General features: G+C 71.2%; 35 protein-coding genes and 1 other RNA gene. 12 read left to right on the top strand and 24 right to left on the bottom strand.

The features are described 5' to 3' along the window. Nucleotides 1-219: 219 nt before the first annotated feature. The 4 genes from ABZ070_RS09855 to ABZ070_RS09840 form a co-directional block, all read right to left on the bottom strand. Complete coding sequence (locus ABZ070_RS09855) at nt 220-2595, bottom strand: UvrD-helicase domain-containing protein (protein WP_356631809.1); 2376 nt, start codon at nt 2593-2595, stop codon at nt 220-222. Nucleotides 2596-2745: 150 nt separating this feature from the next. Then, entirely contained in the window at nt 2746-3576 is an 831-nt protein-coding gene (locus tag ABZ070_RS09850) for a zf-HC2 domain-containing protein (protein ID WP_356631807.1), read from the bottom strand. After that, the gene (locus ABZ070_RS09845; protein ID WP_005316925.1) at nt 3573-4160 is read right to left on the bottom strand and encodes a sigma-70 family RNA polymerase sigma factor; all 588 of its coding nucleotides are present in this window, start codon (nt 4158-4160) and stop codon (nt 3573-3575) included. Before ABZ070_RS09845 ends, ABZ070_RS09850 begins: the two co-directional genes overlap by 4 nt. A 74-nt stretch (nt 4161-4234) precedes the next feature. Next, entirely contained in the window at nt 4235-4894 is a 660-nt protein-coding gene (locus ABZ070_RS09840; protein WP_356631805.1) for an ABATE domain-containing protein, read from the bottom strand. A 156-nt stretch (nt 4895-5050) separates the two neighbouring features. On the opposite strand from ABZ070_RS09840, the gene ABZ070_RS09835 reads away from it, so the two are divergent. Continuing rightward, nucleotides 5051-5608, top strand: a complete 558-nt coding sequence (locus tag ABZ070_RS09835) for an anthrone oxygenase family protein (RefSeq protein ID WP_356631803.1) — start codon at nt 5051-5053, stop codon at nt 5606-5608. On the opposite strand, the gene ABZ070_RS09830 is transcribed toward ABZ070_RS09835, so the two are convergent. From ABZ070_RS09830 to ABZ070_RS09805, 6 genes are all read right to left on the bottom strand, one after another. Then, on the bottom strand, nt 5557-6702 hold the full coding sequence (locus ABZ070_RS09830; RefSeq protein ID WP_356631801.1) for a uroporphyrinogen-III synthase: 1146 nt from the start codon (nt 6700-6702) through the stop codon (nt 5557-5559). The genes ABZ070_RS09835 and ABZ070_RS09830 overlap by 52 nt on opposite strands. Before the next feature lie 128 nt (nt 6703-6830). Next, the gene (locus ABZ070_RS09825; RefSeq protein WP_356631799.1) at nt 6831-8195 is read right to left on the bottom strand and encodes a nitrate/nitrite transporter; all 1365 of its coding nucleotides are present in this window, start codon (nt 8193-8195) and stop codon (nt 6831-6833) included. Between the two features lie 105 nt (nt 8196-8300). Next, nucleotides 8301-9473: an acyltransferase gene (locus ABZ070_RS09820; protein ID WP_356631797.1), complete on the bottom strand. Its 1173-nt coding sequence runs from the start codon at nt 9471-9473 to the stop codon at nt 8301-8303. After that, entirely contained in the window at nt 9470-11602 is a 2133-nt protein-coding gene (locus ABZ070_RS09815) for a glycosyltransferase (protein ID WP_356631815.1), read from the bottom strand. Before ABZ070_RS09815 ends, ABZ070_RS09820 begins: the two co-directional genes overlap by 4 nt. A 69-nt stretch (nt 11603-11671) precedes the next feature. After that, nucleotides 11672-12274 carry a hypothetical protein gene (locus ABZ070_RS09810; protein ID WP_356631795.1) on the bottom strand — a complete coding sequence of 201 codons (603 nt, stop codon included), beginning with the start codon at nt 12272-12274 and terminating at the stop codon, nt 11672-11674. A gap of 213 nt (nt 12275-12487) precedes the next feature. Further along, on the bottom strand, nt 12488-13453 hold the full coding sequence (locus ABZ070_RS09805) for a LysR family transcriptional regulator (protein WP_356631793.1): 966 nt from the start codon (nt 13451-13453) through the stop codon (nt 12488-12490). Nucleotides 13454-13535: 82 nt separating this feature from the next. On the opposite strand from ABZ070_RS09805, the gene ABZ070_RS09800 reads away from it, so the two are divergent. Further along, on the top strand, nt 13536-14813 hold the full coding sequence (locus tag ABZ070_RS09800) for an MFS transporter (protein ID WP_356631791.1): 1278 nt from the start codon (nt 13536-13538) through the stop codon (nt 14811-14813). A gap of 64 nt (nt 14814-14877) precedes the next feature. Here ABZ070_RS09800 and ssrA read toward each other — a convergent pair. From ssrA to ftsE, 5 genes are all read right to left on the bottom strand, one after another. Then, nucleotides 14878-15247, bottom strand: a transfer-messenger RNA (tmRNA) gene (gene ssrA, locus ABZ070_RS09795). A 99-nt stretch (nt 15248-15346) separates the two neighbouring features. Beyond that, entirely contained in the window at nt 15347-15826 is a 480-nt protein-coding gene (gene smpB / locus ABZ070_RS09790; RefSeq protein WP_356631789.1) for an SsrA-binding protein SmpB, read from the bottom strand. 34 nt (nt 15827-15860) lie between these two features. Beyond that, the gene (locus ABZ070_RS09785; protein WP_356631787.1) at nt 15861-17018 is read right to left on the bottom strand and encodes a S41 family peptidase; all 1158 of its coding nucleotides are present in this window, start codon (nt 17016-17018) and stop codon (nt 15861-15863) included. Between the two features lie 67 nt (nt 17019-17085). Then, the gene (ftsX, locus tag ABZ070_RS09780; protein WP_356631785.1) at nt 17086-18003 is read right to left on the bottom strand and encodes a permease-like cell division protein FtsX; all 918 of its coding nucleotides are present in this window, start codon (nt 18001-18003) and stop codon (nt 17086-17088) included. Between the two features lie 29 nt (nt 18004-18032). Further along, entirely contained in the window at nt 18033-18722 is a 690-nt protein-coding gene (gene ftsE / locus ABZ070_RS09775) for a cell division ATP-binding protein FtsE (protein WP_005316903.1), read from the bottom strand. Between the two features lie 255 nt (nt 18723-18977). Between ftsE and ABZ070_RS09770 the strand changes: the two genes are divergently transcribed. Continuing rightward, nucleotides 18978-19169 (top strand): hypothetical protein, encoded by a 192-nt coding sequence (locus ABZ070_RS09770; protein WP_356631783.1) that lies wholly within the window; start codon nt 18978-18980, stop codon nt 19167-19169. Between the two features lie 114 nt (nt 19170-19283). Here ABZ070_RS09770 and ABZ070_RS09765 read toward each other — a convergent pair whose 3' ends face one another. From ABZ070_RS09765 to ABZ070_RS09750, 4 genes are all read right to left on the bottom strand, one after another. Continuing rightward, nucleotides 19284-19955, bottom strand: coding sequence for an LPXTG cell wall anchor domain-containing protein (locus tag ABZ070_RS09765; protein ID WP_356631781.1), 672 nt, complete (start codon nt 19953-19955; stop codon nt 19284-19286). A gap of 271 nt (nt 19956-20226) precedes the next feature. Next, nucleotides 20227-21333: a peptide chain release factor 2 gene (gene prfB, locus ABZ070_RS09760; protein WP_356631779.1), complete on the bottom strand. Its 1107-nt coding sequence runs from the start codon at nt 21331-21333 to the stop codon at nt 20227-20229. A gap of 118 nt (nt 21334-21451) precedes the next feature. Continuing rightward, nucleotides 21452-22723 carry a serine/threonine-protein kinase gene (locus ABZ070_RS09755; RefSeq protein WP_356631777.1) on the bottom strand — a complete coding sequence of 424 codons (1272 nt, stop codon included), beginning with the start codon at nt 22721-22723 and terminating at the stop codon, nt 21452-21454. A 132-nt stretch (nt 22724-22855) separates the two neighbouring features. Continuing rightward, complete coding sequence (locus ABZ070_RS09750) at nt 22856-24490, bottom strand: serine/threonine-protein kinase (protein ID WP_356631775.1); 1635 nt, start codon at nt 24488-24490, stop codon at nt 22856-22858. A gap of 449 nt (nt 24491-24939) precedes the next feature. Here ABZ070_RS09750 and ABZ070_RS09745 point away from each other — a divergent pair, with 449 nt between their 5' ends. The 6 genes from ABZ070_RS09745 to ABZ070_RS09720 all read left to right on the top strand — a co-directional run bounded on the left by ABZ070_RS09745 (nt 24940) and on the right by ABZ070_RS09720 (nt 36836). Then, entirely contained in the window at nt 24940-28185 is a 3246-nt protein-coding gene (locus ABZ070_RS09745; protein ID WP_356631773.1) for an FHA domain-containing protein, read from the top strand. A gap of 236 nt (nt 28186-28421) precedes the next feature. Further along, nucleotides 28422-29786, top strand: a complete 1365-nt coding sequence (locus ABZ070_RS09740; protein ID WP_356631771.1) for an ABC transporter substrate-binding protein — start codon at nt 28422-28424, stop codon at nt 29784-29786. A 4-nt stretch (nt 29787-29790) separates the two neighbouring features. Next, on the top strand, nt 29791-31137 hold the full coding sequence (locus tag ABZ070_RS09735; RefSeq protein ID WP_356631769.1) for a sugar ABC transporter permease: 1347 nt from the start codon (nt 29791-29793) through the stop codon (nt 31135-31137). Further along, the gene (locus ABZ070_RS09730; RefSeq protein WP_356631767.1) at nt 31134-32033 is read left to right on the top strand and encodes a carbohydrate ABC transporter permease; all 900 of its coding nucleotides are present in this window, start codon (nt 31134-31136) and stop codon (nt 32031-32033) included. Before ABZ070_RS09735 ends, ABZ070_RS09730 begins: the two co-directional genes overlap by 4 nt. A 156-nt stretch (nt 32034-32189) precedes the next feature. Then, on the top strand, nt 32190-34547 hold the full coding sequence (locus tag ABZ070_RS09725) for a CDP-glycerol glycerophosphotransferase family protein (RefSeq protein ID WP_356631765.1): 2358 nt from the start codon (nt 32190-32192) through the stop codon (nt 34545-34547). 33 nt (nt 34548-34580) lie between these two features. Continuing rightward, the gene (locus ABZ070_RS09720) at nt 34581-36836 is read left to right on the top strand and encodes a bifunctional glycosyltransferase family 2 protein/CDP-glycerol:glycerophosphate glycerophosphotransferase (protein WP_356631763.1); all 2256 of its coding nucleotides are present in this window, start codon (nt 34581-34583) and stop codon (nt 36834-36836) included. On the opposite strand, the gene ABZ070_RS09715 is transcribed toward ABZ070_RS09720, so the two are convergent. From ABZ070_RS09715 to ABZ070_RS09695, 5 genes are all read right to left on the bottom strand, one after another. Further along, on the bottom strand, nt 36808-37182 hold the full coding sequence (locus ABZ070_RS09715; RefSeq protein WP_356631761.1) for a hypothetical protein: 375 nt from the start codon (nt 37180-37182) through the stop codon (nt 36808-36810). The two genes, ABZ070_RS09720 and ABZ070_RS09715, sit on opposite strands and share 29 nt — an antisense overlap. Before the next feature lie 34 nt (nt 37183-37216). Further along, nucleotides 37217-38746: a bifunctional glycosyltransferase/class I SAM-dependent methyltransferase gene (locus ABZ070_RS09710; RefSeq protein WP_356631759.1), complete on the bottom strand. Its 1530-nt coding sequence runs from the start codon at nt 38744-38746 to the stop codon at nt 37217-37219. 43 nt (nt 38747-38789) lie between these two features. Beyond that, on the bottom strand, nt 38790-40034 hold the full coding sequence (locus ABZ070_RS09705) for a hypothetical protein (RefSeq protein ID WP_356631757.1): 1245 nt from the start codon (nt 40032-40034) through the stop codon (nt 38790-38792). Nucleotides 40035-40160: 126 nt separating this feature from the next. After that, complete coding sequence (locus ABZ070_RS09700; RefSeq protein ID WP_356631813.1) at nt 40161-43595, bottom strand: CDP-glycerol glycerophosphotransferase family protein; 3435 nt, start codon at nt 43593-43595, stop codon at nt 40161-40163. Nucleotides 43596-43736: 141 nt separating this feature from the next. After that, complete coding sequence (locus ABZ070_RS09695; protein ID WP_356631755.1) at nt 43737-44354, bottom strand: TetR/AcrR family transcriptional regulator; 618 nt, start codon at nt 44352-44354, stop codon at nt 43737-43739. A gap of 262 nt (nt 44355-44616) precedes the next feature. Here ABZ070_RS09695 and ABZ070_RS09690 point away from each other — a divergent pair, with 262 nt between their 5' ends. The 3 genes from ABZ070_RS09690 to ABZ070_RS09680 are packed head-to-tail and all read left to right on the top strand — an operon-like array spanning nt 44617 to nt 47262. Beyond that, entirely contained in the window at nt 44617-45450 is an 834-nt protein-coding gene (locus tag ABZ070_RS09690) for an ABC transporter permease (protein WP_356631811.1), read from the top strand. Beyond that, on the top strand, nt 45443-46246 hold the full coding sequence (locus tag ABZ070_RS09685) for an ABC transporter ATP-binding protein (protein WP_356631753.1): 804 nt from the start codon (nt 45443-45445) through the stop codon (nt 46244-46246). The genes ABZ070_RS09690 and ABZ070_RS09685 overlap by 8 nt, the downstream gene beginning before the upstream one ends. Nucleotides 46247-46287: 41 nt before the next feature. Beyond that, nucleotides 46288-47262, top strand: coding sequence for a serine/threonine-protein kinase (locus tag ABZ070_RS09680; protein ID WP_356631751.1), 975 nt, complete (start codon nt 46288-46290; stop codon nt 47260-47262). Nucleotides 47263-47387 lie beyond the last annotated feature (125 nt).

The raw sequence follows: 47387 nt of genomic DNA, 5'->3' as shown, positions 1-47387 counted from the left end.
GAGGTCGAGGGTCCCGACCCGGCCGATGCAGGTGACGCGGGCCTCTCCACAATGCTGGGTGGCACCGACCCGCCATGCTCGCCTCGCGGCAAGTGGTCCCTCTGAGGGACGAAGGTTGGGCCCGGGGGCTTGGATCGAGCCGGTGCCGTACCCAGGCTAACGCACCACTCCGACAAGTGATTCCCCCGTCGGGTGTTGACTTCTCGAGCGGTCGCCCGTTCAGTCCCGCAGCAGGTCCGGGACGCCGTCGGCGTCCGGCTGGTCCCGGCGGCCGGAGACCACCGTCAGCTGCTGGGTCGCCCTCGTCAGGGCCACGTAGAGCACCCTCAGACCCGCCGGCGACTCGTCGGCGATCTCCGCGGGCGAGACGACGACGGTCGCGTCGTACTCCAGTCCCTTCGCCTCCAGCGAACCGAGCGCGACGACCCGCTCCCCGAGCCCCGCCAGCCAGCGTGCGGCCTGCTCACGACGGTTCATGGCGACGACGACGCCGACGGTGCCGTCGACCTGCTCCAGCAACCGCTCCGCCTCCGTACGTACGGCTGCGGCCAGGTCCGCGCCGTCCGGGACGACCGCGAACCGCGGGCGCACTCCCGTGGAGCGGACGGCGGACGGGGACTCCATGCCGGGCATGGCGAGGCTGAGCACCTTGGCCGCGAGTTCCGCGATCTCCGCCGGGTTCCGGTAGTTGACGGTCAGCTCGAAGCGGCGGCGCGGCCGTGTGCCGAGGGCCTCGTCACGGGCCTCCGCGGCCTCGTCCGGCGAGGACCAGGACGACTGGGCCGGGTCGCCGACAACCGTCCATGTGGCGTGCCGGCCGCGACGGCCCACCATCCGCCACTGCATGGGGGTGAGGTCCTGCGCCTCGTCGACGATGACGTGCGCGTACTCGGTGCGCTCCGCCGCCAGTCGTTCGGCACGCTCGCGCTGTGACTCCTCGCGCTGCGGCATCAGCTCCTCGAGCCCGGTCAGCTGGTCCAGCGGGTCCAGCTCGCGCCTCTTCCGGGGGCGGGCCGGGGTGCCGAGCAGCGTGTGGAGCTCGTCGAGGAGCGCCACGTCGTGCACGGAGAGACCGTCCCGGCGCAGCGAGCGGGCCAGCCTGCGCACCTCGCCAGGGTTGAGCACGCGGCGCGCCCAGCGGCCGAGGCGCCGCTCGTCCGCCATGGCGGTCAGCACGGCGCGCGGGGTCAGCTCGGGCCACCAGGCGTCCAGGAACGCGGTGAAGCTGTCCTCGCCCGTGACGTCCTCGTCGAAGGAGGAGCGCAGTTCGGCGGCGAGTTCGGGGTCGCCGGTGTGGCGGCCCGCGGCGCCCGACTTGGCGTAGAGGGCGTCGAGCAGCAGCCGCCGGGCGCGCGGGCGCAGGAGGTTCACGGGGGCGGTGCCGCCGAGCACGTTGTGCCGGATGCGCTGCAGTTCGTCGGCCTCCAGCTCGAGCCGCCGGCCGAAGGCGACGACGCGCAGCCGGGTGGGCGTGCCGGCGGGGGCCGCCGGTTCCTCGCCGAAGGCGAGCTGCTCGTCCTTGTCCTCGGTGGAGGCCGGGGCCGGCATCTCCAGGGCGCCCCGTGCGGCCTTGCGCAGCACCTTGAGCATCCGTGAGGAGCCCTTGACGCGGGCCACGGCCGGTTCGTCGTAGACCGTCGCCTCGGCGCCGTCCACCAGCGAGCCGACGGCGCGGATCGCGACCTGGCCCTCCTCGCCCAGCGAGGGCAGCACGCCCTCGGTGTAGGCGACGAGCAGGGGCGTCGGGGAGACGATGAGGATGCCGCCCGCGTAGCGCCGCCGGTCCTGGTAGAGCAGGTAGGCGGCGCGGTGCAGGGCCACCGCCGTCTTGCCGGTGCCGGGTCCGCCCTCCACGTAGGTGACGGAGGCGGCGGGGGCGCGGATCACCAGGTCCTGCTCGGCCTGGATGGAGGCGACGATGTCCCGCATGGTGTGGCTGCGGGCCTGTCCGAGGGCGGCCATCAGCGCGCCGTCACCGATGACGGGGAGCGGCTCGCCGCCGAGGGTGGCGGTCAGCTCGGGACGCATCAGGTCGTCCTCGACGCCGAGGACCTTGCGGCCCTTGGAGCGGATGACGCGCCGGCGCACCACACGGCCGGGGTCGACCGGGGTGGACCGGTAGAAGGGTGCGGCGGCGGGGGCGCGCCAGTCGATGACCAGCGGCGCGTAGTCGGAGTCGAGGACGCCGATGCGGCCGATGTGCAGGGTTTCCCCGATGTCGGCCGTGTTGTCGGGGCGTACGGCGTCGTCGGCGGGCTCGACGGAGGTGTAGGCGCCGTCGGGGCCCTTCTTGCCGTCCTTCCCGTACAGCAGGTCGATCCGGCCGAAGAGGAAGTCCTCGAACTCGTTGTTGAGCCGGTTGAGGTGGACGCCCGCGCGGAAGACCTGGGCGTCCCGTTCGGCGAGCGCGCCGGGCGTGCCGACCTGGCCCCTCTTGGCGGCGTCGTTCATCAGGAACTCCGCCTCGTGGATCTTCTCCTCGAGGCGGCGGTACACCTGGTCCAGGTGTTCCTGTTCGACACCGATCTCACGGTCTCGCACCGTGTCGGCGGCGGAGCCGACCACGGATTCGACAGCGGCATCCTGCGCGGCCACCGGGCCCCCTTCTGACGTGCACTGGGCAGCCGTCAACCGTACGCCAAGGGGGGAGGTGATTGCACCTGCCCGGGCCGCCGGCCCGAAGGCCGCGGACATGGTGGTGCGGCCGGGGGCCGCACAGCACCCCGGCCGGAGAATCTCGGCCCGCTACGCGTCGACCTCCACGAGCCTCTGGCCGTCGAACGTACGGACCTCGAAGCGGTCGATGTCGCCCGGGTCCATGGCCGAGCCGCCGTGCACGTACAGCGGGTTCTTGGCGGCCGCGTTGGGGCTGTCGGGGATTCCGTAGCCCCACGTGGGCACGGCCCACGAGGTCACGACCTCTTCCTCACCGGTCTTGGAGACGGCGATGAGGTTGCACTTCAGGGGGCCCTTGACGTTCTTCAGCTCCAGGACGGCGTGGGTGCCCCAGCCCTTCTTCTCCATGCCGACGACGGCGCTGACCTTGGTGGTCGCGTCCGTGGCCTTCACCTTCTCCTCCATGTGGTTGAAGAAGGCGTCCTCGGCGGGACTGGTGGGGTGCGGCTCTGCGCCCGCCAGGGTGCTGCCGGTGTCGTCGGCGGTGACGACGACCGCGACCGCCGGCCCGCCGATGATCAGCGCCGCGGCCGCCGCGAGCAGGTACATGCCGCGCCTGCGCTTGTGGGCGCGTTTGACGGCGACCTCGTTCAGCAGGCCGTCGAGCACCTTGGGGCTCGGGGAGGTGGGCACCACGGGGACCGGCCGGGGCACCGGGAAGTCCGCCTCTCCCGGCATTCCGGGCAGGCTGTAGACGTTGCTCTGCGGTGGTGCCGTGGCGGGCGCCTGCGCGAGCATCGCCAGCATCGGCTCCATCCCCGCGAACTCCTCGAGGCGGGCGGCACAGATGTCGCATCCCGCCAGATGCGCCTCGAAGACGGAGGCGTCCGCTTCGTCGAGCACGCCGAGCACGTACGCACCGACGGCGTCGTGTACGGACTCCTGCTCGTACATGGTCATGCCGAGACCCCCCTCTCCTCAAGAGCGAGCTTCATGGAACGGAGTGCGTAGAACACGCGGGACCGCACGGTCCCGCTGGGTATGCCGAGCGTTTCGGCCGCTTCATTGACCGTACGCCCCTTGAAATACGTCTCGACAAGAACTTCCCTGTGGGCGGGCGTCAAATCATCGAGTGCATCTGAGAGCGTCATCAGCCACAACGCCTTGTCGATCTCGTCCTCCGCGGGCATGACCTCCAGCGGCGACGGATCGACCTCCTGCGGCCGGGCCTGCCGGCTGCGGTGGCCGTCGATGACGATGCGCCGTGCGACCGTCACCAGCCAGGGTCGGACAGAGCCGGTAGCCCGGTTGAGCTGGCCGGCGTTCTTCCAGGCACGGATGAGCGTCTCCTGCACGACGTCCTCGGCGCGCTGGCGATCGCCGGCGACGAGACGCAGTACATAGGCAAGCAACGGCCCTGCATGTTCACGGTAGAGGGCACGCATCAACTCCTCGTCGGGGACGGAAGTGTCGATACGTGGCTTCTCGCTTCGATGGCGGGCCCGTTGCGGACGGTCATCGGCCACGGCGGCATCCTTGCGCACCTGAACCTCCTGGTCGAGACCCTGTTTTCGTCGGCTGGCTGTCGTCCCCCTTCACTACGGGGACCACGGAGGTTTCATTCAACGCCGGCCGAGGAAACTTCAAGATCTTTTACAGAGGCCTTCCGTCGGTGTCTCGCCACCCGCTCGCGGTTGCCGCACACCTCGCTGGAACACCAGCGCCTGCGTCTGCCGCGTGAGGTGTCCAGATAGACGCGACGGCAGTTGTCGCCCTCGCACTGCCGCAGCCGCGAGCGCGCGACGGGATCGGTGAGCAGATCCACGGCGTCCCGTGCGACGACCGCGAGCAGCGCCGAGCACTCCGGCGCCGAGCACAGGGCCCGCACGAGACCGCCGTCCTCGTCGCGTACCGCCCGGATGCCCGGCGGGGCGCCCTGCGCACGGGAGTTGAGGATCGCGAGGGCCTGCTCGGCACGGGCACCCTGGGGCCCTCCCCGTACCAAGCGGTCGATGCAGTCGCGCAGTTCGACGAAACCGGCCACCCAGGTGCCGTCGACGGGGGCGGGCCGGGTGCCGAAGAGCCCGGTGTCGGCGGGCCGGGGGTCGGCGGGCAGGAGTCCGGCCGCGGCGAGCCAGTGCGCCAACCCTTTTGGATCGGCGAACGGTTCGGGGCCGTCGGTATGGCGGTCGGCGTCCGGTGCCGTCGCCACCAGGTCCAGGCAGATGCGCCCGGAGTCGAACCGCCACTGGTACGAGCCCACGCTCGCCGCTGTCATGCGCCTGTCACCGCCTCGGGATCACCGTCGGGTGTCCCCACCAGAGTGCCCGCCCGCGGGTGCCGCCGGAAGCCCGCATCGAGCCTTGGACGCACGGACATGCGATTGCGACGCTCGCCCATGTTCCGCACGAGGACAGGCCTGTTGACTGGATGCATGACACAGAAGAGGGGTGCACGGGCCGTCCTCGCGTCGGCCACCGTGGCGACCGGGCTGGTCGCGGGCGTCTGGTACGCGTTCGCCTGCGCGGTGATGCCCGCGCTCGGCCGCAGCGAGGACCGGACCTATGTCGAGGTCATGCAGAACATCAACGAGGTGATCGAGAACCCCGTCTTCTTCGCGGGCTTCTTCGGCGCGCTGATCCTCACAGCCGTCTCGGCCTGGCAGCTGCGCCGCACACCGACGGGCCGGTGGGTGACGGCCGCGCTGGTCCTGTACGTCCTGGTGTTCCTGGTCACGTCCGCGGCGAACGTGCCGCTCAACAACGAACTCGCCGCCGCGGGCGCACCGAAGGGCATCGCCGACCCGGGCGCCGTACGGGAGAGCTTCGAGGATCCGTGGGTGCTCTGGAACATCGTGCGGGCGCTGCTGACCACGGCAGCCCTGGTCTGCCTGTGGCGCGCCACGTCGCTCCTGCGCGCGGCGCACCACCCGGCCGGGGGTCAGACGTCCGCGTACTTGGCGTCGGACGCCGGGTCGAGGGCCAGCCGGTAGCCCCGTTTGACGACGGTCTGGATCAGCTTCGGCGCCCCCAGCGCCGTACGCAGCCGGGCCATGGCCGTCTCCACGGCGTGCTCGTCCTTGCCGGCCCCGGGCAGGGCACGAAGAAGGTCGGAGCGGGCGACGACCCAGCCGGGCCGCTCCGACAGGGCCCGCAGCAGTGCCATCCCGGCGGGCGGCACGGGCCGCAGCTCGTCGTCGACGAGGACGGCGTGGCCGCGGATCTCGACACGGCGGCCCGCGACCGGGAACGTCCGGGCGCGGGCGGGCAGTTCGACGCCGAGCAGCTGGACGAGCGGACCCAGCCGGAAACGCTCCGGCTGGACCGTGGTGACGCCCGCCGCCTGCAGCGGCACCGCCGTGACCGGGCCCACGCACGCGGCGAGCACATCGTGGTCGAGGGCGGCCAGCAGGTCCGGCAGCAGCCCGCGTGTCTCGGCCCGGGACATGAGCGACGCGGCGGCCGGGGCGCTGGTGAAGGTGACGGCGTCCAGGGAGCGGGAGACGGTCGCGTCGAGCAGCCGGTCGAGCGGGGTGATGTCCTCCGGCGGCATCCACCGGTAGACGGGTACGAGGACGACATCGGCCCCTCCTGCCCGCAGTGCCTCCACGAACCCGGGCAGTGGCTCGCCGTGCAGCTGGAGGGCGACCCGGCGGCCCGCGACACCCTGGGCCAGGAGCCGGTCGAGCACCTCCGCCATGGACTCGGACGCCGGGGACCACTCCTCGTTGAGTCCCGCCGCCCGGATGGCGCCCTTGACCTTGGGCCCGCGCGCCAGCAGCTCCGAGCCGCGCAGCCGGTCCAGCAGCTGCTCGCCGAGCCCCCAGCCGTCGGCGGCCTCGACCCAGCCGCGGAAGCCGATGGCGGTGGTGGCCACCGCCACGTCCGGCGCGTGGTCGATGAGTTCCTTGGTGGCGGCGAGGAGCTCCGCGTCGTCCGCGAGCGGAACGATGCGCAGTGCGGGGGCGTGCAGGACCGCCGCGCCACGCCGCTGAAGGAGCGCGCCGAGCTCGTCGGCGCGTCGTGCGGCGGTCACGCCGACGGTGAAGCCCGCGAGGGGGCCGTGCGGTTGGCCTTGGTCGTGCATCTCGGTCGTCCCCACTGAAGTGCCCCATCGGAATGTGCCACCGGACGGTGAACGGGCGACCGAGCCTGTCAAAGGTGCGTGACGGGCCCGGTTCGCTCATATTTCACCGTCGTTACGTACTCGCTCGATCAGACCCTCGAGTAGACGGGCTCGGTACCAGTGTCCGCCGCTGCCTCCGTCTGCCCGGTGCGCACCGGCACGACGACCGGCCGGCGAAGGTATACCGCCCAGGTGACCGCGGAGCACACCGCGTAGAAGGCGAGGAAGGACACGAAGGCCGCGGTCCCGGTGCCGGCGGTCTGGAAGGACTGGCGGAAGGCGAGGTTGATGGCGAGGCCGCCGATCGCGCCGACGGCGCCGATGAGCCCCATCGAGGCGCCGGAGAGCCGGCGCCCGTAGGCGGCCGCGGTCTCGCCGGTCATGCCCTGGGCGAGCGCCTTGTTCTGGAAGATGCCCGGGATCATCTTGTACGTCGAACCGTTGCCGAGCCCGCTGAGCACGAACAGGGCGATGAATCCGACGAGGAACACGGCGAGCGACTCCTGGACGGACGCGGCGACGACCACGCCGGTCGCGGCGGCCATGGCCACGAAGTTCCACAGGGTGATGCGCGCCCCGCCGAAGCGGTCGGCGAGCAGACCGCCGACGGGCCGGATGAGCGAGCCGAGCAGCGGCCCGACGAAGGTGAGGGAGGCGGCCTGCAGCGGGGTGCGTCCGAACTGGGTCTGCAGCACGAGGCCGAAGGCGAAGCTGTAGCCGATGAACGAGCCGAAGGTGCCGAGGTACAGGAAGGCCATGATCCAGGTGTGGCCTTCCTTGGCGGCGTCGATCGCCGCGCCGGTGTCGTTCTTCACCGGCGCCAGGTTGTCCATCCACAGGGCGGCGCACAGGGCGGCGACCACGATCAGCGGCATGTAGATGCCGAGCACCAGCCGGGGGTGTGCCGCCCCGGCCGTACCGATGATCAGCAGGGTGATCAGCTGGATGACCGGTACGCCGATGTTGCCGCCGCCCGCGTTGAGGCCGAGCGCCCAGCCCTTCTTGCGCAGCGGGAAGAAGGCGTTGATGTTGGTCATCGACGAGGCGAAGTTGCCGCCGCCGACGCCCGTGAGGGCGGCGACCGCGATGAACGTCGTGTACGAGGTGCCGGGCTCCATCACCAGATACGCGGCGCCGGTCGGCAGGAGCAGGAGCAGGGCGCTGAAGATCGTCCAGTTCCTCCCGCCGAAGCGGGCGACGGCGAAGGTGTACGGCACCCTGATCAGGGCTCCGACGAAGGTCGCCGTGCCGATCAGGAAGAACTTCCCGGCCGGGTCGACTCCGTACTCGGGGCCCATGAAGAGGACCATCACGGACCACAGGCTCCAGATGGAGAACCCGACGTGCTCACTCAGGACCGAGAAGACGAGATTGCGCCGTGCGATCCGCTCCCCCTTGGTCCGCCAGAAGGTCTCGTCCTCGGGGTCCCACTCTTCGATCCACCGGCCTGCCATCACGCGCCTCCACCTGTTTCTGGTCGTGGAGTCGACGTTATGGACAGCTCGTTTCGGGCCGGTGGCCCGAGGTGACCGGCGCGAAACCTTGCTCTCACCCGCCCGTCAGGCGCCGTGTGAGCGGCGGAGGCCGGACGGCCCGTGGGCGCGCCGGAGGCCGGACGGACCGTTCGGCCACAGGCGGGGGCGGCGGCGGGCCGCCAGGTCCTCGGCCCAGCCGAACAGCACGATGCACACGGCGATCAGCGCCCAGGCGACCAGCAGCACCGGGACCCAGCTGTCCAGCAGCCAGGGGGCGCGCTCGGCGAGCAGGTCGATGTCCCACATGCGGTCCCACAGGAGCGCGGCGACCAGGATGCACACGTTGTGCCAGAGGTAGACGGTCACCGCCCGTGCGTTGAGGAGGGTGATCACGCTGTCCCACTGGCGCAGCCTCGGCGGCCACGACTCCCAGGTGGGACTGAAGTGGAGCAGGAGCATGACCGCACCCAGCGACCACAGGGCGTCGGCCGGCGGAATGCCGTCCAGTTCACCACCACCGGCGAAGCCGTGGTTCCCGGCCCACCACAGCCCGGCGAGCATCACGAACGGGGCGACCGAGGGGACGACGTACCGCGGCAGGCGCTCGAGGACGCCTTCCTGGCGGGCCATGCCGAGGATCCAGCACGCGCCGAAGGTGCTGAGGTCGGTGAGCGCCGAGTCGATCCGCTCGGGCAGGGAGAGGTAGCCGGCGGCAAGCCCGAAGGAGAGGACGACCGGTGCGGCGAGGGTCGCCCACGGCACCTTGCGCAGGCAGCGCAGCAGCAGCGGCGACAGGAGCACGAACCACAGGTAGGCGCGCAGGTACCAGAGCGGCTCCGCCATGTCGCCGGCCCAGTCGGCCGCGAGGAACGGCGGATCGCTCAGCGGCAGGAGCCAGAAGACGGCGGAAGGGCCGGGGCGCCACCCGTCGATCAGCATGGCGGTCATCGCCACGGCCCCCAGCACCCACAGCGGGGGCAGCAGGCGCCGCACCCGGCTGCGGATCACCTGCACTGCGGGGCGGGCGAGGGAACGCGCCATCAGGGAGCCGGCGAGCGCGAACATCACGCCCATGGACGGGAAGACGAGCGGGAGCCAGGCCCAGCCGACCAGGTGGTAGAGCACGACGCGGAAGAGGGCGAGCGCCCGCAGCAGGTCGAAGTAGCGGTCCCTGGTGCCCGCCGGCACCGGGGCGGTGCCGTGCTGAGGCTGCTGAGGCGGCGGCAGTTGGGCCGTCTGCGGCGTGTACGGGGTCATCCGACCGGCCTCCGGTCTCCGGCACCACGCGCCGCGCGGCTGCCCGAGGCGGCGGCCCCGGGGGCCTCGACGACGCCGGTGCGCCGCAGTTTCTGCCAGCGCAGCCGGCCGCCGGTCAGGGCGGTGATCCAGGACTGCAGGAGCACCACGTACATCAGCTGGCGGTACAGGATCTGCTGGAGCGGCAGCGAGACCAGGTGGACCATGCGTTCCTTGTCGAGCCGGAAGGCGTAGGCGGCACAGACGGCCTGGACGGCGAGGACGCCGAGCCATGCGGCGATCGTCTTCTGCGTGGGCCCGAAGACCAGCCCGTACAGCAGGAAGACGTCGATCAGCGGGGCGAGCAGCGGCGCGAGGACCATGAACAGGGAGACCAGCGGCAGGCCGACCCGGCCGAAGCGGCCGGAGGGCCCGCGTTCGACGAGCGCCCGGCGGTGCTTCCAGATCGCCTGCATGGTGCCGTAGCTCCAGCGATAGCGCTGCGACCACAGCTGCTGCACGGACTCGGGGGCCTCGGTCCAGGCGCGGGCCTTCTCCGCGTAGACGACCCGCCAGCCGTCGCGGTGCAGGGCCATGGTGATGTCGGTGTCCTCTGCGAGGGTGTCCTCGCTCATGCCGCCGACCCGCTCCAGCGCGCTGCGGCGGAAGGCGCCGACCGCGCCGGGGATGGTGGGCATGCAGCCGAGCAGGTCGTACATCCGGCGGTCGAGGTTGAAGCCCATCACGTACTCGATGTGCTGCCATGCCCCGATGAGTGTGTCGCGGTTGCCGACCTTCGCGTTGCCGGCGACCGCGCCGACGCGTGGGTCGCCGAAGGGCTGGACGAGTTCACGGACGGTGGACGGCTCGAAGACCGTGTCGCCGTCCATCATCACGACGATCTCGTACCGGGCGTGCCGGATGCCGTTGTTGAGTGCGGCGGGCTTGCCCGAATTGGGCTGCCGTACGACGCGGACGCCGCGCAGCTCCATCGCCTCGACGATGTCGGCGGTTCCGTCGCTGGAGCCGTCGTCGATGACGACGACTTCGAGGGGGTGGTCGCTCGCCATCAGCGAGCGGACCGTGTTGGCGATGCACTCGCGTTCGTTGTAGGCGGGGACCAGCACGGACACCGGCCGGGTGATCGGCGGTCCCCAGGTGAAGTTCTTCCGGCGCACCTTGCGGGCGTGCGCGAAGGAGAGGATCAGCATCAGCCCGAAGCGGGCGAAGACCAGGACACCGATCACCGCCAGGCACACGACGAGGGTCTCGGTGGTGTTCTCGGAGACGGCGACGGCCCCGACGAACGCCTTGCCCTTCCACAGCTCGGGCCCGGTGACCTTGGTGTGGGCGCTGGGCGCGCCGAGCGCCTCCGTGAGGTTGGTGAACCGGTAACCGCGCTCCTGCATGTCGGGCAGGAAGCGGTTAAGTGCCGCGACCGTCTGGGAGCGGTCCCCGCCGGAGTCGTGCATCAGGACGATGGAGCCCTCGGTGCCCTGGGGCGTCGCGCGCTTGATGATCGCGTCGACGCCCGGACGCTTCCAGTCCTCGGAGTCGGTGTTGTTGAAGGCGGTGATGTAGCCGCGGGTTCCTATGTACTGGGTGACGGGCCATGACTCGTTGTCGAGGGCGTCGGAGAAGGACGAGTAGGGCGGCCGGAACAGGGAGGTGCGGATTCCGGCGGCGCCGGCCAGTGCCAACTGGTTCTGGGACAGCTCCCAGTCGATGCGGTTGGTCGACTGGAAGGACAGGTCGGGGTGGTTGAACGTGTGCAGGCCGACCTCGTGGCCCTCGCGCACCATCCGTTCGACCAGGTCGGGGTGGCGGGAGGCCATCGTGCCGGTGACAAAGAAGACGGCGTGCGCGTCGTACTGCTTCAGCTTGTCGAGGACCTTCGGGGTCCAGAGGGGGTCGGGGCCGTCGTCGAAGGTCAGCACCAGCCGCCGGTCGGGGACGCTCAGCGCCCTCGGGTGCTTCTTGTCGCGGGCGTCTATGACGGGGCCGCCCGCGAGTATGTGCTCGGGGACCTGGTCGGTGGCGGCCGGCGGGCGTACGCGGTGGTCGGCGAGGATCTCGCTGTGCACATAGCCGCGCAGCATCAGCATCGCGAGCAGCGCGACGAGGAAGAGCACGGGCAGCAGATAGCGCATCGGCAGTCTGCGGCGTACGACGCGCTTGGGGCTCCGCGGCTGCGGAGCCCCTGGGGTGGGGAGGGCCATCTACGCTGCGCTCTCTTGCACGGGTGGTTCGGGTGATCCGCTGCCGGGGGCGGGCTCGGAGGGGCCGGCGTCGGACGGTGTGCCGGTGTCGGGCTCCGAGGCACCGTCGTCGGGCGTGGCGGGGCTCGTTGCCGGGCCGGGGGCGGGCCCGTCGGCCGGTTGCCGCGTGGCGGCGGGGGAACTCGCGGCGGGCGGGGAGGGCAGCGGGGTGCTGCCGTCCGCGTTGCCCGAGGGCAGCGGCAGCACCGCGTCGGCGGACTCGTCGGGGGCGGGTACGCCGGGGGTCGCGTGCGGTGTGACCGCCGAGGAGTCGCGGTCGGTGGGTGCGGGCTGGATCTCGACCTGGGCGGGGTCGCCGTCCCCCGCCTGTCCCAGTCCGGGCAGCCAGGGGGCGCTGGAGTTGCCGCCGGCGAGAGCGGCGACGAGCGTGATCGCGTAGCAGGCGCACGCGGCGGCCAGCACCCAGCCGACGAGGCGCAGCTTCTTGCTGCGCCGACCGCTTTCGTCGACGAAGACCGGCCCCTCGGAACTGTCCTGGGCGGCGATCGGTTCGACCGGCAGGTCCCGCAGTTTCCGTCCGATGCCGTCGAGTTGAATCGTCACCTCGTGCGGCTCGTGCGTGTGACCGGTACCGATATTTTCTTGCCAATTTTCCATGGCTGGTGGCACATCCCCCCACTGACTGGAAATCGGGGCGTGCGCACGGCTCATCGGCCGCATCCGGACTCGGGTCCCCACCCTGTCCGAGCGCTCCAACCCCACTCACTCACCCGGTCCCTGAATGTAGCGCAACCAGCGGGGGCCCGTGCGCCACGGTCAGTTGTTGTCACACATCAGCGACATATCACGTTCTGGCAACCATCCGTCGGAGGGCCTTTTCAGCCACCCTTCGTGAGCTGCCAGTTCGGCCGCCGCCGCACGCAGCGCGTCCAGACCTGGATGTCTCAGCCCGGCACGCCAGACCATCGACAGCGGCGACAGCGGCACGGGGTCGACAATCGGCCGCAGGACCGTCTCCGGCATGACCGGAAAGTCGACGACCGCGAGGACCGGATTGCGATTCTTGGCCATCACCCGCCGGAACTCCTCGGCTCCCACCGCCATGGGCGCCGGCGGTGCGACGGCGATGCCGCGCCCCGCGAAGAGCAGCCGCGCCAGCTCCGTCCACTCCAGCGTCCGCGGATTGCCCGCACCCGCATATACGGTCTCCCCGGCCAGTGCGTTCAGCGGTACACCGTCCAGTTCCGCCAGCGGATGGTCCTCTGGCAGCAGCACGGCCATCGGCTCGTACCGCACGGGCTGCTGGGACAACAGGGCCCGCAGGGCGGGGTCCAGGCCCGCGAAGCGGCCGAAGGAGACGTCGAGCCGTCCGGCGGCGATCTCGCCGGCGGCGCCGGTCAGGCCGCTCTCGAACCGGGCCATCAGCTCGCAGTCGGGGGCGAGTTCACGGGCGCGCTCCAGGATGCGGCCCGAGGTCATGCCCGCGCTGTTGAGGTCGACGAGCAGCGGGCGCGCGGCACCGGTGGCCACGGCAAGCAGCTCGTCCTGTGCCTCGAGGACCCTCCGCGCGTACGGCAGCAGCCGTTCGCCGTCGGCCGTGAGCGTCACCTGCCGGGTCGTGCGGACGAACAGCTCGGTCCCCAACTCCCTCTCCAGCCGCCGTACGTCACGGCTCAGGGCCTGCTGGGCGACGTAGAGCCGGGCGGCGGCGCGGGTGAAGTGGAGTTCGTCGGCGACGGTGGTGAAGGCGCGGAGCAGCCGTGGTTGAAGGTCCTGGGGCACAGCGCATTCAACAACACCGGTGCGTGAATGGCCACCGAGCAGGTGTTGGACCGGCCCCCGGGGCGGCGGCGAGGGTGGACGCATGCCGCATCCCGCCCGGTCCGAGGAGACCGCTCACCCGCCGCTGCTCGCGCTCACATCCGACTCACTGGTGCTCGCACCGCGGCACGTGCCGGGGACTCCCCGCGCGCCGCGCAGGCCGCCCGGGCCCTACCGCCGGCTCTTCGCGGCGCCCGGCGCGCGCGCCTTCACGGCGGGCAACCTCGTCGCGCGGCTCCCCATGGGGATGTTCGCGGTCAGTGCGATCACCATGATCGCCGGGTCCCGTGGCTCCTACGCCCTCGCCGGTGCCGTCACCGCGACCGGCCTCACCGCCACCGCACTGGTCGCACCCTGGATCGCGCGGCTCGTCGACCGGCACGGGCAGGCCCGGGTCGCCGTGCCCGCCACCGTCCTGGCCGTGCTGGGCTCTGTCGCGCTGCTGCTGTGCGTACGGTTCGACGCTCCCGACTGGACGCTGTTCGCCGCGTACGCCGCGACCGCCACCACCCCCAACACCGGCGGCATGTCGCGCGCCCGCTGGGCCCACCTGTACCGGGGCGACGCGGCGGCCCTGCATACGGCGAACTCGTTCGAGCAGGCCACCGACGAACTGTGCTTCATGGCCGGCCCGGTCGTCGCCGCTCTCCTGTGCTCCGTCCTCTTCCCGGAGGCGGGCACCCTGGCCGGAGCGGTGCTGCTGCTCACCGGCGTCCTGGTCTTCGCGGCGCAGCGGTCGACGGAACCGCCCGTCGTGCCGAGGGTCCCGGCCGGCTCACCGATGCGGACCAGGGGCATGCCCGCCCTGCTCGTGGTCTTCCTCGCCACCGGCGCGGTCTTCGGCTCCATGGAGGTCGTCACCATCGCCTTCGCCGACGGCCCGGTCGCCGGCCCAGTCCTCGCGCTGCAGGCGGCGGGTTCGTGCGTCGCCGGACTCGTGTTCGGAAGGTCCCGCCGCCCCGTCGGGCTGACCGCCTGCCTTGCCGCGATGACGGTCCTGATGCTGCTGCCGCTGCTGGCCGCCACCGGCACCGGATCGCTGCCGCTGCTGGCGGGCGCGCTGCTCGTCGCGGGAATGGCGACGGCCCCGACGATGGTGACGGGGATGACGCTGGTCCAGCGCCTCACGCCGCATGCGCAGATCAACGAGGGCATGACGCTCGCGGTCACCGCGCTGCTCGGCGGCATCGCGGCCGGCTCCGCGAGCGGCGGCTTCGTGGTGGAGTACCTGGGCGCGCCCCAGGGGTACGCGGTGCCGATGGGCGCGGCGGCGCTCGCTCTTGTACTGGCCGCGGGTACGACGAAGGCCCGGCAGCCGTAGCTGTCGGGCCCAGTCGTACATGGGATGTGGAGCTTCGGGGGCTTTGGGCCTCCGAGGACTCCATCGGTGGAGATGGCGGGAATCGAACCCGCGTCCAACGGTGCAGAATCAGGGCTTCTCCGTGTGCAGTCCACTGCGCTTTTCTCGGCCCCGGAGATCACGCGGACAAGTCTCCGACGGGCTCAGTCACTGTTTGATTTCCCTCTACTCCCCGTGACCGGGCTTAGAGGTTTAGTTCCCTAGCTGATGCCAGGATCCGGGTCGGGAACAGCCCCGGGCTGACACTTCGCAAGTCGCTACTTAGGCAGCGAGGGCGAAGGAATCGCGCTTGGTGTTGGCGATTATTGGTTGCGACATATGGTTTACGAGATCATTGCCGCTTCCTCGACACGCTTCCCCTGCTTCGACATCCGCTGTCGAAACCGATCATCCCCATGTTGATTTTTCAAACCCCGTGAGGGGTGCGCCCCCCTTGAGGGGCAGGTGCCATCGTACGTGACCAACGCACGAAGGTGCCAGCGTATTCCGCGCGGCTACGACCGCTGCTTCCGCCGGACCGCCGACATCGCGCGGTCCGCCTCGCGACGGTCCTGCTTCTCGCGCAGCGTCTGACGCTTGTCGTACTCCTTCTTGCCCTTGGCGAGCGCGATCTCGACCTTCGCCCGCCCGTCCTTGAAGTACAGCGCCAGCGGCACGATGGTGTGCCCCGTCTCCTGCGACTTCGACTCGAGCTTGTCGATCTCCTCCCGGTGCATCAGCAGCTTCCGCTTGCGGCGGGCGCTGTGGTTGGTCCAGGTGCCCTGGCTGTACTCGGGCACGTGGACGTTGTGCAGCCAGGCCTCGTTGCCGTCGATCTGGACGAAGCCGTCCGCGAGCGAGGCCCGGCCCTGACGCAGCGACTTCACCTCGGTGCCCATCAGCACGAGACCGCACTCGTAGGTGTCGAGAATGTGGTAGTCGTGCCGCGCCTTCTTGTTCTGCGCGATCAGCTTGCGCCCTGTTTCCTTTGCCATAGTGCCGTCATTTTCGCACTACGCCGCAACTTCTTTAAGACGTGCCCCCGAGGCCACTCAATACTGTCTGGGCCCTCTTCTCCGCTCCCTCGCCCGTCACCAGGTCGGGAGTGATGCCCTTGTTGTCGACGCTGTGACCCGAGGGAGTGCGGTAGTGGCCGACGGTGAGCTCGGCGACCGAGCCGTCGGGCAGCCGGCTGGGCATCTGGACCGAGCCCTTGCCGAAGGTGCGGGTGCCGACCGTGACGGCGCGGCCGCGGTCCTTGAGCGCCCCGGTGACGATCTCCGCGGCGCTCATCGTGCCGGCGTCGACGAGCGTCACCACGGGCCGGTCGGTGTCACCGCCTCGTTCCGCGTAGAGGGCGAGCTGCTCGCCGCGCACGTCGTACGTGGCGACCAGGCCGCCGTCGAGGAAGGCCGACGCGGCGGTGACGGCTTCCGAGACCAGGCCGCCCTCGTTGCCGCGCAGATCGAGCAGGACGCCGGCGCCAGCGGGAGCCTCGCGCACCGCGTCCCGCACCCGCTTGCCGGAGCCCTTGGTGAACGAGGTGACTCTGATCAGGACGGCCCCGTGCGGAAGCCGCTCGACGGTGACCGTTTCCGTGGTCAGCACGGCCCGGGTCACGGTCTCGGCCCAGCGGCGCCCGTCGCGCTCGAGGCCCAGGGTCACGCCGGTGCCGCTGCTGCCGCGCAGCAGGGTCACGACCTCGGTGACCGGCCGCCCGTCGACCTTCTGCCCGTCGATCGTCAGGAGCCGGTCGCCGGCCCTGATCCCGGCCCGCGCCGCGGGGCTGCCGGGCTGCACCTTGGCGACCTCGACACGGCCGTCGCCGGCGCGCCGGGCGCCGAGGCCGACGCCGGTGTACTCGCCGTCGAGGGCCTTGCGGAACTCCTCGTACTCCTGCTTGTCGTACACCGCGCCCCAGCGGTCACCGCTGCGGCTGACGACCTCCTCGGCCGCCTTCGTGCCGGACTTGCCCTCGGCCGCCGCCTCCGCCGCGGCGCGTGCCACGTCCTCCCGGTCGACGGTCGCGGCAGCGGCACGGGCGGAGAGGGGGCGGGGCGAGGTGTGCTCTTCGTGCGGCAGGCAGTTGGTGACCGCGGCGGTGGCGAGGACGACTCCGAAGAGCAAAGTCAGTGCAGCCCCGCGGCCGATGCCGTGGGGCCGGGGACTGAACTCTGGGCCCGACATGGCGTCCACTCTAGGACAAGCCAAGGGCGCCGTACGGAGGTTGACCGCGCGGCGCCCGGGGCGCTTGTCACACCTTCAGGTACTTGCGCAATGCGATGAAAGCGGCCACAGCGGGCATCAACAGGCTGATGACCAGCACCAGAGGCAGCACGGAGACCACCGCGTCCCAGCCGATGAAGTTGACGAGCTGCATCTTCTCCGAGAGCGCCAGGCCGTTGTCGATCAGGAAGTAACGTCCCGCCAGCAGCATCACGGAGGCGACCACACCGCCCAACAGGCCCGCGAAAGCGGCCTCCATGATGAACGGCATCTGGATGTAGAAGCTCGAGGCACCGACGAGCCGCATGATCCCGGTCTCACGCCTACGGCTGAACGCCGAAACGCGCACGGTGTTGACGATCAGCATCAACGCGATGATCAGCATCAGACCCATCACGAAGATCGCGGCCACATTCATGCCGTTCATCAAGGAGAAGAGGTTCTCCAGGATGTTGCGCTGGTCCTGGACCGACTGCACGCCGTCCCGGCCGGCGAATGCCGTTGCCACCACCTTGTACTTCTCCGGGTCGTCCAGCTTCACCCGGAACGACTCCTGCATCTGGTCCGGGGTGATCGTGGACGCGATGGGGGTGTCGCCGTACTGCTCGCGGTAGTGCTTGTAGGCCTGTTCGGCCGTCTCGTGGTGGACCGTGTCGACGACGTCCATCTCATTGAGGTCGGACTCGATCTGCTCCTTCTGCGCCGTGGTGACGGCGCCCTTGGAACACTGGGGCGACGTCGTCGCGTCGTTCTTGTTGCAGAGGAAGATCGAGACGTTGACCTTGTCGTACCAGAAGTCCTTCATCGTGCTGACCTGCTCACGCATGAGCAGCGCACCGCCGAACAGGGCGAGCGAGAGGGCGACGGAGACGATCACCGCGAAGGTCATCGTGAGATTGCGGCGGAGACCGACGCCGATCTCCGACATGACGAACTGGGCGCGCATGGCGTGCTTTCAGCCTTTCCTGTCCGGGCTCAGTGCTGGTAGCCGTAGACGCCGCGTGCCTGGTCGCGTACGAGACGGCCCTTCTCGAGCTCGATGACGCGCTTGCGCATCTGGTCGACGATGTTCTGGTCGTGAGTCGCCATGATCACGGTGGTGCCTGTCCGGTTGATCCGGTCGAGCAGCTTCATGATGCCGACGGACGTCTGCGGGTCGAGGTTTCCCGTCGGCTCGTCCGCGATCAGCAGCATCGGCCGGTTGACGAAGGCACGGGCGATGGCCACACGCTGCTGCTCACCGCCGGACAACTCGCCGGGCATCCGGTCCTCTTTGCCGCCGAGGCCCACGAGGTCGAGCACCTGGGGCACGGCCTTGCGGATCTCACCCCGCGGTTTGCCGATGACCTCCTGGGCGAACGCCACGTTCTCCGCGACGGTCTTGTTGGGCAGCAGGCGGAAGTCCTGGAACACGGTGCCCAGCTGGCGGCGCATCTGCGGCACCTTCCAGTTGGACAGCCGGGCCAGGTCCTTGCCGAGGACATGGACCATGCCCTGACTGGCGCGCTCCTCGCGCAGGACCAGCCGCAGGAACGTCGACTTGCCGGAGCCGGACGAGCCCACGAGGAAGACGAACTCGCCCTTCTCGATTTCGAGGGAGACGTCGCGCAGGGCAGGTCGGTTCTGCCGGGGATAGGTCTTGGAGACGTTGTCGAATCGGATCACGGGTGCACCACGGTCGGCCGGGAGTAGGTGTGCGTGACCTTACGCGACTGCGCCGCGGCCGCGCAGTCGACGTCCTGGATTGCGCGTTTTGTCCGTTCACGGATCGGGTGTAATCCGGCGGGCCGCGCCGAAAAGCGCGCGAGCTGGCACAGTGGTAAGGGAACAGTCGCGTTTCCCCGGGCGTTGTCGGGAGAGAAATGTGCTTGCGGTCCGCTTCTGCGGCCCCGGCGCGCGGGAGCGGGAGGAGGAGAGCGCATGACCTATGACCGATTGGTGTGCGCCAGCTGCGCGGCCCCCGTGGCCGAAGGCCGTTGCCCTGTGTGCCGTGCGAATCGCCAGCGGCTCCAGCAGGAAGGCCCCTTTGCCGGGCTGAGCCCGGCCGCCCTGCTGGCCCTGCTGGTGGTCCTGGTGGCCGCGGTGGCCCTTTTGGCACATCAGACCGTCTAGCGGTCGCCCACAGTCGCAGAAGGGCCCGGAGTGCTGAGCACTCCGGGCCCTTCCTGTTGCGGTTCCGTCACCGACCGTGCCGTTACCGGCTGTGTCGGTTACCGGCCGTGTCGCTTAGGCGACGGTGCGGCCACCGCCGACGAGACGCGGCAGCATGCGGAAGCCGATGCCGCCGGCGATCATCGTCGCGGCACCGATCAGCAGGAACGTGGTCTCGGCGGCGCCGGTCTCCGCCAGCTCCTCCTTGGCGTCGCCCTGCTGGACCGGCTCGGAGCCGGCGTTGTCGGTGTCGGTGCCGTCGCCGATCGGAGCGTCACCGTCGATGACGCCACCGTCGGTGTCGTTGTCGTTACCGGTGCCGTCGGTGGGCGTCGGGTCCGGGTCCTCGGTCGGGTCTTCGGTCGGGTCCTCGGTCGGAGGCTCCTCGGTGGGCGGCTCCTCCGTCGGGGGCTCCTCGGTCGGAGGCTCCTCCGTCGGGGGCTCCTCGGTCGGAGGCTCCTCCGTGGGCGGCTCCTCGGTCGGAGGCTCCTCCGTCGGGGGCTCCTCGGTCGGAGGCTCCTCGGTCGGCGGGCAGAGCGTCGGGTCGATCTCGCAGGGCTCGGGCTCCTTGATGCCGATACCCGCGTCGATGCCGTTCTCATCGGCGTTGGCGGACACCTCGACGGGGCCGACGTCGATCCCGATCCCGACGGCGCTCGCGGCGCCTGCGGCGGTCAGCGACGCACCCGCGGCGATCACGGCGCCGGCGGCTATACGCGCGACACGGATCCGCGTCTTCTTGGTCATCTGGCTGCTACCCCCAGTAGCTATCTCGTTGTCGGAGCAGCGTCAGGGGCAGCGGATTCAGGGGCCGTTGCTCTGTGGCCCCCGTTCGCACACGCCCCAGAAACACGCATGCCGCGCGCCACGATTCCCAGTTTTTGCAGCAGCGTCAAGGTCGTTAGCGGACGCGATGTCCGAAATACTGTCAGTTGCCTGACCTGCGGGGATGCAACTGTGACATAAAACGGAACTGCCGCCCCGTAGGCGGCAGTTCCCTTGTCGACAAAGCGCTTCGCTACTTCTCCTGCTGCTTGCGCCAGCGAATTCCGGCTTCGAGGAAGCCGTCGATCTCACCGTCGAGCACCGACTGCGGGTTGCCCACCTCGAACTCGGTGCGCAGGTCCTTGACCATCTGGTACGGGTGCAGCACGTACGAACGCATCTGATTTCCCCAGGAGTTGCCGCCGTCGCCCTTGAGGGCGTCCATCTTGGCCTGCTCCTCCTGGCGGCGGCGCTCGAGCAGCTTCGCCTGCAGGACGTTCATCGCGCTCGCCTTGTTCTGGATCTGCGAGCGCTCGTTCTGGCAGGAGACGACGATGCCGGTGGGGATGTGCGTCAACCGCACCGCGGAGTCGGTGGTGTTGACGCCCTGGCCGCCGGGTCCGGAGGCGCGGTAGACGTCCACGCGCAGCTCGGACTCGTCGATCTCGACGTGGTCCGTCTTCTCCACGACGGGCAGCACCTCGACGCCGGCGAAGGACGTCTGGCGGCGGCCCTGGTTGTCGAAGGGCGAGATGCGCACCAGCCGGTGCGTCCCCTGCTCGACGGAGAGCGTGCCGTACGCGTAGGGCGCCTTGACGACGAAGGTGGTCGACTTGATGCCGGCCTCTTCCGCGTACGACGTCTCGTAGACCTCGGTGCCGTAGTTGTGCCGCTCGGCCCAGCGCAGATACATGCGCTGGAGCTGCTCGGCGAAGTCCGCGGCGTCGACGCCGCCGGCCTCGGCGCGGATGTTGACCAGCGCCTCGCGCTCGTCGTACTCGCCGGAGAGGAGGGTACGGACCTCCATCTCGTCCAGCGCCTTGCGCACCGACTCCAGCTCGGTCTCGGCCTCGGCACGGGTGTCCGGGTCGTCCTCGGCCTCCGCGAGCTCGAAGAGCACCTCGAGGTCGTCGATACGGCCGCGGAGCGCCTCCGTCTTGCGGACCTCGGCCTGCAGGTGCGAGAGCTTGCTGGTGATCTTCTGTGCCGCTTCGGGGTCGTCCCAGAGGGACGGTGCCGCCGCTTGCTCCTCGAGCACGGCGATCTCCGCCCTCATCCTCTCGAGGTCCAGAACGGCCTCGATCGACCCCATGGTCGAGGAAAGGGACTTCAGCTCTTCGGATACATCGACGACTGCCACGGGTCCAGCGTAACGGCTGAGCGGACGGACCCGTGATGGCCCCGACCACCCCGAGATCGTCCATGCCTTTCGCGGCAGGATGCCGGGGGCGAGCCCGGCAGGATCCGGACCAGCGGCCCTAAGGGTCCGAGGGCGCCGACTGCTGGGAATCCCTCGGGGGTGGGGGGCTGTCGTCACCGCTCGTGGCCAGCCAGCCGCCGACGCCGACCGCCACGGCCACGGCGAGGGCCGCGACGGAGAGCGTGATGCGCCGCCTGCGCACGGCGGTGGACCGGTTGCGGGCCGAGCCCGGGCGGCGCTGGCCCGCGGAGCGCGGGGCCCTCGCGGTGCCGTGGGCGCCGCCGGCGAGCTCGTCGGGGGCGGGGACGCGCATCGAGGTGTGGGTGTCACGGTTGGAGTCCGCGGGGGCCGCACCGGGGACGAGCGGGACGGCGCCGCGTCGGCGGGGCTCCCCGGTGGCGGGCCGCACGATGTCCTCGTACGGCTCGGCGGGCGGCTCCGCGTCGGGCTCGTCCACGTCCAGGGGCGGGATGCCCGCCAGCATGGGGAGCAGGTCGTGCAGCCGCGACGCCACCTCCGAGGCGCGCAGCCGGGACGCGGGCGCCTTGGCCAGGCACTGGACGATGAGCTGCCACAGCTCGTCGGGGATGCCGGGCAGCGGCACCACGGTCTCGGTGACGTGACGGCGCAGGACCGCGCCCGGGTGCCCGCCGCCGAAGGGGGTGAAGCCGGCCAGGAGCTCGTAGAGGACCGTGGCCAGGGCGTAGATGTCGACCGCGGCGCGGGGCGGCAGGCCCTCGACGATCTCGGGCGCGATGTAGTCGGGGGTACCGATGATTCCCGACGGGTTCGGCGCGCCAGTGCCGGTGGGGCGCTGCGCCTTGGTGCGGCGGGGGGTGTCGATCAGCTTGGCGACGCCGAAGTCGGTGAGGAGCGCGGGGTGTGCCCCGGCGGGCCCGAGCGGGCCCTCCATGTCGAGCAGGATGTTCTCCGGCTTGACGTCCCGGTGCACCACGCCCGCTCTGTGGGCGGCGGCCAGGCCGTCGGCGACGTCCGCGATGATCGCGACCGCGGCCTCCGGCGCGAGGCGGCGCTCGCGGTCCAGGCGCGTACGCAGGTCGGTGCCGCGCACGAGCTGCATGACCAGCGCGAGGTCGTTGCCGTCGACGACGAGGTCGCGGACGCCGACGACGTTGGGGTGGTCGAGCCCGAGCAGGGCGGTGCGCTCCTGCACGAAGCGCCCCACCAGTTCCTGGTCGGAGGCGAGGTCCTCGCGGAGAAGTTTGACGGCCACGGGACCCTCGGGTCCTTCGCCGAGCCACACCGTGCCGGCGCTTCCCCGCCCCAGGATCTGGTGGGCCGTGTACCGGCTGCCGATATTCCGTGCCAAGACTGCTCCCTCAGCGGCTGGCGTTGCCCCACAACGTACGCGGGGATCCGGGGCCTGTGTGCCCCGGATGACACCAACCTCCACTTCTGCGGGATAAATCGGCCCACAGAAGTCGACAAAACGACAGAGTTACTACTGGTTACCGACTTGGTCGGCGGTGTCCTTGGCCGAGCCGAGCTCCGAGATCCAGTTCGTGACCGTGGAGATGCCGTCGCCGATCGCGTCCCAGTAACTCTTGCCCTGCGCTACCCAGTCCTGCAGCGGGGTGAGCTCCCAGATCAGCCAGCCGGCCACGACGAACAGCAGCACCGTGAACAGACAGCCCTTGAGGCAGCCGAGCCCCGGGATCCGCATGGGGTTCGCCCGCTGCCTCGGCTGGCGGGGCGGACGCTGCGCGGGCGGCTGAGGCGGCGGCTGCTGCGGGGGCGCGTACTGCTGCTGCTGCGGCGGCGGCGCGTACTGACGGCGCTGCGGCTGGTGCTGCTGCGGCGCCGGCGCGTACGGCTGCGGCTGGGGGCGGTGCTGTTGCCGCTGCGGCTCCTGCGGGGCCTGGCGCTGCGGTCGGCGGCGCAGCGGGTCCTGGCTCGGGTCGAGGTACTGGACCTGGGTCTGCTCGTTGCGGTCCCGGGCCGCACGGAGCTGCGACTGCCAGGGGTGCGGGTCCTCCGGGCCTGGCTGCCCCTGCGGCACGGGCGGCATCACGGCGGTCGGGTCCGCCGTGCCGCCGGGCGGGCCGGTCTGCGGCATGACGCTGGTCGCGGCGGAGGGGTCGTAGGCCGGGCTGCCGCCACCGGTGTTCGGCAGGACCTGGGTGGGGTCGGCGGCGCCCGGGGTCCCAGGGACCGGGGCCGGTGACGGATCGGGGGCGAGCAGCGCGGCGACGCCGAGGGCGGCGTCGACCTGCGCGGCGTTCGAGTGCACGCCGATGCCCGCGGCGACGGTGCGCAGGCCGCGGGCGAGGTTCTCGGCGCTGGGCCGCTCCGAGGGCTCCTTGCGCAGGCAGCGCTCTATGACCGTCCACAACGGCTCGGGCACGGTCGTGGGGCGGCGGGGCTCCTCGCTGAGGTGGCGGTGCAGCACCTCGAGTGCAGTGCCGCCCGCGAACGGGGGCCGCCCGGTGACCAGTTCGTACAGCAGGATCCCCGCGCCGTAGATGTCCACGGCGGAGGTCTGCGGGCGTCCCTCCGCGGACTCGGGCGCGACATACGCGGGCGTGCCGACGAACTCGTGCGTCCGGGTCAGGCCCGGGGAGTCGGCGAGGCGCGCGATGCCGAAGTCGGTCAGCATCGGGTGCATCTGGCCGTCGGCGTCCGTCTTGAGCAGCACGTTCGCCGGCTTCAGGTCGCGGTGCACCACGCCGTCGGCGTGGCTGGAGGCGAGTGCGTCCGCGATCTGGGCCGTCATGAGCGAGGCGGCGACCGGGGTGAGCGGGCCGTTGTCGCGCAGATAGCGGTGCAGATCCGGGCCGTCGATCAGGTCCATGACGAGGGCGAGGAGATCGCCCTCCACGACGAGGTCGCGGGTGCGGACGATGTTCGGATGAGTGAGACGCAGCAGGACGGAGCGCTCCCGCAGGAAACGCATCACCACGTCCGCGTCGTTCGCGAGCTCCTCCTTGAGGACCTTGATCGCGACGGTCTCACCGGGCTGGCCCGCGACGGCCGCCTCGGCGCCGGCGGCCTCCCTCTGACGGGCTCGCCAGACGGTGCCCGTGGCGCCGCGCCCGAGCGGCTCCTCGAGCAGGTACTTGCTGCCTACCGGCCGCACGTCATGCGCTCCCTGCTGATCGTCACATGGGTCCCGGTCCATCGGGCGATCTTCGGCCCGCCGGGTCTCCGTCCCACTTTAGGGGGTGTCCTACCGATCGCCCCTGTTCGAAGAACAGACGCGGGCATCGTACGGATGGTTGCCGGGTGCGCGTGCACTGAACATCACGATCGGTGCCGTCCGTACGTACGGACGGCATGCCCACCTGACCCGACCTGGAGCTTTTCCTTCCGGATTTGCCCCTGATTTGTTCGTGATGTGTTCCACGGGTCGACCGGTCAAGATCAATTACCGGTAGGGGGCGGGCGTGTTGTCAGTGACGGATGCGAGGATGCCCTCAGCACGGAGCTGTGGGGAGGGAGACCCGTGGCGCGTGCCGACCTGCCGGGCGGGGGCGATCAGGGCACTCCCCTGCCGGGTACCCCGCGCAGAAGGGATGGCTGACGGCGATGCAGATCCGGCTGACTGTTCTCGCGCCGCGCGGCGGACCGTCGGGGGCCCCTGGGCGCCCCTGCGACGTGATCGTCACCGCGCCCGCGGGGACGGCGCTCGCCGCGGTGGCCTCCGGCCTCGCCGCGGCCGTCTCCGGCCCCGACGTCTCCGGCACCGTCGTGCTGTACGCGGGCCAGGAGCGCCTCGATGCGCAGCGCCGCACCCTGGGCGAGCCGCCCCTGGTGGACGGAGCGGTGCTGGCCCTGCAGACACCGGTCGAGGACGAGGCGCACGGGACGGACGTCTTCGCACAGCTCCATGTGGTCGCCGGGCCCGACGCGGGGGGCGTCCATCTGCTGCACGGCGGCCGGGTCGGCATCGGCCGGTCCGCCGACGCCGACGTGCCGCTCGACGACCCCGACGTCTCCCGGCTCCACTGTGCGGTCACGGTGGGAGACGACGGCCGCGTCACGGTGACCGACCTCGGCTCCACGAACGGCACCACGGTCGACGGCACCCCTGTGGAAGGCCGCCCCGTCCGCCTCCCGGCCGGAGCGCTGCTGCGCCTGGGCGAGTCCACCCTCCGCCTGTCCGCCGGAGCCCCTCCGCCGGCCCTCCCCACCACGCCGGACGGCGAGGGCCACCTCCGCGTCCCGGGGCGCGCGGCCCACGGCCCGGCCGCCTCGTCCGGCGGCCCGGCACGGACGCCGGGAGGCAGCCCGGAGGATCACGGGCGGGCCTTCGATGCCGACGGCCCGGGCGCTCCCGCCGGCTCGCCGCACCACGGCGGCGGCCGACCGGTGCCCTCATGGGCCGCCACGGACTCCCCTGACGCCCCGGCATCGACGCGGCGTGAGGCACCCGCCGACGGCGCCACCGGCGCCACGCTCCGCGCCGACGGCGCCACCGGCCCGGCCGACGGGGCAACCACCCACCACGCCATGTCCCCGCCGTACGGGCATACCGGTTCGGCGCCGACGCACCACATGCAGAGCCCGCTCGGTGAAGCCGCCCCGCGGGTTCCCGCGCAGTACGCGCCGGGCGCAGCCGGCTCCGAGGAGCAGGGCGGCGAGTCGCACGACCGCGCCCCTGACGAGCCGGGCGTGCCTCACCCGCAGCGCACCCAGCGAAAGCGCGGCATAGGCGCCTGGGCTCGACGGTTCGCCGGCGGGCGGGGCGGGGCGGCGTCCGAGGAGAGCGCTGCGGCCGGTCCGGCGCTCACCACGTCAGCGCCCGCCGTGGAGAGCTGGCCCGATCCGGCGGCCGTCCTGCTCACCGCGCTCGGCCCCGGTCCCCGGCTGTGGGAACGGGATGCCGAGCACCCCGAGTCCCTCGTCCTCAGGCTCGGCACGGCCGACCGCGCCGAGCTGCCGTCCGTGCCCGTGACCGTCGCCCTGCGCGAGGCGGGCTCCCTCGGGCTCGCCGGGCCCCGCGCGCGGCTCGCGGGCCTGGCCAGATCCGCCGTCGCCCAGCTCGCCGCGCTGCACTCCCCGGGCGACCTGGAGATCGTGCTCATCAGCACGGACCGCGCCCGCACCCTCGAGGAGCGCAGGAGCGAGTGGTCCTGGCTGGGCTGGCTGCCGCATCTCCGCCCGGCGCACGGCCAGGACTGTCGGCTGCTTCTCGCCTACGACCGCGACCAGGCGGTCGCCCGCACCGCGGAGCTGACCCGCCGGCTGGACGAGGGCCCGCTCGGCACCGGATGGCCGAGCGCCGAGCGGCGAGCCGTCACGGACGCCGCCTCCCGCCACGCCGGGCCGCGCACCGTGGTCGTCGTCGACGGGGACCCCGGCTCCGCGGCGCTGCGCGAGACGACGGCCCGGCTCGCCGAGGTCGGCTGGGCCGCGGGCATCCACCTGATCTGTCTGGCGGAGACCCCTGCGGCCTCCCCGTCGTCCCCCGTCGCCGCGACGTACGAGTCGGCCTGCGCCGCCTCCCTGCCGTTCCGGGAATGCGGGGCGGTCGCCCTGCTGAGCGGGGACGTGGCCACGGCGCTGCGGCTGATGCGGGTGGCGGGCGGCCGGCCGGCCGGACACGGCACCGTGGGCGTGGTGGACGCGGTGTCCGCGGCCTGGGCGGAGCGGTTCGGCCGGGCGCTGGCCCCGCTGCGCGCCGAGGGCGCCGGTGTGCATCCGGGCAGGGCCGCGGTGCTGCCGCAGTCCGCCCGGCTGCTGGACGAGCTGGAACTGGCCCGCGCCACCCCGGCGTCGCTGATGGCGCGCTGGGCGTCGGCCTGCGACGGCGCCGTGGTCCTCGGCGCGGGTCCCCGGGGTCCGCTGGCCGTCGATCTGGCCGAGGAGGGTCCGCATCTGCTGATCGAGGGCCCGGCGGGCAGCGGCCGTACAGAACTGCTCCGCTCCGTCGCCGCGTCGCTCGCGGCGGCGGGACGGCCGGACCGGCTCGGCCTGTTGCTGGTCGACGGGGCGGGCGGCGGGCGCGGCGAGGGGCTGGCGGTCTGCACCGAGCTGCCGCATGTGACGGAGCACCTGGTGGCGAGCGACCCGGTGCGGATGCGGGCGTTCGCGCAGGCACTGGGCGCCGAGCTGAAGCGGCGCGCGGAGCTGCTCGACGGCGGTGACTTCGCCGGGTGGCGTACGCGACGCGAGGTGGCGGACCGCATGGTCGGACAGCGCGGGCCGAGCCCCGCCGAGCAGCGCGGCGATCTGGACTCGCCCTCCTCCGGGACACTCAGGCTCCGGCCCGGCGGGCGCACGAGGAGCCAGGAGCCGGACCCGCTGCCGCGTCTGGTGGTCCTCGTCGACGACTTCGACGCGCTGGTGGCCCCGGCTCTGGGCAGCCCCGGCCGGCCGGCGGCCGGTTCCGTCGTACGGGCCCTGGAGGCGGTCGCCAGGGACGGGGGTCGCCTCGGAGTGCATCTGGTGGCGACGTCGTCGCGCCCGGACCGCACCTCGGACACGCTGCTGGCCGAGGAGGCGCGGTTGCGGGTCGTGCTGGAGGCGCCGCCGGTGGCGCCCGGGCCGGACGATCCGGCGCCCGGCCGGGGCAGACTGGGGCATCCCGACGGGCGGGTGACGCCGTTCCAGAGCGGGCGGGTGACCGGGCGCATTCCGCGTACGGCGACCTTGCGACCCACTGTGGTTCCGCTCGAGTGGGAGCGGATGGGCGATCCACCCACGCGCCGCCCCGTGCGCGAACTGGGCAACGGACCGACGGACCTGGCGTTGCTGGCGAGTGCGCTGGAGCGGGCCGCACGATCGGTGGACGCGGCGCCGGTCGCGCCGCTGACCCCGGCGCATTCCTGATCGGCGGACCGCCCCGGGTCGCCTCCGCACGCCCAGGGGCTGCTTCCGGTGGCCCCTGCCGTTTGACCTGACATCACGTCACAAGGGCATCACGAAAGGGTGATTGTCGCCGGGGGCGGTATTGCGACACCCGAACCGCGGGCGTAGACCTGTCGGACGGACCGGCGACGGCCCGGTAACAGGACTGACTCGCAACAGATCACGGGACAGCAGCGCACGGCAGAGACGGGGCAGTGATGCACAGAACTCTTCGTACGGGCAGGGCCGCAGTGGTGTTCGCGGCGATCGGCGCGCTCGCACTTGCCGGATGTGGCGGCGACAAGGAAGGCGACGAGCCGGGTGACGGCGGCCCGACGAAGGGCACCGAGAAGCCCGCGTCGGTCCAGCTGCCGAAGCTGGACGGCGAGAAGATCGAGGTCGCCGCCGTCTGGAGCGGCCCGGAGCAGGAGAACTTCACCAAGGTCCTCGACGAGTTCGAGAAGCGCACGGGCGCGACGGTCACCTTCGTCCCGGCGCAGGACCCGATCGTCAACTTCCTCGGTACGAAGATCGCGGGCGGCAGTCCGCCGGACGTGGCGATGCTGCCCCAGGTCGGCGCGATCCAGCAGGCCGTGGCGCGCAAGTGGGCGAAGCCCGTCGGGCCGGAGGCCAAGGCGCAGCTCGCGAAGAACTACGCGAAGGCCTGGCAGGATCTCGGCGCCGTCGACGGCACGCAGTACGGCGTCTACTACAAGGCCGCCAACAAGTCCCTGATCTGGTACAACAACACCGTTTTCGAGAACGCGGGGGCGACGGCGCCGAAGACCTGGAAGGAATTCCTGACGACGGCGGAGACGGTCTCGGCGTCGGGCGTCACGCCGGTCTCGATCGCCGGCGCCGACGGCTGGGTCCTCACCGACTGGTTCGAGAACGTCTACCTCTCCCAGGCGGGGCCGGAGAAGTACGACCAGTTGGCCAAGCACGAGATCAAGTGGACCGACCCGTCGGTGAAGGACGCGCTGACCACGCTGGGCGAGCTGTTCGGCAAGCCGAGCCTGATCGCGGGCGGTACGGACGGCGCCCTCCAGACGGAGTTCCCCGCGTCCGTCACCCAGACGTTCAGCGGCGGCGACGCCCCCAAGGCGGCGATGGTCTTCGAGGGCGACTTCGTGACCGTCAACATCGCCCAGACCGACGCCAGGATCGGTACGGACGCGAAGGTCTTCCCGTTCCCGGCCGTCGGCGCGAAGCCGCCGGTGGTGACCGGTGGGGACGCCGCGGTGGCGCTGAAGGACAGCAAGGGCGCGCAGGCGCTGCTGACCTTCCTGGCCTCGCCCGACGCGGCGGCCATCCAGGCGGCGGCCGGCGGGTTCATCTCGCCCAACAAGTCCCTGGACGTGGCCGCGTACCCGAACGACGTGCAGCGTGAGATCGCGAAGGCGCTGATCGCTTCGGGCGACGACTTCCGCTTCGACATGTCGGACCAGATGCCGCAGTCGTTCGGCGGAACGCCCGGCAAGGGCGAGTGGAAGATCCTCCAGGACTTCCTGAAGAACCCGAAGGACGTCGCCGGCACTCAGCAGAAGCTGGAGTCGGAAGCGGCCAAGGCCTACAAGAGCTGACGTCGTGCCGGCCGTGACCGCGGGGGGCCCGGCTCGCCCGACGCCCCCCGCCGACAAGCGCAAGAGCGTGACAGGCACACGTAAGGTGGTGGCGGCAGGCTTTCTGCTGCCCGCGCTGGTGCTGCTGGGCGCGCTCGTGGTCTACCCGATCGGGTACTCCCTCTACCGCTCCTTCTTCGACCAGTCGGGCAGCGGCTTCGCCGGGCTCGGCAACTACGTGGAGATCTTCACCGACGACACCATCCTGACCGCGGTCAAGAACAACGCGATCTGGGTCGTCGTCGCGCCGACGGTCTCCACGGCCCTCGGCCTCATCTTCGCCGTGCTCACCGAACGGGTGCGCTGGGGCACCGCGTTCAAGCTGATCGTCTTCATGCCGATGGCGATCTCGATGCTCGCCGCGGGCATCATCTTCCGGCTCGTGTACGAGCAGGACCCGGAACGCGGCGTGGCCAACGCCGTATGGGTGGGCGTGCACGACACGTTCTCCGAGTCGGCCGGTTTCCCGCGGGCCCGTCCTCTGCCGGTGCATCCGCTGAAACCCGCCGGGGGCGGTGCGTTCATCACCAAGGAGCCGGTGTCCGCCGGGACTCCGGTACAGATACCCCTGGTCGGTGTCGCACCCGCGAAGATGCCGACGGACGCCGAGCCCGCGAAGGCGGCCGAGACGGGCGACGGGAAGATCCACGGCACGGCGTGGCTGGACTTCACCCGGGGCGGCGGCGGCAAGCCGAACGTCGTCGACCCGAAGGAGCTCGGGCTCAAGGGCATCAAGGTGGAGGCGGTCAAGGACGGCAAGGTGCTGGCGGACGCCCGCGCCGGAGCCGACGGCACGTTCACGCTCCCGGCCTCCGCGGACGGCGCACTGCTACGGCTGCCTGCCGAGAACTTCCGCGAGCCGTACAACGGCGTCAACTGGCTGGGACCGAACCTGGTCACCCCCGCGATCATCGGCAGTTACGTGTGGATGTGGGCGGGCTTCGCGATGGTGCTGATCGCGGCAGGTCTGGCGAGTGTGCCGCGCGAACTCATGGAGGCGGCCCGCGTCGACGGCGCGAACGAGTGGCAGGTGTTCCGCAGGATCACGGTGCCGCTGCTGGCGCCCGTGCTCGCGGTCGTCCTGGTCACGCTGATGATCAACGTGCTGAAGATCTTCGACCTGGTCTTCATCATCGCGCCGGGCTCCTCACAGGACGACGCGAACGTCCTGGCGCTCCAGCTCTACCGCTCCTCGTTCGGCACCGACGCGGACCTGGGCCTGGGCAGCGCGATCGCGGTGCTGCTGCTTCTGCTGGTGCTGCCGGTGATGTTCCTCAACATTCGGAGGATGCGAAGGGAGACCCGGCGATGAGCGCGACCGACACCACGGCGAAGGCCGTCGCCCCGGGCGGGGCGAAGCACTCCCTCGCCACCCGGATCGCAGCCCGCACGGGCGGCGGCGTGCTGCGGGTCTTCCTCGTCCTGGCCGCCCTGTTCTGGCTGATGCCCACCATCGGTCTGCTGCTCTCCTCCCTCCGTGACAGCGGCGACATCGCGGAGAGCGGCTGGTGGAAGGTGTTCAGTGCCCCTGCCGAGCTCACCACCCGGAACTACTCCCGGCTGTTGGAGAACGAGGCGATCACCGACTCGCTCCTCTCCACGGTGATGATCACCGTCCCGGCCACGGTGCTCGTCGTGGTCATCGGCGCGCTCGCCGGGTACGCCTTCGCCTGGATGGAGTTCCCCGGCCGCGACTGGTGGTTCATGGTCGTGGTGGGGCTGCTGGTGGTCCCGGTACAGGTCGCCCTCGTTCCCGTGTCCGAACTCTTCGGTGTGATCGGGATCTTCGAGACGACGATCGGCGTGGTCCTGTTCCATGTCGCGTTCGGACTGCCGTTCGCGATCTTCCTGCTGAGGAACTTCTTCGCGGAGATTCCGCGTGAGCTGCTGGAGGCGGCCCGGCTCGACGGCGCCGGAGAGATCCGGCTGTTCACCCGGGTCGTCATGCCGCTGGGCGGCCCGGCGATCGCCTCGCTGGGCATCTTCCAGTTCCTGTGGGTGTGGAACGACATGCTGGTCGCGCTGATCTTCGCGGACTCCGACAGCGCACCGATCACCGTCGCGCTCCAGCGCCAGGTACGGCAGTTCGGCAACAACATCGACGTACTCGCGCCCGGCGCGTTCGTGTCGATGATCATTCCGCTGGCGGTGTTCTTCGCCTTCCAGCGGCAGTTCGTCTCCGGTGTGATGGCGGGTGCCGTCAAGTGACCGGCTGACACAAAAGCGTGCGAACGACGGCGGCCCGGTTACCCCGTAACCGGGCCGCCATTACGTGTTCGTCCCCCGTATGCCACGTGCGGCGTAACCAAGTCACCCCATTGGCCGTTTTCGGGCCATCTGCCCGCGCCGACCCATGGATGTGACGTGCCCCGGTTCAGCGTCATCGTGCCCGCGTTCAAGGTTCAGGCCTACCTGCATGAATGCCTTGATTCGGTGCTGACACAGACCTTCTCGGACTTCGAGCTGATCGCGGTCGACGACTGCTCGCCCGACGCCTGTGGTGCGATCATCGACGAGTTCGCGGCGCGCGACCCGCGCGTGCGGGCCGTCCACCTCCCCGCGAACGTCGGCCTCGGGCAGGCGCGCAACGCGGGCCTCGCCCGTGCCGCCGGCGAGTACCTCCTCTTTCTCGACAGCGACGACAGCCTCGTCCCCGGTGCCCTCGAGGCCATCGCCGACCGGCTCGAGGAGACCGAGGATCCCGACGTCCTGATCTACGACTACGCCCGCACGTACTGGACGGGCGAAGTCGCCCGGAACAAGTTCGCCTCGCTGCTGGCCGATCAGGGACCGGCCGTCTTCCGTCTCGAGGACCGCCCGGGCCTGCTCAAACTGCTCATGGTGGTCTGGAACAAGGCGTACAAGCGGGAATTCGTCGAGCGCGAGGGCTTCGCCTTCCCGCCCGGCTACTACGAGGACACCCCCTGGACGTATCCAGCGCTGCTCGCCGCGTCCACCGTCACCACGCTGGACCGGGTCTGCGTGCACTACCGCCAGCGCCGCCAGGGCGGCAACATCCTCGCCACGACCAGCCGCAAGCACTTCGACATCTTCGACCAGTACGACCGCGTGTTCGCGTTCCTCGACGCACGGCCGGCGCTCGCGCACTGGAAGCCGGTCCTCTACCGCCGCATGATCGACCACTTCTCGACGCTGGTCACCGCCCGCGGCCGGCTACCGCGCGGCAGCCGGGCCGAGTTCTTCCGCAGAGCCCGCGCGCACTGCCGACGGCACCGCGCCCCGGGCGCACCGCCCGCCCTGCGCGGCCGGCTGCGCCATGCGCTGATCCGCAGCGGCGGCCACCGCGTCTACCGTGCGCTGTGGGCGGCCGACTTGTTGCGCTCGCGCACCGGCCGCATCGCCGGGCGCGCCCGCCGTGTGCTGCTCGCCGCCGCCCTGCGGGTGCACTACCGCATCCAGCTGCGGCTCCCGGTCCGCTCGGACCTGGCGGTCTTCGCCGCGTACTGGAACCGCGGCTACTCCTGCAATCCGGCCGCGATCGAGGAGAAGGTGCGCGAGCTCGCACCGCACATCCGCACGGCCTGGATCGCTCAGGAGGCCCACCATCACACCGTCCCCGCGGGGACGCGGCGGCTCCGGCCGGGGACGTTCGCGTACTGGTCGGCGCTCGCCCGCGCCAAGTACCTGGTCAACAACGTCAACTTCGACCGCCGCCTGGTCAAGCGGCGCAGCCAGATCATGCTCCAGACCCACCACGGCACACCACTGAAGACGATGGGCATCGACCTTCAGGAGCGCCCGGCCGCCGCCCGTTCCATGGACTTCGAGCAGCTGCTCGCGAACGTCGACAAGTGGGACTACTCGCTCTCCGCCAACCGCCACTCCACCCTGGTGTGGGAGAGGGCGTACCCGTCGGCCTGCACCGTGCTCGAGTACGGGTACCCGCGCAACGACGTCTACCAGCTCACCGGTGCCGAGGACGTCGCCCGGCTGCGCGCCTCGCTCGGCATCCCGGAGGGCCGCACCGCCATTCTCTACGCGCCCACCCACCGCGACTACCGCCGCAGCCAGAGCCCGCCCCTCGATGTCGAAAGGCTCGCCGCCGCTCTCGGCCCCCGGTTCGTGCTCCTCACCCGCGCCCACTACTTCGGCGACGCGCCGCTCGCCGACCCCGCCGCCCACCGCGTCATCGACGTCTCCGGCCACCCGTCGGTCGAATCCCTGTGTCTGGCCTCCGACGGGCTCATCACGGACTACTCGTCCCTGATGTTCGACTACGCGGGCCTCGACCGGCCGATCGTCCTGCACACCGGCGACTGGGACGCCTACCAGGCGGCGCGCGGAACCTACTTCGACGTACGGGAGTGTCCGCCGGGGGCGGTCGCCCGTACCGAGGACGAGCTGATCGACATCTTCGCGACCGGCCACTGGCGCGGCTCACGCTCGGCCCAGCTGCGGGCCGCGTTCCGCGAGCGCTTCTGCCCGTACGACGACGGGAACGCCGCCGAGCGCGTCGTGCGCCGGGTGTTCCTCGGCGAGTCCGCGGGGCTGCCGGTCGTCGTCCCGCAGGAACAGCGCACGCCGGCGCGAGTGCCGGTCCCCGCGCTCGCCACGGACGTCCTGCCCGAGGCCGTGCCCACAGCCACGCCCGGGATGCCGCCCGTCGCCGTCCCCGTGCCACTGACCAAGACGCACGGGCCGGAAACGCAGCTGCCGCCGCAGCACAGCCCCGGTGGCCTCGTCCCCACGCCCCAGCCCTGAACCAGAGCAGACAGAACGCGAGAAAGAGTGTCCATGCCCCGTCTGAGCGTCGTCGTCCCCGTCCGTCGTGTGCGCGGAAGCCTGCGCGAGTGCCTGAACTCGGTGCTCTCCCAGTCCTTCGCCGACTTCGAGATCATCGGGGTGGCCGACGGATCGCCGGACGGCTCCGGGCAGTTGCTCGACGAGATCGCGGCAGGTGACCCGCGGGTGTGCGCTGTCCACCTGGCGGAGCCGGCGGGCTCCGACGGCCGGCGCACCGCGGGGGCCGAGCGGGCGAAGGGCGACTACCTCCTGTTCCTGGAGGCCACACACATCCTGCTGCCCGGGGCGCTGCAGCGCATCGCCGACCGGCTCGGTGCCGCGCAGGACCCGGACCTGCTGCTGTTCGGCCACGTCCGTACGCCGTTCCGCGGCACGCCCCAGCCCAGCCGGTCCCTCCAGCTGCTGAGGGAGATGGGCGGCACGGAGGTCTGCACGCTCGCCGACCGCCCGGAGTTGCTCGGTGTGGCCGCGGTGAGCTGGAACCGCGCGGTGCGCCGCGAGTTCCACGAGGCCGGGCAGCTGTCGTTCGCACCCGGGCAGTACGGCGACCACACGTACGCGCTCGGTACGCTCGCGACGGCGGGCACCGTCGCGGCGCTGCCCGTGCCCTGTGTCGAGCACCGGCAGCAGAGGTACGTGCCGGAGCTCGCCGAGCCCGAGGACACGGTGCGCCCCGTCGACGTGGTCGAGCAGTTCGGCGAACTCTTCGGCACGTTGCGGGGGGAGCCCCGCTTCGACGCCGTGCACGCGCCGCTGTTCGACCTTGTGTCCAAGGAACTGCTGGAGACGTACGCGACCGTCACCCGCCGCCGCCGTGCGTATGTCCGCGCGGTCGCCGCGTTCCACCGGGACCACCGGCCGCGCGAGTACCGAGCTCCCGGAGGCCTCGCGGCCCTGCGGCTGCGGCTGCTCGCCGGCGGCCGGACCGCGCGGCTTCACGCCCTCGACGGGGCGCTCGCGACCCGCCGGGGGCTGCTGGCCGTCCCGCAGGCGCTGCGCAAGCGGCTCGCGCGCAGGCTCTCCCCGTTGCACTACCGGCTCCAGCGGCTGCTGCCGCTCGACCGCAGGCTCGCCGTCTACAGCGCCTACTGGAACCGCGGCGTGAGCTGCAACCCGGCGGCCATCCAGCGCAAGGCGGCCGAGCTGGCACCTCATGTGCGCGGTGTGTGGGTGGTGTCGCAGAAGGCGGCCGCCGAGCTGCCGCCCGGCATCGACCATGTCGTACCGGGCACGCGCCGCTACTGGGCGGTGATGGCCCGTGCCACGTACTTCTTCAGCAACGTCAACTTCCCCAACCAGGTGGTCAAGCGCCGGGGCCAGACCCATGTGATGACCCACCACGGCACACCGCTGAAGGTCATGGGGGTGGGCCAGCACTGGTATCCGGCAGCCGCGCAGGGGATGAACTTCAAGGATCTGCTGCGGCGGGTGGACCGCTGGGACCTGAGTCTGTCCTCCAACCCGCACTCGACGGAGTGCTGGGCGAGCGCCTACCCCAGCGCCGTGCGGCACCTGGAGACGGGGTATCCCCGCAATGACGTCCTCGTCGGCGCGGACCCCGAGCGGATCCGCGCCGTCCGCGAGGAGCTCTCCATCCGGCCCGGGCAGCGGGCCATTCTCTACGCGCCGACCTTCCGCGACTACGAGCGGACCTTCACCTGCCGGCTCGATCTGGAGCGCGTCGCCGAAGCCCTGGGCAAGGACACCGTGCTCCTGGTCCGCGCCCACTACTTCCACGACGACAGCGGGCTCGCCATGCATCCCGGCATCATCGACGTCTCCGGCCATCCGAGCGCCGAGGAGCTGTACCTGGCGGCGGACGCCCTCGTCACCGACTACTCGTCCGCGATGTTCGACTACGCCAACCTCGACCGGCCCGTTGTCGTGCATGCCCCCGACTGGGAGACCTACCGCGCGGTGCGCGGCGTCTGCTTCGACCTGCTCTCCGGGGCGGCCGGCGACACACCGGGCGCCGTGACCCGTACGACGGACGAGCTGATCCGGGTCTTCACCGACGGCACCTGGGACAACGAGGCCAACCGCGAGCTGCGCGCGGCCTTCCGGTCGCGCTTCTGCGCGTTCGACGACGGCCGGGCCGCGGAGCGGGTCGTGCGCCATGTGCTGCTGGGCGAGGAACTGCTGCCGGTGACGCCGCCCGCGCAGCGCCACCGGCCGGCGGTGCCGCGCCAGGCGCACGACACCGCACCGGAGGGCACGCTCAGCGCTGCTGGCCGGCCATCACCGTGACCAGGCCCGCCACGACCATCAGCGAGCCGGCCCAGGTCCACATCGAGGTCCGTTCGTGCAGCACGGTGGAGCTGGCCAGCACGATCAGCAGATAGCCCAGGGCGTTGAACGGGTAGGCGACGTTCAGCGGCACCTGGGCCAGGGTCGACATCCAGGCGACCGCGGAGACGCCGAAGACGACGAGGCCGACGACGACCCACGGGGTCGTCGCGGCTCGCATCACCAGCGACCCGCCGCTGTGCTCGGCCACGGCGGCGGCCGACCGCATGCCGTGTTTCAGCATGATCTGCCCGGCTGCCGACGAGAAGACCGCGAAGAGCAGCAGCAGCAGGCTGGGCAGGGTCAAAGTCTTCCTCCTGGGCGGCGGTCGGAACAGGGAGTCAGGCTCCGACGCCCACTCGGCCGGCCTGCTCGGCCGGGACATACTGGCGGTTGAGAATGTCTTGGACATCGATGTGCTCCCCGGCGACGATCGTCTGCGCCGCGTGCGGGGTGAGCACGGCGACGTACTGGTAGCCGAAGAGTGTCGGCCGCACGCGGGTCAGGAGCCGGGAGACTCCGCCCAGAGCTCTGGCGGCGACGCCGCCGCCGAGCACGGACCAGAAGGGCGCGCCGGTCGAGGTGACCTGCAGCTGGTCGAAGCCGGCGGCCCGCACGGTGCGGCGCAGGCTGCTGCGGGTGAAGAAGCGCAGATGTGTCTCGTCGAGGATGCCGCGCCGGTCGTAGCCGAAGGCGCCGACGGCGACACGGAGCCGCGCGTACCAGTGGCTGAAGTTCGGCACGGACAGCAGCATCCGGCCGCCGGGGCACAGCACGTCGCGCAGCTCCCGCAGTACGTGCTCCGGCCGGGACAGGTGCTCGATGACGTCGCCGGCGACGACGTAGTCGTAGTCGGCGCCGATGTCCGGCGGCAGGCCCTCCTCCAGGTTCGCCAGCACGAATTCGGAGCAGCGCTCCCTGACGCCGGGGACCTCGACGAAGTCCAGACCGGTCACGGTGTGCCCGAGGTCCTCCAGGCGTTCGGCGAACAGGCCGCCGGAGCAGCCGACGTCGAGGACGCGGCCGGGCGGCATCGAGCGCATGATGCGGAGGATGGCGGAGTGCGACGAGCCGTCGCCCTCCTTGAAGGCGTACTCGACGGGCTTGGGGATCCAGGGGCAGGTGCCGAATCCCTTGAGGGCGAGGCGGTATTCGAGGACGTCCTTGACGACGTCCTTGGCATAGCGCATGCCGTTGACGTAGCAGATCTCGTCGCCGTAGTAGGTGGGGACGGGGATCTCCTTGATCCGCATCCCGGCGTCGAGCAGCTGGACGATGATCTGGGTGTCGAAGTCGAACGCGTCGGTGTTCCGGTCGATCGGCAGCCTGCGCAGCGCCGCGACGCTGTAGGCGCGGTAGCCGGAGTGGAACTCGGTGAGTTCGGAACCGAGGAGGCCGTTCTCGAAGCGGGTGAGGATGCGGTTGCCGAGCCACTTGTAGAACGGCATGCCGCCCTTGAGGGCGCTGCCCGAGCGCATCATGCGGGAGCCGAACACCGCCTCGCACTCGCCGCGTTCGATGGGGGCGACCATGTCGGGGAGCAGTTCGGGGGCGTACTGGCCGTCGCCGTGCAGCAGCACCACGATGTCGAGTCCGCGTTCGGCGGCCAGGGCGTAACCCGCCTTCTGGTTGCCGCCGTAGCCGAGGTTCTTGGTGTGCCGCATGACGACGGTCGGCGGCATGCCCTCCAGCTGCGACCAGCGGCAGCCCGCGGTGAACGTCTCGTCGCTGCTCGCGTCGTCGAGGATGAGGATCTCGGCGATGCGGGACCGGAAGTCCTTGGGGATGCGGTCGAGCGTCTTCTCCAGCGTCGACTCGGCGTTGTAGGCCACGACAAGGATGCCGATCCGCGGGCTGGGGCTTTCCTTCACGAGGGCTTCTCTACTCTTTCGTCGGTGCGGGTCTTCGGTGCGGTCAGTTGACGGATGAGGCGGAAGCGGAGGGCCTCTCGGTACGAGGGCCCACGACGGGCACCGGCTCGTCCGGTGCCCGGGCGGGCGGTTCGCCGAGCACCCTGCGCAGGCCGGACACGATCCCGGCGGCGAGCAGCAGCCAGCCGGCCTCCGCGAGGTGCAGCGCCCAGTCGTTCCAGCGGACGGCGCTGGCGCCGGAGTACACGCAGACGGTGACGATGCCGACGACCACGCCGTAGCCGAGGCCTTCCCACAGTCCGAAGAGGCACAGGCCGACGACGGGCCAGGCCAGGTACTGGACGGCCGATCCGGTGCTGAGCAGGAGCAGCAGGGTCAGCGACAGGGCGACCGCGTAGGCCGGGGCGGTGGGCCGCACCCAGGCGAGCCAGGCACCGGCGGCCATGCACAGCAGCACGATGACGAAGTGGAAGTCGCTGTGCAGGGCGAGGATGAACGAGTCGGACGCGCCCGCCCAGTCGGCGAACCGCACGAACCCCCACAGCCGCGCCCGCCCGCCCTCGTATTCGAGGACCTTCTCCCGCAGCGGTACGGGCACGGTGGCGAGCACCGGCCCCCACAGCAGCAGCGCCACGGCCGTGAACCCCGCGCAGAGCCGGGTGGCCGCCGGACGGCCGGTGCGCAAGGCGGCCACGACGAGAGCGGGAACGGCGACGACCGGAATGAGTTTGACACTGACGGCGAGCGCGGCCGCGACACCGGCGGCGAGAGGCGCTCGCCGGTCGGCGAGCAGATACGCCGCCAGGACCATGAACATGATGGCCACCGAGTCGGTGTTGCCGTGATATCCGGACGTGGCGAAAAGGACAGGGCTGAGGGCACATCCGATTCCGCACGCCATCGCGGTGCCGAGGGAGCGGCGGCGGCGAAGAATCTCGAACACGAGAACGGCGGACACGAAATCGGCGACGCACGCGGGCGTGCGGATCAGCGTGCCGAAAGCGATGCCGATTTTCTCCAGTTCGTCGAAGCCGAGAAGCATCCAGCTCGCGAGCGGCGGATGGTTGTAGACAGGCAGCCGCGGCATCGGGTGTTCATAGATGCGGACCGGACCGACCTGGGCGATCGCGGCGGCGAAGGCGTCGAAGAAGCGGACGTCGGCCGGTCCGCGCATCAGTGCGGCGAGGACCATTTTGGCGGCGAAGGCGAGTGTGGAGACGCCGATGACGACGGCCCTTGCTCGGCGCACTTCGGGCCTTGCCGTTTTCGTTTGCGTTCGCTGGTCCATGGCCGCCGAACGTAGCAATCCGAAACGTCAACATGCCGCACCGATAAGCACACTTAAATGCCGCGGAGTTCACTGCGCTGCGATCTTCGGCACTTGCCCGGCACGGGAATCACCCGTACGGCGGCGTCAGCCGATCGCCTCGAGCATCCGGTCGGCCACCGACGCCGCCGCGTGCTCGTCATCGAGATCGCAGAACACCTGGCGGAACGCCTCGTACGCCTCCGCGTGCCGCGCCGTGGCGGCCGCCGGGGTGCGCAGTGCCTCGACCAGTTCCGCGCCGCCCGGGATCAGCGGTCCGGGTGCCTTGGTCTCGAAGTCGAAGTAGAAGCCGCGCAGGGAGTCCCGGTAGTGCTCCAGGTCGTAGGTGTGGAACAGCATCGGACGGCCGGTCTGCGCGAAGTCGAACATCAGCGAGGAGTAGTCGGTGACGAGCGCATCGCTGACCAGCATGAGCTCGGCCACGTCCGGGTAGCGCGAGACGTCGAGCGCGAAGCCGCCCGTGTCCGGCAGCCGGTCGCTGACGAGGTAGTGCCTGCGGACCAGCAGGACATGGCTCTCGCCGAGTTCGGCGCGAGCGGCCGCGAGGTCGAGCCGCAGGTCCAGCGCATAGCGTCCACCGCCCTTGGGGCGGTCCTCGCGCCAGGTCGGCGCGTACAGGACGACCTGCTTCCCCTCCGGAATGCCGAGGCGTTCTCGCACGGAGGCGGCGACCTTCGCCCGGTCCTGCGCGTGCAGCAGGGCGTTGCGCGGATAGCCGGACTCGATCACCTCACCGTCGTAGCCGAAGGCGCGCCGCAGGATCGGCGTGGAGAAGCGGTTGGGCGACACCAGCAGACTCCACTGCGCGGCGCGGTCCGGCAGCGACTCGATGTAGGCGCGGTTGGCCTGGGACGTGCCGAGCAGGTCCCGGCCGATGCGCTTCAGGGGCGTGCCGTGCCAGGTCTGCACCACGAACTGGTCCGCGCCCCGCTCGAACCAGTCGGGCAACTGGGTGTTGGTCACCACCGCCCGGCTGGTCGCCAGCGCCTCGTACCATTCCGCGCCGCCGTACGCGACGGCGCGTACCCCGGCGGGCGGCCGTGCCTGCTGGTCGCGTACGACCCACAGCGGCTCGAACGGGGTGTCGCGACGCAGCAGTTCCTCGTGGACGGCGCGGGGCGAGTCGGAGAACTGCCGGCCGTCGAAGCTGCTGAAGAGCACGGTGTCGCGGCGCGGCCCGACCCGCAGGACGGCCGACCTCTCCTGCATCCGGCGCTCGTTGAAGCCGCCTCGTTCACGGACCGGCAGCACCGGGCCGGATTCCAGGACGAGTTGATCGTGGTAGCGGCGGGTGAGGGTGAAGTCCCTGCCGCGGACGCGCTGCACGGCCGGCACGGTCGAGTGCGCGGCGAACGCCAGCCGCATCGGGGCGTACCGGTCCTGGTCGCTCTCACCGCGCTCACGGAAGAACGGATACCAGCGTCCCTCGGCGAGCGGCAGCTCTCCTCCGAGGCCGTCGACCGCCCCGGGCGTGATGACGGCGCGGAAGCGGCCGTCGCCCTGGCGCTCGTGCCCGATGACGGCTTCTTCGTGGGTGCTGCTGTGCTGAAGCACCAACTCGGCGGAGCGGAAAGCGGATTCGTTGAACCGTCCTTCGATGACCAGCTCGCCGGAGATGGCCCAGGCGAACGTGTCGACAAGAGGCTGGACACGCTGATCGGACAGGACGAGGTTGCCGGACGCGTCGGCGCCGACGGCGATGTCACGGTCACCGAACGGGTAGCGGCCGGTGGGCGTCGTGTCGCGCATCGCGAGGGGCACCCGGCTGCCGTCGGCGCGCAGGAGGCGGACCGTCCAAGGGGCGCCGCCGAGGCGGTCCACGGCGACCTCCACGGCGAACACGCCGCCTTCCGCGGTCCGCACCGGCAGCTCCAGCTGCTCCTTGGTGTGCCGGTTCTCCAGCCTCAGGGCCTTGGCCGCGCTGCCGCCGCCCAGCACGACGCCCTCGATGCGTACCTGCCCCTCGGGCGTGCCCGCGTGCCCGGTGCACAGCGCGGCGACCTTCTCCGTCCTCAGCCGCAGCTTGTCGCCGCTGAGTACCGGCACGACGCGCAGATCGTCACGGACGTGGTGGACGACAGGAGCGGCGCGGTTGCCGAGCATCCGCAGCGGCCCGCGGCGCAGCGTCCCACCGCCGAACACGCCGACCTCGAGGTTCCACGTGGCGGTCGGCCCGTCGAGCCGCGCAGGATCGACGACGGTCTCGAACCCGGCCCGGTCGTAGCAGTGCAGGCCCTGCCGCGAGGCAGCCGTCGCCTCCGGCGCGTCGGCGGCACGCAGCCGCAGCGGCACCATCCGCCGCCTGCCGGCCCGCAGCCAGCCCACGGTGAGCGGACGCCGCTTCCCCGCCGGGCGGTTGCGGATGTACGCGTAGCCCTTGAGGTGCAGCATGCCGTCCCGCCACACCGCCTCCGTGATGTCGGACATCACCGGCAGATCGCCGGGGGCCGGCCGGTCGACACCACGCGGCAGCGGGGCGGTGAGAACGGGGTACTCGGCGCGTCGCCCTCGGGGCCCCCGGAGACGGAACGCGTCCCGCCCGTGCTTCTTCTCGAAGGCGAGGAGGTCGAGGAGTTCGGCCACGCGGCGCTCCCGTACGAGCTGCCACTTGACGCGGAAATGCAGCGGAAGCGCCTCGAGGACGGCCGGGTCGGCGGAGTCCGCGAACGCACCGGCGTGCTCGATGAAGGCCTCGTGGTATTCGGCGTCGCCGTCCGGGAGCGCCTCCATGAACAGCCAGAGGTCACTGCTCAGCACACTGCTCTCGTAACGCCGCCTGCCCTCGGCCCACCGGGGCTCGCGCGCCAGGAAGTCCCGCGCCGAGGTGACCGAGGTGGTGCGGTCGCGCACCGCGTTCGGGCGGGCCCTCCGTGTGGTGATCGACCCGTCCCGGTCACGCCACAGGTAGACCGTGTCGTGCAGGACGTCGACGGACGCTGCGAGGAAGTGAGCCGGAACGATCACCGGGATGTCCTCGAACAGCACGCCCTCGGGGAAGGCGAGGGAGTGCCGGTCCCAGAAATCCCTGCGGAACACCTTGTTGCAGGCGATCCGGTCGTAGAGAAGCGGCCAGTGCCGTGTGACGTGCGTGGCCGCGCGGGAGGTGGCCATGGGCTCGCGGAACATGGGTGACTGCTGGATCTTGCCACTCGCCCGCAACCGGCTCACGTTCCCGCTGACGAAGTCGGCACCCGAGGCGTCGAGCGCGTCGAGCATCTTCCCGTACGCGTCGGGCGGCACGATGTCGTCACTGTCGACGAACGCCAGGAACTCGCCGCGGGCCTCGCGCGTGCCGGCGTTACGGGCGGCACCGAGCCCGGCGTTCGACTGCGAGACGAGCCTGAACCGCTCGTCCTCGGCCGCGAACCGGCGGGCGATCGCCGCGCTCCCGTCCGTGGACCCGTCGTCCACCATGACGACTTCGAGCTCACGCAGGCTCTGCTCGGAGAGCGAGCTCAGGCACTCCTCGAGGAAGTCCTCCACGTTGTACACGGGAACGACGACGCTGAGCCGAAGCGGCATGGTGGACACGTCCATTCAAGAAGCGCGGGGTTGCTGCGGAGAACAACCCGCCCGCCGCAGCTCGGTCACCCCCCTTCCCCCGTCCGGGTGACCCCCCGGCACCGGGACGGCGCAGGCGGGAACGTGCGTCCGCACCCGCGTTCACGCCTGGAGTGCCGCCACCGCTCCCCGCGCCAGCTCGTCCAGGTACCCCTCCGGCAGTTCGCCCCGCACCACGACCAGCCGCCAGTACAGCGGCCCGACGATCACGTCCAACGCCCGGTCCGGATCCGTCGATCCGGGTAGTTCACCCCGCGCCACCGCGTCGCGGACCATGAGGGCGGCCACGCCCCGCTGGCCGTCCAGCAGCGCCGCCTTGATCGCGTCCGAGATCTCGGGACTGCGCGCCGCCTCGACGAGCAGATCGGGGATGACCTGCGAGGCCACCGGGTGCCGCAGGGCGTGCGCGGCCACTTCCAGGAGCGCTCGCACATCCCCGTACAGCGACCCCGTGGCCGGTGCGGGCAGCCCTTGGGCCGCGAAGGCGGAGACCAGGTCCAGGACGAGCGAGAGCTTGGACTTCCAGCGCCGGTAGACCGCCGTCTTCCCGACACCCGCCCGCCGCGCGATGCCCTCGATCGACATCCGGGCGAATCCGACCGCCGCGAGCTCCTCGAAGACGGCGCCCCGGATGGCGTCGGTCACATCCTCTCGGAGCACGGCCGCTCCGGCGGGGGCGCGTCGTGGGCTTCTGGGGTCCGTCGTCATGCCCAGGAGCATACGCCGCGAGGACGGAACGGTTGCGTTCCGTCGTCAGGGCGCCCTACTCTCGCCGTAGCGACGATACGGTCCCGTTCCGTCGCTCGGCTCCAGTGAGCGCCAGTGACCGCAGTGACCGCACCCCGGAAAGCGAGTGCCCGTGACCACAGCGACCGCCGCCGAACCCGCGGGTCCGGCGGGCTCCACCGGCCCCGCGTGGCCATCGGGTTCCACCGCCCCCGCGGGCCCCACCGACCTCGCCGCGCTCGCCGCCCGGCACGGGCTGACGGTCAGCGGGGCGCGCCCCGCCCTCCCCGCGTACGTCCGCGGGCTCTGGGCGCGCCGCCACTTCATCACCGCGTTCGCAACCGCCAAACTCACGGCCCAGTACAGCCAGGCCCGCCTCGGCCAGCTCTGGCAGCTGATGACCCCGCTACTCAACGCCGCCGTCTACTACCTCGTCTTCGGCGAGCTGCTCGGCACCGCCGACCACGTGCCCGACTTCGTGCCGTTCCTGGTCACCGGCGTCTTCATCTGGACCTTCACCGCCAACTCGATCATGGCCGGCACGCGTGCCGTCTCCGGCAACCTCGGTCTGGTGCGAGCCCTGCACTTCCCCCGTGCCGCCCTGCCCATCGCACTCGCGCTGCAGCAGCTGCAGCAACTGCTCTTCTCGCTCGGCGCGCTGATCGTGATCCACATCGGCTTCGGCCAGTTCCCCACCGCCTCGTGGGCGCTCGCCGTCCCCGCACTGCTGCTGCAGGCCGGCTTCAACACCGGCCTCTCGATGGCCATGGCCCGGATCGCCGCCCACACGCCCGACGTGTCGCAGCTGATGCCGTTCCTGCTGCGCACCTGGATGTACGGGTCGGGCGTGATGTGGTCGGTCGACAAGGTCGTCGGCGACCGGAACCTGCCGCACCTGGCGGCCCTCGCCCTGCAGTACAACCCGGCGGCCGTCTACATCGACCTCGTGCGCTTCGCGTTCATCGACTCGTTCACCGCCGACCGCCTGCCGCCGCACGTGTGGGCCGTGGCCCTGGCATGGGCCGTGCTCTGCGCCGCCGGCGGATTCCTGTACTTCTGGAAAGCTGAGGAGCGCTACGGCCGTGGCTGACAACCGGACCGACGAACCCACCCCCACCGTCGTCGTCGACGGCGTCCACATCACCTACAAGGTCAACGGCGCGCGCACCGGCCGGGGCAGCGCCACCTCCGCCCTCAGCCGCATCGTCTCCCGCAGGGCCGCACCCGGTGTGCGGGAAGTGCACGCGGTCAAGGGTGTCAGCTTCGCCGCGTACCGAGGCGAGGCGATCGGCCTCATCGGCTCCAACGGATCGGGCAAGTCCACCCTGCTCAAGGCCATCGCCGGGCTGCTCCCCACCGCCGGGGGCAAGGTGTACACACAGGGCCAGCCGTCCCTCCTCGGCGTCAACGCCGCCCTGATGTCCGACCTGACCGGCGAGCGCAACGTCGTCCTCGGCGGCCTCGCGATGGGCATGACCCGCGCGCAGATCCACGACCGCTACGACGACATCGTCGACTTCTCCGGCATCAACGAGAAGGGCGACTTCATCTCCCTTCCGATGCGCACGTACTCCTCCGGCATGGGGGCACGGCTCCGTTTCTCCATCGCCGCCGCCAAGAGCCACGACGTGCTGCTGATCGACGAAGCGCTGTCCACCGGCGACGCACGCTTCCGCCGCCGCAGCCGTGAACGCATCGACGAACTGCGGCAGGAGGCAGGCACGGTCTTTCTCGTCAGCCACAGCAACTCGACCATCACGGAGAGCTGCGACCGCGCCCTCTGGCTGGAGGCGGGCACGCTGCGGATGGACGGCCCGGCGAAGGAGGTCGTCGCGGCGTACGAGGAGTTCACCGGAGCCAGGACCGGCAGGAAGGCCGCGCGGTAGGCTCCCGTGCCGGACGCCGACGGGGATGGTGGGGGTGGGCAGTGGGCGGTCGAGGGCCTGAACCACTGCGGGACGACGATCCGCGCGAGATCGCCGGATACCCGCTCGAGGCACGGATCGGCGAGGGCGGCATGGGCACGGTCTTCCTCACCCGCACCCGCGACGGCGGTGCCAACACGCTGCCCGTCGCCCTGAAACTGATCCGCCGCGAGCACGCGCAGAGCGAGAAGTTCCGCCGGCGGTTCGCCCGCGAGGTCGAAGCCGCACAACGGGTCCACGGCCCCCACCTGGTGCGGGTCGTCGACCACGACGCGGAAGCGGAACGGCCGTGGCTCGCGACCCTCTACGTGCCGGGACTGCCGCTCGACGAGGCCCTCGTCGACTTCGGGCCGCTGCCCCCGGCGTGCGTCCTGCGGTTGACCGCGGGCGCTGCCCGCGCGCTGGACGCCGTGCACACCGCCGGCCTCATCCACCGCGATGTGAAGCCGGGCAACATCCTGCTGACCGCCGAGGGGCCCTGGCTGCTCGACTTCGGCATCGCACGCGCCGCCGACGGTACGTCCGTGCTGACCACCGTCGGCCGCATGGTCGGCACGCCGAAGTACATGTCGCCCGAGCACGCTCTCGGCAGACAGCTCACCCCGGCGTCCGACGTGTTCACACTCGGTCTGGTCGCCGCGGAAGCGGCCACGGGACGCCATCCGTACGGGGAGGGCGGCGGCCTCGTCGTCGCGACCCGCATCGCCGGCACCGACCGTGAGCCCCCTGACCTGTCGGCCCACCCGCCTCAGCTGCGCCGGCTTCTCACCACCACCCTCGCGGCCCGCCCGGAGGACCGCCCGTCGGCATCGGAGGTGGCCGAGATGTGCGGGACACCCGACTTCACCGGCTGGCTGCCGAAGCGGCTGGCGTCGTCGGTCACGGCCATCGGCCGGGCGGCGGCGAAGGCATCGGCCCGCCGCACACCGGACCCCCGCACCACAGGCTGGTTCCCTCGCCTCCGCGACAGGCCCTGACAGGTCTGCCACCGCCTGCGGGGGCCGGATGACGGAGGCCACGGCTTCGACGCGCGTAGACACCTGACATGTGAACTCCTTATGGGTAGGGGGAGCTTGGCCTCCTCCATCACCCTGCGGGCGCG

Origin of the sequence: Streptomyces sp. NPDC006283, from assembly GCF_040613325.1 — a bacterium.
GTDB lineage: Bacteria > Actinomycetota > Actinomycetes > Streptomycetales > Streptomycetaceae > Streptomyces.
The sequence above is the reverse complement of the archived record's forward strand: the minus strand, read 5'-3'. Positions and strand labels throughout refer to the sequence as shown.

Coding starts and splice junctions, on each gene's coding strand:
- ABZ070_RS09850 (WP_356631807.1), bottom strand. CDS start 3,576: ATGACCATGTACGAGCAGGAGTCCGTACACGACGCCGTCGGTGCGTAC.
- ABZ070_RS09840 (WP_356631805.1), bottom strand. CDS start 4,894: ATGACAGCGGCGAGCGTGGGCTCGTACCAGTGGCGGTTCGACTCCGGG.
- ABZ070_RS09835 (WP_356631803.1), top strand. CDS start 5,051: ATGACACAGAAGAGGGGTGCACGGGCCGTCCTCGCGTCGGCCACCGTG.
- ABZ070_RS09830 (WP_356631801.1), bottom strand. CDS start 6,702: ATGCACGACCAAGGCCAACCGCACGGCCCCCTCGCGGGCTTCACCGTC.
- ABZ070_RS09825 (WP_356631799.1), bottom strand. CDS start 8,195: ATGGCAGGCCGGTGGATCGAAGAGTGGGACCCCGAGGACGAGACCTTC.
- ABZ070_RS09820 (WP_356631797.1), bottom strand. CDS start 9,473: ATGACCCCGTACACGCCGCAGACGGCCCAACTGCCGCCGCCTCAGCAG.
- ABZ070_RS09815 (WP_356631815.1), bottom strand. CDS start 11,602: ATGCGCTATCTGCTGCCCGTGCTCTTCCTCGTCGCGCTGCTCGCGATG.
- ABZ070_RS09800 (WP_356631791.1), top strand. CDS start 13,536: ATGCCGCATCCCGCCCGGTCCGAGGAGACCGCTCACCCGCCGCTGCTC.
- smpB (WP_356631789.1), bottom strand. CDS start 15,826: ATGGCAAAGGAAACAGGGCGCAAGCTGATCGCGCAGAACAAGAAGGCG.
- ABZ070_RS09785 (WP_356631787.1), bottom strand. CDS start 17,018: ATGTCGGGCCCAGAGTTCAGTCCCCGGCCCCACGGCATCGGCCGCGGG.
- ftsX (WP_356631785.1), bottom strand. CDS start 18,003: ATGCGCGCCCAGTTCGTCATGTCGGAGATCGGCGTCGGTCTCCGCCGC.
- ABZ070_RS09770 (WP_356631783.1), top strand. CDS start 18,978: ATGACCTATGACCGATTGGTGTGCGCCAGCTGCGCGGCCCCCGTGGCC.
- ABZ070_RS09765 (WP_356631781.1), bottom strand. CDS start 19,955: ATGACCAAGAAGACGCGGATCCGTGTCGCGCGTATAGCCGCCGGCGCC.
- ABZ070_RS09745 (WP_356631773.1), top strand. CDS start 24,940: ATGCAGATCCGGCTGACTGTTCTCGCGCCGCGCGGCGGACCGTCGGGG.
- ABZ070_RS09740 (WP_356631771.1), top strand. CDS start 28,422: ATGCACAGAACTCTTCGTACGGGCAGGGCCGCAGTGGTGTTCGCGGCG.
- ABZ070_RS09730 (WP_356631767.1), top strand. CDS start 31,134: ATGAGCGCGACCGACACCACGGCGAAGGCCGTCGCCCCGGGCGGGGCG.
- ABZ070_RS09720 (WP_356631763.1), top strand. CDS start 34,581: ATGCCCCGTCTGAGCGTCGTCGTCCCCGTCCGTCGTGTGCGCGGAAGC.
- ABZ070_RS09705 (WP_356631757.1), bottom strand. CDS start 40,034: ATGGACCAGCGAACGCAAACGAAAACGGCAAGGCCCGAAGTGCGCCGA.
- ABZ070_RS09700 (WP_356631813.1), bottom strand. CDS start 43,595: ATGCCGCTTCGGCTCAGCGTCGTCGTTCCCGTGTACAACGTGGAGGAC.
- ABZ070_RS09695 (WP_356631755.1), bottom strand. CDS start 44,354: ATGCTCCTGGGCATGACGACGGACCCCAGAAGCCCACGACGCGCCCCC.